This is a genomic window from Bradyrhizobium sp. 147 (assembly GCF_023073935.1).
GTDB lineage: Bacteria > Pseudomonadota > Alphaproteobacteria > Rhizobiales > Xanthobacteraceae > Bradyrhizobium.
The window spans coordinates 57,458-106,434 of the sequence record NZ_JADPKL010000011.1 but is presented as its reverse complement, the minus strand read 5'-3'; the positions used below and the strand labels follow the sequence as shown (position 1 = coordinate 106,434).

Genomic DNA, 48,977 nt, shown 5'->3' with positions numbered 1-48,977 from the left:
CGCGGCTCTCGCCGGTCTTGAATGTGCGATTCGTCATGAACAAAGCGTACACCGACCAACGAAAATGCCCGAGTTCTTGCCCAGCCTCGACGTGTCAAATGGCCTGGCTGGAACGCTTCGGCCTGAAATTCATCAATGATTTGTACTGTGCATGGGGTTGTTTTCGCGTTTTTTGTTTTGCGCCCTCGACCCACGGCATCAGCGGTCAAGTCTCCGCATGGATACGATAACTCCTAAGGGTTTTTACACACAGTTCTGGCACGCTCCGTGCGTCAAGATCCGCAACCTGTATCGTCGCCTCTCGTTGCGGGCACGAAAGACGCGGCCGGTGGAGACCGAGGGGCGTGAGCCATGACTGCACCTGCTTCCGACGCCGGGCGCGCGAACGGAAGGGTCGTGCCGATTCTGCAGTGCGTCGTGCCGTTCAGCCAAATTCCAAGGACGAGCGCAGCCACGGCCTGTTCGGCGGCCTCATCAGCGCGCCCTGCCATTTCGCGGTGAGCGGCGAGGGCCACGCTGCCTGCAATCGCGCTGCCCTCGGCGCGTCACGCCACACAGACTTAGAGGAAGGACCAAATCATGAGCTCCGTCGGTATTCGCGGCACATTCTTCGACTTCGTCGACGACCCCTGGAAGCACATCGGCAACGAGCAGGCCGCCGCGCGCTTTCACCAGGACGGCCTCATGGTCGTCACCGACGGCGTCATCAAGGCGTTCGGCCCGTATGACAAGATTGCCGCCGCGCATCCGAGCGTGCAGATCACCCATATCAAGGACCGCATCATCGTCCCGGGCTTCATCGACGGCCACATTCATCTGCCGCAGACCCGGGTGCTCGGCGCCTATGGCGAGCAGCTGCTGCCGTGGCTGCAGATGTGGATCTATCCGGAAGAGCTCAAATACAAGGACCGCAGCTATGCCCGCGAGGGCGTGAAGCGCTTCCTCGACGCGCTGCTGGCCTCAGGCACCACGACGTGCCAGGCGTTCACGAGCTCGTCGCCAGTGTCGACCGAGGAGCTGTTCGAGGAGGCAGCCCGCCGCAACATGCGTGTGATCGCGGGCCTCACCGGCATCGATCGCAATGCGCCGGCTGACTATGTCGACACGCCCGAGAACTTCTATCACGACAGCAAGCGGCTGATCGCGCAGTACCACAACAAGGGCCGCAACCTCTATGCCATCACCCCGCGCTTCGCCTTCGGTGCCTCGCCGGAGCTGCTGAAAGCGTGTCAGCGCCTCAAGCATGAGCATCCGGACTGCTGGGTCAACACCCACATCTCCGAGAACCCGGCCGAATGCAGCGGCGTGCTCGTCGAGCACCCGGACTGTCAGGATTATCTCGGCGTGTACGAGAAGTTCGACCTCGTCGGTCCGAAATTCTCCGGGGGCCATGGCGTCTATCTCTCGAACAACGAATTCCGTCGCATGTCGAAGAAGGGTGCCGCGGTGGTGTTCTGCCCGTGCTCGAACCTGTTCCTCGGCAGCGGTCTGTTCCGCATTGGCCGCGCCACCGATCCGGAGCATCGCGTGAAGATGTCGTTCGGCACCGATGTCGGCGGCGGCAACCGCTTCTCGATGATCTCCGTGCTCGACGATGCCTACAAGGTCGGCATGTGCAACAACACGCTGCTCGATGGCAGCATTGATCCGGCGCGCAAGGATCTCGCTGAAGCCGAGCGCAACAAGCTCTCGCCGTACCGCGGTTTCTGGTCCATCACGCTTGGCGGTGCCGAAGGCCTCTACATCGACGACAAGCTCGGCAATTTCGAGCCCGGCAAGGAGGCCGATTTCGTCGCGCTCGATCCGAACGGCGGGCAAGCCGCGCAGCCCTGGCACCAGTCGCTGATCGCCGAGGGCGGCGGGCCGCGCACGATGGACGAGGCTGCGAGCATGCTCTTCGCCGTGACGATGGTCGGCGACGATCGCTGCGTCGACCAGACCTGGGTGATGGGCAAGCGTCTCTACAAGAAGAGCTGAGGCGGACGGCTGCTCATGAGCGCATCTCCTGATACGGCGGGCCAGCCGGTCGCCCTCGTCATCCAGCGCCGCATTGCCGACGACGGCTTTGCCGCGTTCGCGCGGTGGAGCGGCGAGGTCGGTGAAGTGCTCAAGGCCTGGCCCGGCTTCCTCAGCCAGGAGGTGGTGCCGCCGCAACCGCCGGCGCATGTCGACTGGGTCACGATCCTGCGCTTCGCGAACCCGGCGGCAGCGCGCGCCTGGCTTCAGAGCGATGTGCGAGCGCGGCTCATCGCAGAGGTGCAGCGCTTCTTCGTCGGGTCGGAGGATGTCCACATCCTGCCCGACACCGGCGTGCAACGCGACAGCGCAGTCTCTGCCGTGATCTCGTTCAAGGTGCCGGACGGGCTCGAGGACGCGTTCCTCAAATGGCAGCAGCGCATTCAGACCGCGGAGGCCGAGTTCAAGGGATTTTTGCGCCACAAGATCGAGCGGCCGATTCCGGGCCTGCACGACGAATGGATCATCATCCTCTCGTTCGACTCGGATGCCAACCTCAATGCATGGCTGGACTCGTCGTTACGGCAGTCGCTGCTGAGGGAAGGCGCGCGCTTCAACGCCGGCATGAGCGTGAAGCGGGCGAGCTACGGCTTCAATTTCTGGTTCCCGGCCGGCAAGGCGCCGGAGCAAGGGCCTGGCCTGATCTGGAAGAGCAATCTCATCGTCCTTCTGGTGCTCTATCCCGTGGTCTACCTCTGGGGCTACTTCATCAGCGCGCCGTTGATCGACAGCCACGGCGTGCCGGTCTGGCTGTCGCTGTTCGTCGGCAATCTCGTCAGTACCCAGCTGCTCGGCTGGTGGCTGGTGCCCGCCGCCTTCAAGGCGCTCGCTTGGTGGATCGCGCCGAAGGCGAGGATCGGACGCCGGATCGCAGGATACGCACTCCTGGCCGCGCTCTATGCCGCGTCGATGGGCTTGTACGCGCTGCTGCTCGCATGGCATTGGGGGCGGTGAGACCGTCCACAACCGGACACGTGAGACCATGTTCGCCATGACATTTCTCGGAACCTCGGCCAGCGTTCCGTCGGCGGAGCGTAACCATCCGGCGCTCCTGGTCGAGGCGGCGGGCAAGCGCATTCTGGTCGATTGCGGCGAGGGCGCGCAGCGCCAGTTGCTGCGCGCTGGCGCTGGCTTTCGGCGGCTCGACCGCATCCTGCTGACGCATGCCCATCTCGATCACGTGCTCGGCATTCCCGGTCTCTTTTCAACCCTGGGCTTGCGGCAGAGCGCCGACCTGATGACCGTTCATGCAGGGCAGCGCACGCTCGACCTCGTCGTCCGCCTGCTCGCAAGTCTGTGGGGCGCGGGCAGGGCGCCGATCGCGGTGGAGTTCGCGCCGCTGAGCGAAGGGCAGGTCATCGACGCGGGCGCCTTCACCATCGACTGCTTTCCGGTTCGCCATCGCGACACCGACAGTTTTGGCTTCGCCTTCCAGAGTCCCGCCCGCCGCCGTCTTCGGCCGGAGCGCCTTGCTGAGCTGGGCGTTCCAGACGGGCCGATGCGGGGAGAATTGGCTGCGGGACGACCAGTCGTGCTCGCTGATCGAATCATCGACCCGGAAGACGTCCTGGGGCCGCCGAGCGGCGGCAGGAAGCTCATCGTGATCGGCGACACCGAAACGACGGAAGACCTCTCCAAATACGTTTCTGGCGCCGATCTGCTGGTGATCGAGGCAACGTTCCTCGATCGCGACGCATCGACCGCGCGGGACTATGGGCACCTCACTGCGCGCGATGCGGCTGCGTTTGCGGCCGAAACCGGCGTCGGCCAGCTCGTGCTCACGCATCAGTCGGGCCGTTATGACGACGATGAGGTCCTTGCGGAGGCAGCCGGGATTTTTCCGAACACCCGGATCGCTGCCGACTTCGACCGCATTGCCATCTAGCACTCGCGTCAGTATGGGTGCCGAGGGCTCCTGCCAGATCGGCGGCAACGTCTTCGTGACCAATGTCGAAGCCCGGATCAAGGCCGCCGTCCCGCATGCGCGCGTCGTGATGCACGGCCATATCGGCGACGGCAACATCCACGTGATCGCCCTGATTGACCGCGCGCGTTGCCAAGATCGCGCTGCCACGGCCGCGCTGGTGGCGGAGATCAACGAGATCGTCGACGACGAGACCGCCGCGCAGGGCGGAGCCATCAGTGCCGAGCACGGCATTGGCATCACCAATTGCGGCCGCCTCGCTCGCGTTACTGATCCCCTCGACATCGAGCTGATACGTGATATCAAGCGCTTGCTCGACCCGAATGGACTGATCAATTCGGGCAAGATCTTTAGTGCCGGAGGCGCGCGACGATGACAAGCGTCCGCCTGCTTGCCGACGATCTCTCCGGTGCACTCGACACCGCGGCGGAGTTCGTCGGTCTGTGCGGGCCGTTCGACGTCACCTGGCCACCTGTGCCTGCAGTGCCGAACAGTCGGAGCCTCGCGATCGATAGCGGTACCCGCGAGCGGTCGAAAGCCGAGAGCGTCGAGATCGTTGGACGACTGGCGCCGCAGCTCCGTGGGCCGACGATCGCCTACAAGAAGCTCGATAGTCTGCTTCGTGGCGCGTGGGCGGCCGAGCTCGGCGCCTGCCTGCACAGCGGCGATTGGGCGTCTTGCGTAGTCGCGCCCGCCTTCGACTATCAGGGGCGCCGCACCGTGGACGGCCAGCAATTCGCGCGCACGCTACAAGGCGAGTGGCATCGCGTCGGCGACAATCTCCTGACCGAGCTGCGGCAGGAAGGCATCGAGGCGCGGCAGGGCGGGACCGATACCCTATCGCAGGGTGGCGTTCAGGTTTTCGATGCCGAAAGTGATATCGACCTCGATCGTATCGTCGAGATGGGACGGCGGATGCCAGGGCCTGTGCTGTGGTGCGGAAGCGGTGGGCTCGCAGGCGCGCTCGCCCGCAGCCATCGCGCCGAGGCGCCGGGCCAATTGAAGTTGCCGGTGCTGGGGCTATTCGGCTCGGATCAGGCCGCGACTGCGTCTCAGCTGGCCGCGTGCGGCGCGGCAACTATCGCACTTGCCGAAGGCGAGAGCGCGGCGCCTGTCCGGCGCAAGCTTGCCGATGACGGCGTGGCCCTGGTCAAATTCGCTCTCGCCGAAGGCCTGGCCCGCCCAGAGGCGGCGCGGCGGATTGCGCGCGAAATGACGGCACTGATCGCGGCGCTCGAACCTCCGGGCACGCTGATCGTTGCCGGCGGCGAGACCCTGAAGGCGGCGTGCGTTGCCCTTGGCGCGCATGCGCTCCAGGTCACGGGACGTATCGTGCCGGGACTGCCGCGCTCGATCTTGCAGGGCGGCCGGTGGGCCGGCGTCGACGTGATCTCGAAATCCGGTGCATTCGGACCAAGCGAGCTCTGGCGCGATCTACTCCGGGACAATCATTTGCTCAATATGGGGAGCCCGACATGACCTCTAGTCATCTTGCCATCACCATGGGTGATCCCGCCGGGATCGGGCCAGAGATCATCGTCAAGGCTTGCGTCGGGCTGAAGGACCGGATCACGAAAGGCGATCTGCGCCTGCTGATCATCGGCAGCGGCGCGGCGCTTGAGGGCGCGAGAGCGGCACTCGGCGCCAATGTCGTCATTCCCGAAGTCAGTGTCGAGAACGCCGACTGGCCCAATCTCTGTTTTCTTCAGGCCGACGTCGAGGGCAACCCGATCAGGCCCGGCGTGCTCAGCGCCGACGGCGGCCGCTTTGCCTACAAGGCGATCGAGCAGGGCGTGCGCCTGACGCAGGCGGGCCGCACCGCGGCCATCGTCACGGCGCCGCTGAACAAGGAAGCGCTCAACAAGGCCGGCTATCATTTTCCTGGACATACCGAGATGCTCGCACATCTCACCGGCGTGCGCGGCTCGGTAATGCTGCTGGCCCATGGCAACATGCGCGTCAGCCATGTCTCGACCCATGTCGCGCTGGAGGACGTGCCGAAGCGCCTGACGCCGGAGCGCCTGCGCATGGTGATCGACCTCACCGACGGCGCGCTGCGCCGGCTCGGCATCGAACGGCCGAAGATCGCGATCGCTGCGCTCAACCCGCATGCCGGCGAGGGCGGTCTGTTCGGCCGGCAGGACATCGACGTCTCGGCGCCGACGATCGCCAAGGCGGTCGCCGACGGTCTCGACGTCGTCGGCCCCGTGCCTGGCGATACCATCTTCGTCAAGCTGCGCGCCGGCCAGTACGATGCTGCGGTGGCGATGTATCACGACCAGGGCCACATCCCGGTCAAGCTGCTCGGCTTCCAGGTCGATCCCGCGACCGGCCGCTGGCAGGAGCTCTCCGGCGTCAACATCACGCTGGGCCTGCCGATCATCCGCACCTCCGTCGATCACGGCACCGCCTTCGACATTGCCGGCAAGGGCATCGCCAACGAGCACAGCCTGATCGAGGCCATCGACTATGCCGAGCGGCTGGCCGCAGGCGCTTCGGCATCCAAGTCATGAGATCGAACACGATGACCAACGCCTTCACGCCCATTGAAATCCTCCGCCCGACGGCGATCGAGTTCGGCTGCGGTACAATCGCCGCCGCCGCACGTTTCGCCGAGCGGATCGGCACCAAACGGCCGCTGGTGATCTCAGACCCGTTCAATGCGCGACGCGTCGATACGCTTGCGCTGCCGGGCTCTGTCTCGCGGTCCGGACTGGACCAGCGACACGGTGTAGTCGGCCGGCACCGCCCTGGTCATGGTCGGCGGCGTTCTGCTAACAACGCCGCGATCACCAACGGCCCGGCGCCGCAGCGCGGAACCTATGTCGGAAATACGCGAGCAATGCGTCGCAGCAACTCGACTGGATGCTCGGCGACTCAGCGTCGGGCGGAAGCGCAGGCTTTCTCGGCGTGTGGAATTCCTATAACCGCGTGTCGGTGTCCGCGGCGTCAATCGACATAGCGGCGCCATTGTTAGGCTTGCACGTGTTCTCTGCCAATGAGCAGGATGACGGGACCAATGCCAACAACTTCAATGTTGCAGCCCAGAACGCCTTCAGTGGTCTGGCGCGGATGTAGCCGGTTTTAGCGAGGTCCGTGTGCGCGGTCGCAGTTGCTGCTTTAGCCAGATCGCCAGTCGGCGATGATGGACCTCGGTCATCATCGCGAACAGGATCGACGCCATGACGGAAAAGGCCACCATCCACGGTAAGGCGTAAAGCGAGCCTGTGACCTCCGATGCGAAGTCGCTCATGATCGAGTGGTGGATCAAATAGAGCGAGTGGGACCAACTCGCGCCCCATGCGATTGCCGCATATCATCGCGAAGGACCAAATCCGGGGACGCGCTCGGATGTCCATATGATCCCCGCGAAGGCGGCCGCCGTCAGAAGGTTGACTTTCCACGTGTACACGGCGCCGCCGGTTGAAAGGTGTATGTGGAGGGCGAAGATGCTGACGGCTGCGACCGCGGCGCTCAAAAGGGCGGGGACTCGGTCCTTGAACCCCGGCTCGCGCGATCGAGGCGCCGAGTAGCCATGGCACCAGGACCATGTTGTTTCCGGTTAGGGACGAGACCGGAATGATGCCGCCACAGCGCGATTGCGCTTATGCGCCACGGGGTGAATCCGTCGCGAAGTGAGAACGCGACAAGCCCGACGAACATGTAGATCCAGAATTCAATGGCCACGGTCCAGAACGGGGCTGCTGATCCAAATGGAAGTGAGGTGTCCGGGGCCTGCAGCATGAACAGATTTGCAGCGAATGTTCTCAGCGTGAACCTCTCGACCGTTTCGCTGTGCGCGCGCCCAAGATCAATGGCGTGCCAGTCGATCATTGCGACGAGCAGCAGTGCTGGCAAAAACGCTGAATAGATGCGCGACCATCTGTCGATCGCGTAGTCTCGAAAGGTAGAGGTCGGATCATCTAAGCGACGATTTAGCGTCTGTGAGATCAGATAGCCCGAAATAAGAAAAAAGACGTTGACGCCGGCTTGCTGCATCCATTGCGGCGGCGGCGATGTTAGCCCGCCCCCGTACATACTCTCGGCATGGCCGAGGCAAACCATCATCGCGGCTGCGAACCGGATCAGGTCGATAACTGGCGACATTTGGATTGGTGCCCCGGCTTTAGACGTAGTAACGCCGTACCACCTCAACCCGTGATGGTGTCGACCTCCGGTAGAACAGCCTGTCATTTCAACCATTTTCAATGGAGAATTTGCCGTGGCAAATTGGCCCAAAGACACGCAGGCTGCGCGAAACGCCTTCTATGGCGATCCCGGGAATAGCGAGATCGCGCCGCAGATGGTTCCGGTCGTGCCGCCGTTTGCGATGTACTACGAGGGCCCGGCGCGTCAAATCGATCATGTTTCATCGCAAGGCGGCGCCGGCGTTGTTCGCGGCGTTGAATGAGATCTGGGACTGTTGCCAGCACGATCAGAAAAAGATCGATGGGGCTGGCATCTCGAAATATGCCGCCGCCTACAACCATCGCATGGTGCGCGGATCATTTGAACGCCGAGGAAAACGGCCTGTATGCCAAGGGCAACATGCCGCAATTCGTCGTCGATGCATTATGTCGCCAGGGCGCGATGTGGGGCGGCTGGTATTCCGGGGCGCAAGGATCCGATGCATTTTGAGTTCTCGACAACGGCCGCTGCAAGCCGAATTCGCCGCCGCCGATGTTCGGGCGTGCGCCGCCGCTGGTGCTGCATCCCGAACCGGCGCGCCGGCTGACGAACTCGAGGAGCATCCGGCGCCGGCGGCCGCGCCGCCGAACGTGCAGCCGCTCGACCCCGACGTGCGGGGCGATCCGATCCTGTATGACGTGCAGCGCCGTCCCAAGGCGCTGCGCTATTCGCCTGGCGTGCTCAATGGCCGCTGGGGCGGGGCTACCGCCGGCGTGCTCGGCGGCTTCATGAACGATCGCGGCGCTGGCGCTGCCGACATCGCTCGAGCAATTCCACGGCATCGCCGACCAGGTGCGCACCGAGCTCGCCAGGTGCGAGACCGAGATCCAGGCGGATGGCGGCGTCGGCTGGTTTCGTCCTGTCAGCGAAGCGTGCGCCAAGGCGGATCCGCACGTCTTGACGCAGCTGGCGCCGGAGATCGCGCCGGCGCGGCGCACTTCCTGGCCGCGCTCTGGATGGCGCTCGGCATGGGGGTGTGAAGAGTTTATGCCGCCTGTCGCGGTGGCGCTCCCTAGCGTCGTCAGATTGCTATGTAACGAATATCAGTTTCGGCGCGTTTCCCACAGCCCTTTGAGGACCGAGCGAAAGTCCGGAGTGAGACCAGGTCCGGTGGTGAGAGAGCTCCGCGGGCTTCACTTCATGAGCGTCCGCCTCCTCGTACAAGGGGCGCCCACCCATTAGAAGACTCACGTCGCCCCACTGCAGACGATGCAAAAGCGTTGCACGCATCCCTATTTCTAGCGCGTTGCAACCATAGCGTTTGGTCGTCCTGGAGGCGTGAACTTCTGCCGGTGGAGATGGGGCTGCAGCCGGTTGTTTTTCACTTTGACAGGGTACGGTTCTGACCACAGAAGGACTGGACCGCGAACGCCGGCCCGGCTATATGACCGGCCTGCGAACTGACGATTTGCGAAACTTTCAGCCCATCTTGCAAAGCTTCCGAAGAAAGCTTAGCTGAAGCAAGCACTTCGTTGGGGAATGGTGTAACGGTAGCACAACAGACTCTGACTCTGTTTGTCTTGGTTCGAATCCAGGTTCCCCAGCCAGTTCCGGGCGCTTTTTCCCAGGCTTAAGCCCCGGCCTCTCCGAGGCAGGGACCAAGATTTGTTGACGGCACCATCGCTCGCGACCGTTTGCCTCATCTGAAAATCGCGTTTCGTGTCGGATCGCAGTGCGCCCCATCGTCCTTGAGTGACACAACCCAAGGAGATCCGTGATGCCCTATGTCGATGGTTTCGTGCTGGCCGTGCCGAAGGACAAGATCGAGGCCTACAAGGCGCTGGCGACGACCGCCTGTGCGGTCTGGCTGGAGCACGGCGCGCTCGACTATGTCGAATGCATCGGTGACGACGTTCCCTATGGCGAGCTCACCTCGTTTCCGCGCGCGGTCATGGCGAAGGAGGACGAGATCGTAGTTTTCTCCTGGATCGTCTACCGCGACCGGGAGACCCGCGATGCCATCAACAAGAAGGTGATGGCGGACCCGCGGCTCAAGAGCACCGACATTCCGTTCGACGGCAAGCGCATGATCTATGGCGGCTTCTCGACGCTGCTTCGGGCCGGCGACATCGCGACCTGACGGTACCAGTTACTTGATCTTGTCGTAGGCCGCGGCGAAGTCGTTGAGCGGCATCGGGATCGCGATCGTTTTCTTGGCCATGTTCTGGAAGGAAACCTTCAACTGTTTGCCTGCCCGCAAGGCGGCGAGCAGATCCGGCGCGACCGGTGTCGAGGCGTAGCAGCCGCGGTTCTCGCAGGTCTGGATCTCGAGATCGAACGTCTTGCCCTCGTCGACCTGAAGCTTGGCGCCGACGGGCAGGTTGAGGCCGAGCGGCAATTGCAGCAGCGCGATCGGCGTGCGGGTGTCGGGCGCGATGCGGATGTTGATCAGGATGACAGTCTGGCCGGTCTTGGTCAGTACAGCGTTCTGCTCCATCGCGCATTCGAGCGGCGCGTCGCGGCTCGCGCTGGTGCAGCGCACGATCCAACCGGGCTGGCCCGGAGCGCCGTCCGCCTGCGCTTGCGTCGGGACAGGCGCGGGATGTGCGGTCGGGGCAGGAGGAGCGGTATTCTTCTTGGCGCCCTGCTGGGCATACGCAGCGCTGGTCGACAACAAGACCGCGGCGAGGGCGACAAGTCTGGATTGCATGGACATGGCGAAACCGCGTTGGCGTGAACCGTGGGTCCCGCTGTAGCGTCGCGAGAGGTGCGGTGCAAGCTTACTCGGCGGCTTGCTTGACGGTGCCGCGCTCGGGCGCCTCGTCGCCTTCGCCGTCACCCGAACGGCCCCAGGTGGAGAACCAGTTGTTGAGCTTGTCGAGATAGAGATAGACCACCGGCGTGGTGAACAGCGTCAGCGCTTGGCTGACGATCAGGCCGCCGACCATGGCGTAGCCGAGCGGCTGGCGGATCTCGGCGCCGGTGCCGTGGCCGAGCATCAGCGGCACGCCGCCTAGCAGCGCGGCCATCGTGGTCATCATGATCGGACGGAAGCGAAGCAGCGCGGCCTGGCGGATCGATTGCTCCGGCGTCTTGTGTTCGTCGCGTTCGGCGGCGATCGCGAAGTCGACCATCATGATGCCGTTCTTCTTCACGATGCCGATCAGCAAGATGATGCCGATCAGCGCGATCAGGCTGAAGTCGAAGCCGGCCGCCATCAAGATCGCGAGCGCGCCGACGCCGGCCGAGGGCAGGGTCGACAGGATGGTGATCGGATGGATATAGCTCTCGTAGAGAATGCCCAGGATCAGGTAGACCACGACGAGCGCGGCGAGGATCAACAGCGGCACGGTGCCGAGCGATTGCTGGAACGCCTGCGCGGTGCCCTGGAAGCTCGAATTCAACGTCGGCGGCGCGCCGAGCTCGGTCATCGCCCGCTGCACGGCTTCCGTGGCCTGGCCGAGCGCGACGCCTTGCGCGAGGTTGAAGCTGATCGTGATCGCCGGGAACTGACCCTGATGGCTGATCGAGAGCGGGCGGACCGGATCGGTGGTCCAGGTCGCGAAGGTCGACAGCGGCACCTGCTCGCCGGTTAGCGGCGACTTCAAATAGAGCTTGTTCAGGCTTTCGAGATCGCCCTGCATCTCGGGCAGGATCTCGAGGATCACCTTGTAGGTGTTGAGCTGGGTGAAATACTGCGTGACCTGCCGCTGGCCGAAGGCGTCATAGAGCGTGTCGTCGATCATCTGCGGCTGGATGCCGTAGCGCGAGGCGGTGTCGCGGTTGATCTTGAGCTGGACCGTGGTGCCCTGCGTCTGCTGGTCCGTCGCGACGTCGCGCAGCTCCGGCAGCGTCTGCATTTTGGCGAGGATCTTCGGTGCCCAGTCGTTGAGCTCGGCGAGATCGGCGTCCTGCAGGGTGAACTCGAACTGCGTGCGGGTCGGCCGGCCGCCGAGCCGGACGTCCTGGGCCGCTTGCATGTAAAGGCGGGCGCCCTCGACCTTGTCGAACTGCGGACGCAGGCGCGCGATGATCTGCTGAGCCGAGGCCTCACGCATATCGCGAGGCTTCAGTGTGATGTACAGGGCGCCATTGTTGCCGGCGCGTCCGCTGCCGCCGATCGCCATGGCGACGCTCGCAACGTCGGGATCGGCCATGATGATCTTGCCGAGCTGCTCCTGGCGTCTGAGCATCTCCTTAAAAGAAATGTCCTGCGAGGCTTCGGACGTGGCCGTGATCAGGCCGACGTCCTGTTGCGGGAAGAAGCCCTTCGGGATCAGAATGAACAGGTAAATCGACAATCCGAGCGTGGCGAAGAAGATCGCGAGCGTGGTGCGGCGCCAGGCCAGAGCGTGGTCGAGCACATATTCGTAGCCGCGCAACATGCCGTCGAAGGCGCGCTCACTCCATTGGTAGAACTTGCCGTGGGTCACCTCCCCATGCGCGCGCAGGAAGCGCGAGGCCATCATCGGCGTCAGCGTCAGCGACACGAACATCGAGACGAAGATCGTCATCGCCAGCACTACGGCGAATTCGCGGAACAGGCGCCCGATGATGCCTCCCATCAGCAGCAGGGGGATCAGCACCGCGACCAGCGAGATGCTGATCGAGACGATGGTGAAACCGATTTCCTTGGAGCCCTTGAAGGCCGCCGCGAGCGGGGAATCGCCTTCCTCGATATAGCGGGTGATGTTCTCGAGCATCACAATGGCGTCGTCGACCACGAATCCGACCGCGATGGTGAGCGCCATCAGCGACAGATTGTCCAGCGAATAGCCGACCACCCACATCAAGGCGCACGCGCCCAATAATGCCAATGGTACCGTCACCGTGGGAATGACGGTGGCCCAGAAGCTGCGCAGGAAGATGAAGATGACCATGACCACGAGCGCAATGGTCAGCAGCAGCGTAAACTGGACGTCCTCGACCGCGGCACGGATCGTCGTGGTGCGGTCACTGATCAGCTCGATCTTGATAGCGGGCGGAATAGCGGCCACCAGCCTGGGTAGGGTGGCCTTGATGCGGTCGACAGTCTCGATGACGTTGGCACCGGGCTGCTTGAAGATCACCAGGAACACGCCGCGTTTGCCGTTGGCCCAGGCCGCCTGCTTGGCGTCTTCGGCGCCGCTGACCGCCTGGCCGATATCGCGGATTCGCAAGGGGCCGCCATTGCGATAGGCGATGATGACGTCGTTCCAGTCCTTGGCGTGGGTGAGCTGGTCGTTGGCGTAGATCGTGTAGGCGCGCTTGGGCCCGTCGATATTGCCCTTCGGGCTGTCGACGGTGGTGATGGCGATCTGGCTGCGGACGTCCTCCATCGACAGGCCCTTGGCGACGAGCTTCGCCGGGTCGATCTGAATGCGGATGGACGGCTTCTGCTGGCCGCCGATGAAGACCTGCGCGACGCCGGAGAGCTGGCTGATTTGCTGGGCGAGCTGGGCGTCGACGGCGTCGCTGACGCTGGTCAGCGGCAGTGTCTCGGAGGTGGCCGACAACAGCAGGATCGGGGCGTCCGCCGGGTTGACCTTACGGTAGGTCGGCGGCGAGGGCAGGTTCTTCGGCAGCTGGCCGCTGGCGGCGTTGATCGCCCCCTGAACGTCATTGGCGGCGCCGTCGATGCTACGATTGAGGTCGAACTGGATGGTGATCGACGCCGTGCCCAGATAGCTCGTCGAGGTCATCTGGGCGATGCCGGGAATTTGGGCGAATTGCCGCTCGAGCGGTTGCGCCACCGACGAGGCCATCGTCTCGGGGCTGCCGCCCGGCAAGTTGGCGGTGACCTGGATGGTCGGGAAGTCCACCTGCGGCAGCGGCGCAACCGGCAGCAGGGGGTAGGCGACGAGGCCGACGAAGAGAATGCCGGCCATCAGCAGCGAGGTGCCGATGGGATAACGGATGAAGAGTGCCGAAATCCCGCCCTCGGTCATTCCTGTCGCACCTTGTTCTGGGCCGGATCCGAGCTCGCCACCGCTGTCGAGACGAGGGTTCCAGGCTGCACCTTGAACTGACCGCCGGTGATGACCTGCTGCCCGGGCGTGAGGCCTTCATCGATGACCGAACGGCCATCGATGCCATAGCTGACCTTGATCTTGTGCACTTCGGCCTTGTCGTCCTGATTGACGGTATAGGCGTACAGGCCGTTGGTCGAATGCTGGACTGCATCATCGGGAACGACGGTCGCATCCCTCAGCGTCCGCACCAAAAGACGCGTCGAAACCGACTGGCCCGGCCACAGCGAGTGGTCCTTATTGTCGAACACCGCCTTGAGCCGAATAGTCCCGCTGCTCGTGTCGACCTGGTTGTTGATGACGGCGAGCTTGCCTTCCGCCAGCGTCTTCTTGCCGTCGGTGGTGAAGGCGATCACCTTGAGCGCGCCGGCCCTCTGGCCTTCGCTGATATAGGGAAGCTGGTCTTCCGGTGCCGTGAAGATCACGGCGATCGGCTCGACCTGCGAGATCGTGACGATGCCGGTCTGCGTCGATGCGTTGACGATGTTGCCAATGTCGACCTGGCGCAGCCCTGCGACGCCTGTGATCGGCGACTTGATCTGCGTGTAGTCGAGCTGGGTCTGGGCGTTGGCGATCGCCGCGTCGTCGGCGGCGATCTGGGCGGTGAGCTGGGCGACGGTGGAGCGCTGGGTATCCACCCGCTGTGCGGTCGCGAATTCACCGAGCCTCATGGCGCGCTGGAGTTCGAGATTGGCGTTGGCGAGGTTCGCCTCGTCCTGCGCCTTCTTGGCCTTGGCCTGATCGAGCGCAGCTTGATAGGGACGGGGATCGATCGAGACCAGAAGCTCGCCCTGCTGGACGATCTGGCCTTCGCGGAAGGCGAGCTTGTCGATCTGACCATCCACCCGGCTGCGGACTTGGACAGTGTTGAAGCCCTGAACCGTGCCGAGACCGGTCAGATAGACCGGAAAGTCGGTCTTCTGGACCGGGGCAACGCTGACCGGGACGGGCTGCGGCCGGGGCGGAGCTTTCTGGGCTGTCTGGGTCTTTCCGGCCCCAGGCGAGCCGAATTTCTGCCAACCATAGTAACTCGCGGAGCCCACGGCCGCGATGATCAGAATCCAGAGGATCGGCCGTGTTTTTTTCATATCGGCTCGGCGGCTCTCGTGCCCCCAAGCTACGAATTATGGGGCAATCATAGGGTTCCAGCGCGCTTGTATAATACACGCCAAGTTTAAGTGTAAACAGCACTATCGGTCGAGAATCCTAAACAATTGGAAAGCTTTGCACCGCATGCAGCAGTCTGGCGCGTTGGGGTGCAATGCTGCATTTTTTCGGCGCGAACGATCCGCGTGCGAACGTTATCCAATGCCCGGACGCCGTGTGTGTGGCGCTGCGGGACACCGCGGAAAGCCTCCAGGTCGCGCGGGTCACGAGAACGGTTCTAAATCGCGCGCAGGCCGTTTCGGTTGTCAGGAAAATCAGCATCGGTCATATCGGCGCCGCCACGAATGGAGCGCAGGGATGGACGAATTGAACGGTAAGCTGATCGCGTGTCAGATTCTGATCACGGGGCTGATCGCGCGCGTCGCCAACGAGCAGCGCGATCCCTTGCGCTTTCTCACCGACTTCCGCGACGAGATCAAAGCCGTCGTCAACGGCGTCAACATCGCGGGGATGGACAACACCGATCGTGTGCGTGCGGTCGCGCAGAAAACTGTCGACGAATTGTTCTCGCTGATGAAGCCGCCGAGCAGCGACTGATGCCACGAGCACGACGCCGATTTCGCGCTCGTTTTAGAACGACTCCAATCTTTGTTTAGAATGATTTCAAACGGCAGTTTAGAATCGTTTTGATCTGGACCTATTCAAGCGTTCTCGCGGCGTGCTCGCATTGACCCGCTATTTTGTGGCCGATACCACAGCCCATCGTTCATCGAAGTGAATGAGCGAACAGGAAGATGGGGCGTTTGGTAATGGGGCAGGTGGTCGCACCGAGGTCGTTGCGTTCGGTCGTAGCGTTCAACTCGATGGATGAGAAGTCCGCTGGCATTTCCGGCAAGAAGGTTTCGGCAGTCGCGAGCTTGATTGCGGTGGCGTCGGTGTCGAGCGGCGCAGAAGCACAGCAGTCGAACCTGCCGCCGGTGACAGTCGATGCTCCGGTCCAACGTCCGCGTCCGGTGGCCTCGAAGCCTTCGCCGGAGCAGGTCCGAGCCCGTAACGCGCTTCGCCGCGCCGCGCAGCGGCAGCAGGCCGAGCAGACGGCTCCCACCACACCGTCCGGCCCAGCCGACGCCAATCCCTATGCCGACCCGGCCGCGCCCTACAAGGTCGACCACGTCCAGGCTGGCGGCAAATTTCCGGAGAAGCTGGTCGATACGCCGAAGTCGATCACCGTTCTCAGCAAGGAAGTCCTCGAGGACAAGAACGCCACGACGCTGAAGCAGGCCATTCTCAGCACGGCTGGCGTGACGCTGGGCTCGGGCGAGGGCGGCAATGCGTTCGGCGACCGCTTCTTCATCCGCGGCTTTGACGCGCGCAACGACATCTTCATCGATGGCGTGCGCGATTCCGGCGTCAGCGTGCGTGAGAACTTCTTCACCGAACAGGTCGAGATCCTGCGTGGTCCGGGCTCGACTTTTTCCGGCCGCGGTGTCGCCGGTGGTGCGATCAACATCGTCACCAAGCAGGCGACGACCGGGGCGAGCTTCTACAACATGGACTCGACGTTCGGGACCGACCAGACCAAGCGTGTCACGCTCGATGTCAACCAGGTGATCGACCCGACGCTCGCCGTACGTGTCGGCGGCTTGTTTCAGGACGCCAATGTCGCAGGCCGCGACTATGTCACCGACAACCGGAACGGCGCCTTCGTCGCCACGACTTGGAAGCCGACCGATACGATCAGGGTCACCGGCAACTACATCCACACTGAACTGACCGGTCTTCCGGACTTCGGCGTGCCCTATTATCGGCCGAGCACCGCGTCCACCGCTGGCGGTCCGTTCCCGGATTTCGGAGCGAGCCGCAAGAACTGGTACGGCTTCGTCAATCGCGACTTCTTCCGGACCGGCCAGGACATCGGCACGATCAATGCCGAGGTGCAGATCACCCCCGATCTGATGATCAGCAACAAGTTTCGCGCGTCGCGTTCGACGCAGAATTACATCGGAACGCTGCCGGAAGCGCCTTCGCTGAAGGACCCGCTCTCGGCGTCGACCTTGACGTCCAATCCCCAGAGCCGTTTTCAGATCACCGACGTGCTCGCCAACCAGACCGAGGCGACTTACAAGTTCCTGGACGGCGCGGGGTTCAAGCATACTGCGCTTGCGGGCGTCGAAGTCGATCGTGAGCGGTCCTCGATCGACAGGTATCTTGGGCTGACCTCGGAGGCCACCGGCATTCCCTCCAGCCCATCCGGCTCGCCGACCAACACCAGCGTCTTCTTTCCTCAGAATACGTATCTTCCGTTTGGAATTCCCTCGCTTTCGGGTCTGCCGACCAAGATCGGCATCGACACGGTCAGCGGCTACGTCATGGATAGTGCGAACTACCATGACCTCCTGATCCTCAATGGCGGTTTTCGCTACGACGATTACAGTATCAAGACCACCGGCTATGCTGCGAACGGCGCGTTCGGTCAGCAGTCGGCGGAATTCCTGATTCCCAACTTCAATCTCGGGCTTACGCTCAAGCCGTTGCCGAACGGCAGCGTCTATGTGGCGTATGCGACTTCTGCGAATCCAGTCGGTGCCGAGTTCGACGGTACCAGCACAGCGTACGGCGGCCTCAATCCGACCCTGCCGGGCGGAAACACGCAGATATTCGGCCCTGAGAAAAACAAGGCCATCGAACTCGGCACCAAATGGGAGCTGTTCGACCGTCATCTGCTGCTGACCGCCGCGCTGTTCCAGACGACGAAAGAGAACGCCCGCGAGTCACAGAATGTTGGCAGCGCGGCCGTTGCTGCCCCCTTGGGATGTGTCTATCCGACCGGAACGACCGGCAACATATCGTGCATCACGGCCGGTGCCGCCTATCGCATCCGCGGCATCGATCTCGGCGTCGGTGGCAAGATCACAGACAAATGGAGTGTGTTCGGCGGTCTCGTGCTGATGCAGTCGGAAGTGACACAGTCGCTGGCGCCGTCGGCCAACAGGACGCTGTATCCGACCAATGTCGGGCGTCCGCTCGCCAATATCGCGCACGAGTCGTTCAGCTTGCTGTCGAAATATCAGCTCAACGACACCTGGGAACTGGGCGGGCAGGCGGTATACCGCTCGAAAATCTATGGCGGCACTTTGCTCGCGGCCAATCAGGGTACGTCGCTGCCGAGCTACTGGCGCTTTGACGCGTTCGCGGAGGCGAAGCTCGATCAGCACTGGAAGCTCAAACTGTTCGTGAACAACATCTTCGACAAGCGCTACTACGACGCGCTGTACCAAAGCGCAGCGCCGTTCGTGCTGGAAGCACCGGGCCGTGCCGCCTATGTGGTGCTCTCCGCGCGTTACTGATGGAGCAACAACGAGTTTCATGCTGACATGCATCGAAAACGCTCTCAGCAAGGATGATGTGGCGGATTTCCGCCGCATCATGGACGCCAGCGACTGGGAGGACGGCCGCTCCACCGCCGGCGCGCAGTCGGCGATGGTCAAGCGCAACGAGCAATTGCCGCCGGATGGCGAAGTCGCGCGCAAGCTCGGCAACCGCATCATCGCGGCGCTGACGTCGAACCCGCGCTTCATCGCGGCGGCAATCCCCCTCCAGATCTTCCCGCCGCTGTTCAACCGCTATGCGGCGAGCGGCGGTCACCATTTCGGCCTGCACGTCGACAATGCGATCCGCGGCGACCGCCTGACCGGCCTTCGCATCCGCACAGACCTGTCGGTCACACTGTTCCTCACCGAGCCGGAAGAGTACGATGGTGGCGAACTTGTGATCGAGGACACCTACGGATCCCACGAAGTCAAGTTGCCAGCCGGCGACTGCGTGCTCTATCCCTCGAGCAGCCTCCATCTGGTCACGCCGGTGACGAGGGGAACGCGGGTTGCGTCTTTCTTCTGGCTTCAGAGCATGGTACGGGACGATCAAGCCCGAAGCATGATCTTTGACCTCGACACCGCGATTCAGGCGCTGGTGGAACGGCTCGGGCGTGACGATCCCGAAACGGTCAAATTGACGGGTATCTATCACAACCTCATTCGCTACTGGGCCGAAGTATGAAGATCATGACCTTCCAAGCAAGCCTTGCCGCCGCCGCGATGCTGGCGGCCGCCTGGCTCGCATCTCCTGCTTCCGCCCAGATACAAACCCCGCCGGCGCCGGCGCAGTCGACGGCCCAGCCGGCCCCGGTCGGTGCGCTGCCAGCGGATACCGCACCTGCGGCCCCGGCACCTTCGGCTTCGACCGCAACCGCGCCCGCTGCTGCGACGGCGCCCCCCGCGACTGCCGCTTCGACGACCGCCAAGCCCGATGCAGCGGCCGCCATCGCGCCGGCCATGAAGGAATTGTCGCCCTGGGTGATGTTCATGTCGGCGGACGTCATCGTGAAGGCGGTGATGATCGGGCTCGCCTTTGCTTCGCTGGTGACTTGGACCGTCTTCATCGCAAAGTCGATCGAGCTGTCGGTTGCTTCCACCAAGCTGCGGTCGGCGCTGAAGAAGACCGCCGAGGCGCGCTCGCTCGCGGAAGCCCAGATGGCGCTCGGCACTAAGGAGGGCATCCTGCCATCCTTCCTGACGGCGGCGCTGCGTGAGGCGCGGATGTCGGCCGGCCTGTCCAGCGATGCCGGCATCAAGGAACGCGCCGCTTCGAGCTTTGCCGAGATCGTGCGCGCGGAACAGCGCCGCATCCGCATCGGCATGGGTGTGCTCGCCACCATCGGCTCGACCTCGCCCTTCGTCGGCCTGTTCGGCACGGTCTGGGGCATCATGAACAGCTTCATCGGCATCTCGAAGTCGCAGACCACGAACCTCGCCGTGGTCGCGCCCGGCATCGCCGAGGCGCTGCTCGCCACCGCAATCGGTCTCGTCGCCGCGATCCCCGCCGTCATCATCTACAACCATTTCGCGCGCGTGACGAAAGGCTATCTCGAGCTCGTCAGCCGCGCCTCGGGCGCTGCGGGGCGGCTGCTCTCGCGCGATCTCGATCGCAGCCACGGCAGCGTGCATTCGCGCGCAGCGGAGTGAACCATGGGCGTTTCGCTCGCAGACAACGACGGCGAAGACGACGATTTCTCGGAAACGCATGACATCAACGTCACGCCGTTCATCGACGTCATTCTGGTGCTGCTGATCATCTTTATGGTCGCAGCGCCGCTCTCGACCGTCGACCTGCCGATCGATCTGCCGACGTCGAGCGCGACGCCGCAGAAGAAGCCGGACAAGCCGACTTATCTCAGCATCAAGCCCGATTTGACGCTTGCGATCGGAGAGAACCCGGTCCACCGCGCCGAGCTGATCGGCACCCTCAACGGTTTGTCCGACATGAGCAAAGACAAATATGTCTTCCTGCGTGCTGATCGCTCGGTGCCCTATGGCGAGTTGATGGGTGTCATGGAGCTCTTGCGCTCAGGCGGCTATACGCGGGTGAAGCTGGTCGCGCTGGAAGGCGCTCCGGGGGCGCCCTCGGCAGGCGCCGCTCAGCCTTAGAGGCGCACTATGTCGAACGAACCCAGACCATCCAGGAAGCTTTGGGTCTTGGCGGCGGTGGCGGCGCTCGCGCTTCATCTGGGTGGTGCGGCGCTCGCGCTCGCACACCTGCAAGCCGATGACGGCGACGATGGTCTGGGTGCGGCCGGCGCCGAGTTCGCCGTCGAGATGGCCTCGCCAAAGGCACCCGATACCGACCTTCCGCCCGGGCCTGACAGCGAAGCGATGCAGGAGCAGCAGGCGCTTCCCGAGCAGAAGGCCGAGACCAAGGAAACCGAGCTGCCAAAGGATCAGTCGCAACAGGTCGACGATCCCGATCGAGTCGTTGCGGAGAACATCTCGAAGAAGCCGCAGGACGAGGATCCGAAAATCGCAGCGGTCGAAACTCCCGCTGCCGAGGCCTCGCCGAAGTCGGTTGCGACCGCGCGGCAGACACTCGATGAAGACGCGCGCGAGGCTGAGAAGGCCCTGGCGCCGGTGCTTGGGCTTGGCAAGGACATCCTGAAGATTACCGCGGACTGGAACCGCAAGATCAGCGCGCATCTGGCGGCCCACAAGGTCAATCCGGAGGGCAAGGAGCCCCATAACCAGAAGGTCAAAGTGAGCTTTGCGATCAACCGCAGAGGAAACGTGCTTTCGGTCGATGTCGTTGAGTCGTCCGGGGACGCGGCTTACGATGCGGCGGCAGTCTCGATTGTCCGTAAATCCGATCCCATTCCGCAGCCGCCCGCCGGGCTGACAGAGGACCGGTTCGAGCGCACCGTGGACATCATTTTCACGCCACCGGACGCCAAGAAAAAGAAGAAGACGGCTCAGCGCCAGTAGAGCCGGATCCCGACATACACCACGACCAGACAGGCAAAGATCAGCGCCACCGGCAGCGGCCGTTTCTGGGTTCCGGCGAATGCCGTCGCCCCGAAGGCGGCGGCCTTCTTCGGCTTGGGTGTCGGGCGGCGGAAGACGGTAACATTGTCCGCCGCCGTTTCAGGCGGACGGGGGCGGACGTCAGGCGGCGTTCCCGCGCCGCCCATCTCGGCATAGTAGGCCTTGTAGATCGCGCCGATGGTGGCCTCGGTCGCTTCGCCCTCGCTCATCTCCGCCAGCAGTTTCTTGTAGCTCGCGAGGAACTCCTGGGCTTCCGCAGGCAGCGCGGACGCCCCGTTGAGCTTGGCCATCATCTTCCATGTGGCAAAATCGGCGCGGGCGCGGGTGTCGGCGCGTCGCGCGATCAGCATATCGGCAGCTTTGACCAAGTCGGCCTCTGGCCTTTCGGCTTGTGTTCGGGTGTCGCTGTTCAACTAAACATTGCCGGTCAGGAACAGAACAGCCTGAATCACATAACCGGTCAACGTTCGCAGTATTGCTGAAATAACATCAAGATTTAGACCGAACTGCGAACCCGCCAGCGGCAGCAGGATGAGGAGGCCGATCAGGATCAGCATCCCGACTGGCTCAAGCCGGGCCAGCGGCAAGGCAAGCCGCTGCGGCAACAGCCCGACCGCGACCCGACCCCCGTCAAGCGGTGGGATCGGCATCATGTTGAACACCGCCAGGATCGCGTTGATCACGAGGGCATTCTTGAGGTTGTCCGCAACCCATTTCGCCGAGCTCGCGGGCACCAGTGGCAGGGCATGAAAGGCGAGGGCGGCGGCGAGCGCCAGCAGGATGTTGGTGACGGGCCCGGCCAGCGCCACCCAGACCATGCCGAGCCGGGGGTTGTTCAGCTTGCGGAAATTGACCGGCACCGGCTTGGCGTAGCCGAACAGGAACGGCGAATGCGCAAACAGCAGCATCGCCGGCAGGATCAGGGTCCCGAACGGGTCGATGTGGCGGAGCGGATTGAAGCTGACGCGACCGAGCTGCGAGGCTGTGTTGTCCCCGAGCTGATGCGCGACGAAGGCGTGCGCAGCCTCATGGAAGGTGATGGCGAGCAGCACCGGCATTACCCAGACGGATGGATCATAAAAAGAAATGTTCACCAGCTCATCCGTTTCGGCTTCTGCCCGCGCGCCTCCCAAAGCACGCCGTATAGGGCCACAACCCTTCACAATCTACCGCTATATGGCGCTCAATTCCGAAATTCCCCGTTGCAAATGGTCCGCGAGAAGGCCGCTTGCGGATGATAGGTGGCGCGCACGGTGAAGGCGAATTTCCGCCGGCGGCAATGGCGGCATGCCGTCACGATCGGACAGCACGCGAAGGCTCGCCGGCAAGGTCCCTGCTTTCACCACCGTCACCGCGAGGCCTTGAGCCGCAATCGTCTCGACTGCTGCGAGCGTCCGGCTAACATAGGCCAGGCGCCAGGGCACGCCAGCGGCGTCGAGCGCCTCCGCAGCCCATTGCCGGAACAGACACCCTGGCGGGTAGAGTGCCACGGACAGGGGATTATGCGCCGCGGCGCGATAGGATGAGGCAGCCGCCCAGACCGCCTGCTCACGCCTCAAGAGCTCGCCGTCGCCACATCCTTGCGGATGCATGGCGATGACGAGATCGTAGGCATCGCCGAGCCGCGCCGGCATCGTCGCGGTCAGTCCCGTCTCGATCTCAATCCGGACCAGTGGGTGATGCTTGGCAAAGCTCGTCAGCAGGGGCGGAATGACGATGGTGCCGTAGTCGTCCATCACGCCGAGGCGGACCACGGCTTCGGCCTTGCGTGCGCGAAGCGCCCCGACCGCCTCCGCGTTGAGCGCGAGAATGCGCTGCGCATAGGCGCGCAACTCTTCGCCTGCCGCGGTCGGCAGGATGCCGGCCCTGGTGCGCTGAAACAATCTTGTGCCGAGCCGCTCCTCTAAGCGCCTGATTTGAACGCTCACCGCCGATTGGGTCCGGTTGAGGACGTGGGCCGCGCGGGTGAACGAACGATGCTCGGTGACCGCGAGAAATGCTTTCAGCAGACTGGGATCGAGATCTGGTGTGGTCATGACGTAACGTTATCCCAGCATGACGGAAAATCCATTCCCCAATTCGGCGCGCCTCTTATGCTGCGTTCGAAGCATTGATGGGAGCAATCGTGACCGAGATCTCCGGCGTTTTGGCTGCCGTGCTGTCGAGCGGCCTCGGCGGCACCTCGATCGGCGCCACGCGCTATCTCGTGAATATGCTCGATCCGCTCGCGATCGGCTCGTTCAGGTTCGGCATCGGCTTTCTCCTGCTGCTGCCGCTGACGTTGCTGCGCGGAGACTGCTGGCCGGGGCGAGGGGACCGGATCGCCGCGATCGGGCTTGGCCTTTTGTTCTTCGCCCTGTTCCCGATCCTGTTCAATGCATCGCTGATATTTACGACCGCCGCGCGCGGCGCGCTCGGTTTGTCGACGCTGCCTCTGCTCTCGCTCGTGATGGGGGCTGCGCTCGGCGCCGAATCGCTCACTTGGCGCAAGTCGATCGGTGTCGTAATTGCGACGTTTGGCGTCGCCCTTGCGCTTCTCTTCGACTTGGCTTCGGCGCCGTCGGGCGCCTGGCGGGGCGATCTGTTGATGATCGCTGCGGCCGTGTGTATGGCACTTTACGGTATCTGGTCAAAGCCGCTGATCCGGCGTTCCAGCCCGATCGCCTTCACGACGATGAGCATGGCGGCAGGCGCGACTTGCCTCATCCTGCTCTCATATGTGCGCAGCAGTTTTGTGCCGGTGACCGGCTTCGGCACACCGCAATGGCTCGCAGCGCTCTATCTCGGGGCCTTCGGAGCCGCGCTGACCTTTTATCTCTGGGCCTTCGCGCTGGAGCGGACCACGCCGACGCGTGTCGCGATCTCGGTGACGGTCAATCCGATAACGGCATCGCTGGTTGGCGCCTATTTGCTGCACGAGCCGCTAAGCTGGAATCTGGCGGCCGGCATCGTCGCGGTGTTTGTCGGGATATGGATTGGGACGACGGACCAGCGTGCTCAGGCGGTGAGCGCATCCGCTTCAAACCAGGCCTGACATCAAGCCGGGATCGTCGTCTGATATTGCGTCAGGCCGTCGTCGAGCTTCAGCCAGGCAAGCTTTTCCGAGACCGAGATGTGCTCGGTGGGCGCGAAGGCGTTGCGATCATCGAACGTGGCCAGCGCGACGCCGGCGAGCGTACCGTTGCGGCGCCACGCGAACAGCCGCGTGCCGCACCGCTTGCAGAACACGCGGTCGATGTTCTCGGAGGAGGCGAAGCGGGCGGTGTCGCCCTCGACGCTGAGCGCGCGCTGGTCGAATTGCGCGCGGGCGAAGTAGGGCGAGCCCATTGCCTTCTGACAGATGCGGCAATGGCAGATGCGGACGTTGAGCGGTTCGCCCTCCGCCTTGAACCGCACCGCGCCGCAGAGGCATCCGCCTTCCCGGATCATGATGTCCTCAATAAGTTGCGCGACCGCCCGAGATATCGAAGACCGCGCCGGTGGAGAACGCGCAGTCCTCGGATGCGAGCCAGGCCACCATCGCGGCCAGCTCTTCCACCAGCACGAAGCGCCCCTTCGGGATCTTCGACAGCATGAAGTCGATATGCTGCTGCGTCATCTGATCGAAGATCGCGGTCTTCGCCGCCGCCGGTGTCACCGCGTTGACGAGGATGTCGTGGGCGGCGAGCTCCTTGCCGAGCGATTTCGTCAGTGCGATCACACCGGCCTTGGACGCCGAATAGTGCGCGGCGTTCGGATTGCCTTCCTTGCCGGCGATGGAGGCGATGTTCACGATGCGCCCGTATGTCTGCTTGAGCATCGTAGGCACGATGGCCTTGCAGCAGATGAAAGGACCGTCGAGGTTGATGCGCAGCACCTTGCGCCATTCCTCGAGGTCGGTCTCCCAGACCGGCTTGTTGACGCCGGCGACGCCGGCATTGTTGACGAGGATGTCGATCTTGCCGAAGGCGGCCAGCGTCGCATCGCGGGCCTGCTCGACGGCTGCGGTGTCGGTGACGTCGACCTTAAAGACGCGGACGCCGTCGCCGATCTCCTTCGCCGTCTTCTCGGCCAGCGCGGCATCGAAATCCCAAATGGCGACCTTGGCGCCGGAGGCGACGAAGCGCTCGGTAATCGCGCGGCCAAAGCCCTGCGCGCCGCCGGTGACGACAGCGGCGCGGCCGTTGAGATCGATCTTGTTCATGAGACTTGACCCCTGAACATCAGAGCATGTAGCCGCCGTCGACGACGAGGTCGACGCCGGTGGTGAACGCGCTTTCGTCACTGCCGAGATAGACCGCCATCGCTGCGATCTCGTCGGCGGTGCCGAGCCGGCCCATCTTCTGGCGGGAGATGAACATCTCCTTGCCTTGCGGCCCCTGCGCGGCGGCGCGGTCGAGCATCGAGGGCGTCTCGACGGTGCCGGGGCAGATGCTGTTGCAGCGGATGCCCTTGGTGATGAAATCGAGCGCGACCGCGCGCGTCAGCAGCGACACCGCCGCCTTCGACGCGCTGTAGACGTAACGGTTGGCCGGCGGCCGCAGCGCCGCGCAGGACGAGATGTTGACGATGCTGCCGCCGCCGCCTGCCAGCATCTCGGGCAGAAACGCCCTGATGGTCCGGTGCATCGACTTGACGTTGAGGTCGAACGAGAAGTCAAAATCCTCTTCCGAGCACTCCAGGATCGTACCATGGTGCACAAAGCCCGCAGCGTTGAGCAGGATGTCGATCTTGCCGACACGCTTGGCAAAGACGTTGACGTCGGCGGTGTTGCGGACGTCGAGTTTTGCGACTTCGGCGACGCCGTCCTTGGCCAGAGTGGCAATCCCGCTCTCGTTGATGTCGGTGGCGATGACGGTCGCGCCCTCACGCGCGAATGCGACGGCGCATGCGCGCCCGATGCCTGCGGCTGCAGCGGTGACGACGGCCCGCTTTCCCTTGAGGCGGTCTGCCATGTTCTTGTTCTCCTTCGTGTAGTTTCAATGCCAACCCACGTCTTTGCGAGGAGCTCTTGCGACGAAGCAAATCCAGGCCATCTCCGTGGAGCTATCTCTGGATTGCTTCGCTTCGCTCGCAATGACGGTGTGGCTGCTAGTGGTTATCTCTTGCCACGCCAAAGGTGCCGGCGACGTTCTGATAGCGCGTGGCGAGCTCCATGCAGGCGCCGGTGGATTGCTGGCCGACCGTATTGCGATAGATCTCCTGCCACGGCGTCTGGTTCGGCGGATGCTTGAAGCCGCCGCTGGCCTTGAGTTCGGCATGGCGCTTCTTCAGCTCCTCCTCCGAGATCACGATGTTGGCGCTGCCCTTGTTGAGGTCGATGCGCACCTTGTCGCCGGTTTTGAGGATGGCGAGCCCGCCATTTGCCGCCGCTTCCGGCGAGGCGTTCAGGATCGAGGGCGAACCCGAGGTGCCGGACTGGCGGCCGTCGCCGATGCAGGGCAGGGACAGGATGCCGCGTTTGATCAATGCTGCCGGCGGCTGCATGTTCACGACCTCGGCGCCACCGGGGTAGCCGATCGGCCCGGTGCCGCGGATGAACAGCACGCAGCGCTCGTCGATGTCGAGCGAGGGATCGTCGATCCGCTCGTGATAATCCTCGGGCCCCTCGAACACGATGGCGCGGCCTTCGAAGGCGTTGAGGTCCTTGGGGTTGCTGAGATAGCGGTCGCGAAACTCCTTGGAGATCACGCTGGTCTTCATGATCGCGGAATCGAACAGATTGCCCTTTAGCACCAGGAAGCCGGCGTCCTTCACCAGCGGCTTGTCGTAAGTCCAGATCACGTCGTTGTCGGGCGCCGGTGCGTTCCTGCAGTTCTCGCCGATGCCGCGGCCATTGACTGTCACTGCGTCCTCATGGATGCGCTTGTGCTTCATCAGCTCGCGCACCACAGCCGGAACGCCGCCGGCGCGGTGGAACTCCTCGCCGAGATAGAAGCCGGCCGGCTGCATGTTGACCAGCAGCGGCACGTCGTGGCCGAATTTCTGCCAGTCGTCGATCGAGAGCTCGACGCCGATGTGGCGGGCCAGCGCGTTGATGTGGATCGGCGCGTTGGTCGACCCACCGATCGCCGAATTGATGACGATGCAGTTCTCGAACGCCTTGCGGGTCAGGATGTCCGAGGGTTTCAGATCCTCCCAGACCATCTCGACGATGCGCTTGCCCGTCTCATAGGCGATCTGGCCGCGCTCGCGGTAGGGGGCGGGGATCGCCGCGCAGCCCGGCAGCGAGAAGCCGAGCGCTTCGGCGAGCCCGTTCATGGTCGAGGCGGTGCCCATGGTGTTGCAATGGCCGACCGAGGGCGCCGAGGAGGCCACGATCTCCATGAACTCTTCATAGTCGATCTCGCCGGCGGCGAGCCGCTCGCGCGACTTCCAGACGATGGTGCCGGAGCCCGTGCGCTCGCCGGCATGCCAGCCGTTCAGCATTGGGCCGCCCGACAGCACGATCGCGGGCAGGTTGACGGTCGCTGCGGCCATCATGCAGGCGGGCGTCGTCTTGTCGCAGCCGGTGGTCAGCACCACGCCGTCGAGGGGATAGCCGTAGAGGATCTCGACCAGGCCGAGATAAGCGAGATTGCGGTCGAGCGCCGCGGTCGGACGTTTGCCGGTCTCCTGGATCGGATGGGTCGGGAATTCCATCGCAATGCCACCGGCCTCGCGGATGCCCTCGCGGACGCGATGGGCCAGCTCGATATGATGGCGGTTGCAGGGTGAGAGATCATTGCCGGTTTGCGCGATGCCGATGATCGGCTTACCGGATTGAAGCTCGGCGCGGGTGAGGCCGTAGTTTAAATAGCGCTCCATATAGAGCGCGGTCATGCCCGGATTGTGCGGGTTGTTGAACCATTCCTGCGAGCGAAGGTGGCGGCGAGCGCCGTTGCCGGCAGCGTGCCCATTGGTTGGCTTTTTTGTCATTGGTCTCTCCTGCAATGCAAACGCACTGGCGTCCGTCTCAATCTGTCGGCTGGTGCGATGCCCAGCGGCGCGAGCGATGGTCTGCCGGCCCGCTGGCGGGTCATTTCCTCACAAGTACGATACTAATCTTGGCTGCTTGGTAACGCTACCATTTTGTTGGCGGCGCCGGCTCCGGAAGCGGCTGGTCGATTGTCCGAACGCCGCGACAACGAGCTTTGCCGCTCGACCACTTTGAAGCCGAGGTCGAGCACCGGCTGCTCGGGCCGCCGTCCATCGATCGCGTCGATCAGCATGGTCGCGGCCGTTTTCCCCATCTCATAGCGATTGGTGCGCACGCTGCTGAGGGTGGGGACGGCTGAGGCCATGAATTCGAGGTCGTTGAATCCGACGATCGCGATCTGCTCCGGGACGGCGATCTCCCGGCGCCGGCATTCAAACAGGACGCCGAGCGCGAGGTCGTCATTGGCACAGAACACCGCATCGATGCCGGGGTCCCGCGCAAGCAGGTCGGTGAACAGGGCGCCGCCGAGCGTCACCGATGTCGGCGTCGCCGTCGTCACGACGAGCCGCTGCTCGAACAGGGCGGCATCCTTCATGGCCGAGACATATCCATCGAGCCGCCGCTGCACCCGCGGATCCATCCGCGCGCCGATGAAGCCGACCTTGCGGTGACCCTGCGCGAACAGGTGGGCAACTGCCGCGCGCGCAGCATCATAGTGCGAAAAGCCGATCATCATGTCGACTGGATTGGGGCCAATCTCCATGATCTGCACGATCGGGCAGTCGGCAGCCTCCAGCATCGCGCGCGATTCTGCGGTCTGGTCGATGCCGGTGACGATCAGCCCGGCCGGCTTCTGCGCCAGAAACAGGCGCAGCAGCTTCTCCTCCTGGAGGATGCTGTAGCGGGTGTTGGACAGCTGGATCGAGTAACGGCTGCCTTCGGAGGCGTCATAGATGCCCCGCAGCACGTCGGAGAACACGTTATTGGTGAGGGATGGGATCAATACACCGATCACCTCGGTACGCTGCGAGGCCAGCGCGCGTGCAGCAAGGTTCGGAACATAGCCGAGCTCCTTGGCGGCGCTCTCGACCCGCGTCCGCTTGGCAACCGACAGTGCTTCCGGATTGCGGAAGAAGCGGGACGCGGTGATCGGGCTGACGCCGGCAAGCTCGGCGACTTCCGCCAGCCGGATCTTGCCTGACTTGGTGCGTTTTCGACCCATTGCTGCTCTTAACACAGTCACGGTCGCAAACAAAGGAACGTTGACAGCGCTACCAGCAACGACTAACCAAAGACAAATTGCCAAAACCGCACAAACTGCCGACAATGTTGCTCGCTATGATCGGGCCGGGTTCGGTAAAGTCTGAAAAAGCAAGACGGTCGCGGCGCGAAGGGCGTCGTCGACTTTCAAGGAGGGAGCTAGATGTCGTCTGTGCAAATCCGCGACGTGCGGAAATCGTTCGGCAATTTTGAAGTCCTGCACGGCGTGACCATTCCGATCGAGGACGGCCAGTTCGTCGTTCTGGTCGGCCCCTCCGGCTGCGGCAAGTCGACGCTTCTGCGCATGCTCGCCGGTCTCGAGAACATCACCTCCGGCACGATCTCGATCGGCGACCGCGTCGTCAACAATGTCCAGCCCAAGGAGCGGGACATTGCGATGGTGTTCCAGAACTACGCGCTCTATCCGCACATGACGGTGGCCGAGAACATGGGCTTCTCATTGAAGCTGCGGAATGCCAGCTCGGACGAGATCAACAAGCGCGTCAAGCGCGCCGCCGAGATCTTGGCGCTGTCGCCGCTGCTCGATCGCTATCCGCGCCAGCTCTCGGGCGGCCAGCGTCAGCGCGTCGCCATGGGCCGCGCCATCGTGCGCGATCCGCAGGTGTTCCTGTTTGACGAGCCCTTGTCGAACCTGGACGCCAAGCTGCGCGTCGCCATGCGCACCGAGATCAAGGAGCTGCACCAGCGGCTGAAGACGACGACCGTCTACGTCACCCACGACCAGATCGAGGCCATGACCATGGCCGACAAGATCGTCGTCATGCATGACGGCATCGTCGAGCAGATGGGCACGCCGCTCGAGCTCTACGACAAGCCCGACAACCAGTTCGTCGCCGGCTTCATCGGCTCGCCCGCCATGAACTTCCTCAAAGGTCATGTGCGCGTCAACGGCGTTGCCACCTTCGAGGGGCCGAACGGTGTCAAGCTGCCGCTCAAGACGGCGCCGACGGCGTCGGACGGCCGTCCTGCCGTCTATGGCGTGCGGCCTGAGCATTTCACCATCGCCGATGACGGCGCCGAGGCGGAGATCATCGTGGTCGAGCCGACCGGCTCGGAGACGCAGGTGTTCGCCAAGGTCGGCGGCGAGCAGGTCGTCGCGGTCTTCCGCGAGCGCCACCAGTTCAACCCGGGCGACAAGGTGCGGCTGAAGCCCGACCCGTCGCTGGTGCATTTGTTCGACGAGGCCACAGGCAAGCGCCTGAACGCCTAGCGCAAGACGTAAGACAAGAAAAAGCATCACAGGGAGGACGATATGCAAGACTTTACCCGCCGGACTCTGCTTCAGGGCGGAACGGCTCTGGCTGCGACCGGCATGCTGACTGGGCCGGCACTGTTCGATTTCGCCAAGGCCTGGGCGCAGAGCGCGCCGTGGAAGGCGGAGCCCGGTGCCAAGCTGACCGTGATGCGGTGGAAGCGCTTCGTGCCGCAGGAGGACGATGCGTTCAACGCGATGGTTGCGGCGTTCAAGGCTGCGACCGGCACCGAGATGAACGTATTCAGCGAATCCTTCGAGGACGTGCAGCCGAAGGCATCGGTTGCGGCCAATACCGGCTCAGGGCTCGATCTCGCCTGGGGCTTGCACACGCTGCCGCAGCTGTTTCCCACCAAAGTGCTGAAGATGAACGACGTCGCCGATTACCTCGGCAAGAAGTATGGCGGCTGGACCGATGCGGCGGCCAAGACCTGCAAGTTCGGCAACGACTGGCTCGGCATTCCCGTGGCCACCAACGGCGGCTACATGACCTACCGCAAGTCGGCGACCGACAAGGCCGGCTTCAAGGAATTCCCGAAGGACTTCCCCGGCTTCCTCGAGATGTGCAAGGCGCTGAAGGCGAACAACACGCCTGCCGGCTTTGCGCTCGGGCACGCCTCGGGCGACGGCAACTCATGGCTGCACTGGGTTCTGTGGGGGCACGGCGCCTACACGGTCGACCAAAACGACAAGATCATCATCAACTCGCCGGAGACGGCGAAGGCGCTGGAATATTGCAAGGCGCTGTACGACACCTTCATCCCCGGCACCGCGTCCTGGAATGATTCATCCAACAACAAGGCCTTCCTCGCGGGCGAGCTCTATTGCACGGCGAACGGCATCTCGATCTACGTCGCTGCCAAGACTGATCCGAGCAAGAAAGAACTCGCTGAGGACACCTATCACGCGCTCTGGCCGGTCGGACCGGTCGGCAAGCCGACCGAGCTGCAGCTGGCGCTGCCGATCCTCGCCTTCAACTTCACCAAATATCCGAATGCGGCGAAGGCGTTCGTCGCCTTCATGCTGGAGAAGGAGAACTACGAGAAGTGGCTGGAGGGGGCGCAGGGCTATCTGACGCAGACGTTGAACGCCTATGAATCGGCGCCGGTCTGGACGGCGGATCCCAAGAACGCCGTGTTCTCGCAGGCGTCCAAGCGCACGCTGCCGGCATCCGGCATCGGCACCGTCGGCGAGAAGGCGGCAACTGCGATCGCCGACTTCATCGTGGTCGACATGTTCGCCAATTACTGCACCGGCGCCAAGGATGCGAAGGGCGCGATGGCGGAAGCCGAGCGCCAGCTGAAGCGCATCTATCGCTGAGGGGTCACGGAGCGGGCGGCCGTCCGGCCGCCCGCTCGTCAACATTTCGATCAGGGATATCGGGCATGGCTGATGTCGCAATTCCCCGGGCCAAGCCTCAGATGAGCGAGGCTAGCGCCTGGACCCAGCTCAGACACAATCGCAATTGGCTCGGCTTCTGGTTCATGGTGCCGGCCATGGCGTTCCTGATCTTCTTCCTGGCCTATCCGCTGGGACTCGGCATCTGGCTGTCCTTCACGGACACGCGCATCGGCAGGGTCGGGCACTTCATCGGCACCGAGAACTACGAGTGGCTCTGGGACGATTCGATCTTCTGGCTCTCGGTGTTCAATACGCTGCTCTACACCTTTGTCGCCAGCGCTCTCAAATTCGCGGTCGGGCTCTATCTCGCGCTGCTGCTCAACGAGCACATGCCCTTCAAGGCGATGCTGCGCGCGATGGTGCTCATCCCCTTCATCGTTCCGACCGTGCTCTCGGCACTCGCCTTTTGGTGGATCTTCGACTCGCAATTCTCGATCATCTCCTGGTCGCTGAAGCAGCTCGGCCTGATCAGCCAGAACATCAATTTCCTGGGCGACACGACCTGGGCGCGTATTTGCGTGATCTTCGCCAATATCTGGCGCGGCGTGCCGTTCGTGGCGATTACGCTGCTCGCTGGCCTGCAGACCGTCTCGCCGTCGCTGTATGAAGCAGCAACGCTCGACGGTGCCACGCGTTGGCAGAATTTCCGGTACATCACCTATCCGCTGCTGACGCCGATCATCGCTGTCGTGATGACCTTCTCCGTGCTCTTCACTTTCACTGACTTCCAGCTGATCTGGGCGATGACTCGCGGCGGCCCGGTCAACGCCACCCACCTGATGGCAACCTTGTCCTATCAGCGCGCGATCATCGCGGGGCAACTGGGCGAGGGGGCCGCGATCTCAAGCGCCATGATTCCATTCCTGCTGGCTGCGATCATGGTATCCTGGTTCGGCTTGCAGCGTCGCAAGTGGCAGCAAGGGGAAAGCAATGACTGATCTCCCCACCTCGCGGATCGATCTCAAGGCCGTGCTGCATGGCTCGGCGCCGACAGTCGCGAAGGATGATCACAGCGAAGGCATGAGCTATCTGCAGTCGGTGCCGCGCCGACTGGTGACGCTCTATCTGCCGCTGGCGATCATCGTCGTCGTCCTGCTGTTCCCGTTCTACTGGATGGCGCTGACGTCGGTGAAGCCCGACGAGCAGCTGCTTGACCTCGACAGGTACAATCCGTTTTGGACCTGGAACCCGACGTTCAAGCACTTCCACAAGCTGCTGTTCGAGAGCTACTATCCGTACTGGCTCTGGAACACGATGTACGTGGCGATCTGCGCCACGGTGCTCTCGATCATCGCATCGGTGTTCGCGGCCTACGCGATCGTGCGGTTGCGCTACAAGGGCGCCAATCTCGTCGGGGGGCTGATCTTCCTCGCCTATCTCGTGCCGCCGTCGATCCTGTTCATTCCGCTCGCCACCGTCGTGTATCAGTACGGCCTTTTCGACTCGCCGCTGGCGCTCATCCTGACCTATCCGACGATACTGATCCCGTTCTCGACCTGGCTGTTGATGGGCTATTTCAAGACCATCCCCTTCGAGCTCGAGGAATGCGCGCTGATCGACGGAGCGAGCCGCTGGCAGATCCTGATCAAGATCGTCGTGCCGCTCGCAATCCCCGGCCTGATCTCGGCCTTTATCTTCTGTTTCACGCTGTGCTGGAATGAGTTCATTTACGCCCTGACGTTCCTGCAGTCGACCAGCAACAAGACGGTGCCGGTCGCGATCGTTAATGAGTTCGTCGACGGTGACATCTACCGCTGGGGTTCGCTGATGGCGGGAGCATTGGCCGGCTCGCTGCCGCTCGTCATCCTTTACGCCTTCTTCGTGGAGCATTATGTGTCGGCGATGACCGGCGCCGTGAAGGAATGATCGCGGGGCTTGCCGAGGGCGCGTTGGGAGCGGCGCGCTCCGGCCAATAAGAAGGAGTAGGCTCTTGCACATTCTGGTTCTGGGCGCCGCCGGCATGGTCGGCCGCAAACTCTGTGAACGGCTGCTGCGCGACGGCCGGCTCGGCAAGAGCGACATCACGAAATTGACCATGCACGACGTGGTCGAGCCGAAGAAGCCAGAGCAGGCCGGCTTCCCCGTCGAGACCGTGTCCGGCGATTTCGCCGTGCCGGGCGCAGCCGAAAAGCTGATCGCCGGCCGTCCCGATGTGATCTTCCATCTTGCCGCGATCGTCTCCGGCGAAGCCGAGCTCGACTTCGAGAAGGGCTACCGCATCAATCTCGACGGCACGCGGATGCTGCTCGATGCCATCCGCCTCGTCGGCGGTGGCTACAGGCCGCGCGTAGTGTTCACGTCCTCGATCGCGGTGTTCGGCGCGCCGTTTCCGGACGCGATCGGCGACGAATTCTTCCACACACCGCTGCTCAGCTACGGCACGCAAAAGGCGATCGGCGAACTCCTGCTCGCTGATTATTCTCGCCGCGGTTTCCTCGACGGCATCGGCATCCGCCTGCCGACCATCTGCATCCGCCCGGGCCTGCCGAACAAGGCGGCATCGGGCTTCTTCTCCAACATCCTGCGCGAGCCGCTCGCCGGCAAGGAAGCGATCCTCCCGGTGTCCGAGGACGTCCGTCACTGGCACGCCACGCCACGCTCCGCGGTCGGCTTCCTGCTCCACGCCGGCACCATGGATCTCGCCACCGTCGGCCCACGCCGCAATCTGACCATGCCGGGCCTGTCGGCGACAGTCGGCGAGCAGATCGCGGCCTTGAAGCGCGTTGCGGGCGAGAAGGTCGCCGCGCGCATCAAGCACGAGCCCGATCCCTTCATCGTCGGCATCGTCGGCGGCTGGCCGCGCAATTTCGATGCGAAGCGCGCGCGCGAGCTCGGCTTCACCACCGCCGAGAAGAATTTCGACGACATCATCCGCATTCACATCGAAGACGAGCTCGGCGGCAATTTCGTCGCCTGATCGCGCACTGAGCGGGTCATATGATGGCGAGCGTTGCTTGCATCGGCGAATGCATGGTCGAGCTCCGGCAGGCCCAGGGCGGACATTCGACCGGATCGTCCGCGACGCAAGGGCAGGGCGGCGGGCTGTACTCGCGCGGCTTCGGCGGCGACACCCTGAACACGGCGGTGTACCTGGCGCGGCTCGAGGTGAAAGTCGACTATCTCACCGCGCTCGGCGATGATGCCCTAAGCGATGAGATGATCGCAGCCTGGACTACCGAGGGCGTCGGCACGCGGCGCGTCGTGCGGTTGCCGGGCAAGCTGCCCGGTCTCTACATGATCCAGCTGGATGCAAAGGGCGAGCGCCAGTTCTTCCACTGGCGCGACAGCGCGGCGGCGCGGCAGCTGATGAATTTGCCGGAGACCGACGAGCTGCTCAACTCGCTGATGAGCTACGACATCGTCTATCTCTCCGCGATCACGCTCTCGATCTACGACGCGCCCGGACGCGAGCGCCTGTTCGCGGCGATCAAGCGCGCGCGCCTGCTCGGCACCCGCTTCGTGTTCGACACCAATTTTCGCGCGCGCGGCTGGCCGGACCGCGATGTCGCGCGCGATGTGTTTGCCACGGCCTTCGCGGCCGCCGACATCGTGCTGACCTCGATCGAGGACCTGCTCGCGCTCTATCCTGGCGAAAGCCACGAGCAGCTGATCGCCCGCATCCCTTCTCCGGAACTCGTATTCCGCCTCGCCGAGCCGGTGAGCCTCCTGCGCTTTCCCGGCGGCACTGACGAGGTCCGCGCCGAGCCTATGACCAAGCCGGTGGTGGACACCACGGCAGCCGGCGACAGCTTTGCCGCGGCCTATATCGCCGCCCGGCTCGCCGGATCGGAGCCGGTCGAAGCCGCCCAGGCCGGGCATCGCCTCGCCAGCCTCGTGATTTGCTATCCTGGCGCCATCATTCCGGGCTATGCCATGCCGCCGAAGAAGCGGCACCGGCCGGCGGCCTCTCGCCAGGCGACCAAGTGAAGAAGCGACCACAACGATGACCACGAGTGCCCAACAAAATCACCTTGTCGCGCTGTTCAAGGCGGCGACCGTCATTCCCGTCCTCACCATCGATCGTATCCAGGATGCGGTGCCGCTGGCGCGTGCGCTGGTTGCCGGCGGCGTCCGCACGCTGGAGGTGACCCTGCGCACTCCTGTTGCGATCGAGGCAGCGAGGGCGATGATGTCTGAGGTCCCCGAGGCGCTCGTCGGCATCGGTACAATTCTCAATGCGGCCGACTTCACCCGCGTCGAAAAGCTCGGCGTCAAGTTCGGCATCAGCCCGGGCTTGACCCCCGACCTCCTGAAGGCCGCTGCCGACAGCGCCCTGCCGTTCGCGCCGGGCATCGCGACCGCCTCCGAGCTGATGATGGCGCTGGCCCATGGCTTCGACGTCGCCAAATTCTTCCCGGCCGAGCAGGCCGGCGGCATCAAGGGCCTTCGCGCCCTCGGCGGGCCCTTCCCGAGCGTGCGGTTCTGCCCTACCGGCGGCATCAGTGAGGCCAATGCGGCGACCTGGCTTGCCGAGCCCAATGTGGTCGCGGTTGGCGGTTCCTGGCTGTGCCCGACGGCCGAAATCAGGGCCGGGAACTGGGCCGGCATAACGGCCATCTGCCAGCGTACCCTCAAGGCCCTGAAAGCCGCGTGAAGTCTTGCCATCCCTGGGCTAAGACTTAACTCAGGAAGAGACCCCAGGGAGAAATGACCATGACCGCCAGCATCGTCGGATGGGCGCATACGCCGTTCGGCAAGTTCGATACCGAAACCGTTGAAAGCCTCGTCACGCGCGTCGCCAACGAGGCGCTGGCGGATGCCGGCATTTCGGCTGGCGATGTCGACGAGATCGTGCTCGGCCATTTCAACGCCGGCTTCTCGCCGCAGGATTTCACCGCGTCGCTGGTGCTTCAGGCCGACCCGAAGCTGCGCTTCAAGCCGGCGACCCGGGTCGAGAACGCCTGCGCAACCGGCTCAGCCGCCGTGCACCAGGGCCTGCGCGCGATTGCCGCAGGCGCCGCCAAGATCGTGCTGGTCGTCGGCGTCGAGCAGATGACGCGCACGCCGGGGCCCGAGATCGGCAAGAACCTGCTCAAGGCGTCTTACCTGCCCGAGGACGGCGACACGGTCGGCGGCTTCGCCGGCGTATTCGGCAAGATTGCCAGCTCCTATTTCCAGAAATACGGCGACCAGTCGGATGCGCTGGCGCTGATCGCGGCCAAGAACCATAAGAACGGCGTCGCCAATCCCTTCGCCCAGATGCGCAAGGATTTTGGCTTCGACTTTTGCCGCGCCGAGAGCGAGAAGAACCCCTATGTCGCCGGTCCCCTGAAGCGCACCGACTGCTCCCTGGTCTCCGACGGCGCCGCGGCGCTGGTGCTGGCCGATGCCGAGACCGCCAAGAGCATGAGCAAGTCGATCGGCTTCCGCGCCACCGCACACGCCCAGGACTTCCTGCCGATGAGCAAGCGCGACATCCTCCAGTTCGAGGGCTGCACCGTGGCGTGGCAGCGCGCGTTGGAAAAGGCGGGCGTGACGCTCTCCGATCTCTCCTTCGTCGAGACCCATGACTGTTTCACGGTCGCCGAGCTGATCGAGTACGAAGCGATGGGCCTGACGCCGAAGGGGCAGGGTGCTCGCGCGATCAAGGAGGGCTGGACGCTGAAGGACGGCAAGCTGCCGGTCAATCCGTCCGGCGGCCTGAAGGCCAAAGGCCATCCGATTGGCGCCACCGGCGTCTCCATGCATGTGATGACCGCGATGCAGCTCGCGGGACAGGCGCCCGAGGGCATGCAGCTCAAGAACGCAAAACTCGGCGGGATCTTCAACATGGGCGGTGCGGCGGTCGCCAATTACGTTTCCGTGCTGGAGCCGTTGAAGTAAGCTCAGTCCTGAAGGTGGGCAAAGGCGCCATGCGTCCACCTGTTTTCTTGCGCTAGATGACGGTGGGCATGCTACGCTTTGCCCACCCTACGGCTCCTGATTGACTTTGCGGGAAATGCATCATGAGCAATGACTACGAAGACTCGCTGTCGATGGACGCACTGAACCATCGCATCGCGATCCTCGAGGACAATATCCGCCAGCTCATCGAGCAGGCCGCTGCCGCCTCGGGTGAGCAGAACGAGTCGCGGATCGCCGACCGCATCAATCAGCAGAACGACGAACTCGACCGTCTCATCAAGATCCGCGAATCCCGCCAGAAGAAATAGCGGTCGATATCGCCGCGCGATGCATGCCGCCATACGCCGGTTGCCCTTGCGCGAGCGACGGCGCTGCCGTTAGCTGAACCGACATCGCAGGGCGTTTGAGCCCTGGGCAATCGGGAGCAAGCGATGGGGCCGCTGAAGGGCATCAAGGTCATCGACATGACCACCGTGCTGATGGGGCCTTATGCAACCCAGATGCTCGGCGACTACGGCGCCGACGTCGTCAAGGTGGAATCGCTCGACGGGGACGTCACCCGGCTGATCGGCCCGATGCGGCACGCCGGCATGGGCCCGGTGTTCCTCAACACCAACCGCAGCAAGCGCTCGATCTGCCTCGATCTGAAGAAGCCTGCGGGGCGCGATGCCGTGCTGCGGTTGCTTCGGGGCGCCGACGTTCTCGTCTACAATGTCCGGCCGCAGGCGATGGCGCGGCTTCAACTCGGCTACGATGTCGTTTCCGAGATCAATCCACGTCTCGTCTATGCCGGCGTTTTCGGCTTCGGCCAGGACGGGCCCTATGCCGCAAAACCCGCCTATGACGATCTGATTCAAGGAGCGACCGGGCTGCCGGCGCTGATGGTGCAGACCGGCGACGGCGTCCCGCGCTACGTGCCCAACGCGCTGGTCGATCGCATCGTCGGCCTCACCGCGGTGGGCGCGATCTGCGCCAGCCTCGTGCATCGCGACCGCACCGGCCGCGGCCAGCGCGTCGACATCCCGATGTTCGAAACCATGGCCGGGTTCGTGATGGGCGATCACATGGGCGGGCTCACCTATGAGCCGCCGCTCGACAAGGGCGGCTACGCCCGCCACCTCTCGCGCGACCGTAGGCCTTACAAGACTTCCGACGGCTATCTCAGCGTCATCGTCTACAACGACAAGCAGTGGGAGAACTTCTTTGAGGCGACGGGGCGCGACGATCTGCGCGCCGATCCCAAATTCGCAACCTTCGCCGGCCGCGCTGCCAATATCGACGTCGTCTATGCCGAGCTCGCGCGCATTTTTGAGACGCGCACCACGGCCGAATGGATCGACCTGCTGACCAAGGCCGACGTGCCGGTGATGCCGATGCACGACCTCGCATCGATCCTGCACGATCCACACCTGGAAGCGACGAATTTCTTCCCGGTCGTGAACCATCCGACCGAGGGGCCGATCCGCAGCATGAAGGTGACGGCCACCTGGTCGGACACGGAGGCGGTGCCGGTTCGGCTCGCGCCGCGGCTCAACGAGCATGGCGCGGAGATTTTGCGCGAGATCGGCTATTCTGCCGACGAGATCGCAGCCATGATCCGCGACGGCGTCACGCGATCGGCGCCGGAGTAGGGAAACGACGATGACGACGGCTCTCTCATCCATCATTCCGGGGCTCGCGAAGCGAGATCCCGGGATCCTCGAGCTTCCGGGTTCGGCCCTTCGGACGCCCGGAAATAACGAAGAGGACCCATGAGCTTCATCACCGGCGTCGGCCTCACACCTTACGGCAAGCACGAAGGTTCATCCTCGCTCGACCTGATGAGCAAGGCTGCGCAAGCTGCGCTCGACGATGCCGGGCTGAAGCGCGCCGAGATCGATGGCATCCTCTGCGGTTACTCCACCGTTTCGCCGCACATTATGCTGGCGACCGTCTTCGCCGAGCATTTTGGCATCCGCCCCGCTTACGCCCACGCCGTCCAGGTTGGCGGCGCCACGGGTCTCGCGATGACGATGCTCGCACATCACCTCGTCGAAGCAGGCCTCGCGCGCCACGTGCTCGTGGTCGCTGGCGAGAACCGCCTTACGGGCCAGAGCCGCGACGCCGCGATCCAGGCGCTGGCGCAGGTCGGCCATCCCGATTACGAGGTGCCGCTTGGCCCGACAATTCCCGCCTATTATGGGCTGGTCGCCACCCGCTACATGCACGAATACAGCGTGACCGAAGAGGATCTCGCCGAGTTCGCGGTGCTGATGCGTAAGCATGCGTGCACCCATCCGGGCGCGCAATTCCATGATCCCATCACGGTCGCCGACGTCATGGCCTCGAAACCGGTGGCGATGCCGCTGAAGCTGCTCGACTGCTGTCCGGTGTCCGACGGCGGCGCTGCATTCATCGTCAGCGGCGAGCGGACCGGGGAGGCGGGCGTGCGCATCCGTGGCTGCGCGCAGGCCCACACCCATCAGCATGTCACGGCCGCACCCGGCCTCAGCGAACTCGGCGCAGAAATATCGATCGCGCGCGCCAAGGAGGCGACGGGCCTTGCGATCTCGGACGTGCGCTACGCCGCCATCTACGACAGCTTTACGATCACGCTCGCGATGCTGCTGGAGGACCTCGGCCTCGCCGGCCGCGGCGAGGCTGCAGCCCGTGTACGATCGGGCCATTTCAACCGCGACGGCGCGATGCCGCTGAACACCCATGGTGGCCTGCTCAGCTACGGCCATTGCGGCGTCGGGGGCGCCATGGCGCATCTGGTCGAGACGCATCTGCAGATGACGGGACGGGCGGCGAATCGGCAGGTGCGCGATGCCTCAATCGCGCTCTTGCACGGCGACGGCGGCGTGCTGTCGTCCCATGTGAGCATGTTCCTGGAGCGGGTGCGATGAGCGAGCGTCTGGGCGACTGGACCAAGGGCGAACAGGCTATCACCTATCAAACCTGCGCCGCCTGCGGCCATGTGCAGTATTTCCACCGCGCCTTCTGCGCCGCCTGCGGCGTGTCCGATCCGCACGAAGAGCGCGCCAGCGGCAAGGGCAGGGTCTACGCGACCTCGCTGGTCTGCCGCGCCGCAACGCCCGAGACGCGCGCGCAGGTGCCCTACAACATCCTGCTGGTCGATTGCGATGAGGGTTTTCGCCTGATGGCGCACGGCGAGGCCGGGCTGGCCATCGGCGATTCCGTCACCGCGAGCTTCAGGCTCTTTGCCGGAAAGCTCGTGCCGTTCTTCACCAAAGAGGCATGAGAGAGTAGCGGGATTCGTCATTCGGGGGCGGTCCAAAGGACCGGGCCTGGAACGGGATTCTGGGCCTGGCGCTGTGCGAGGCGCCACCCCGGAATGACGAAAACTCTAAACCTCCGACTAAAGCGCGATGAGATTAGGATAAATCGTCATCGCGCTTTAGGTTATTGTTTGAGCATGATCTCCGCGCGAACGCCTTCCGCGTTTGTCGCGAGGGAAAACCGCTACACACTTTTCCGGATCATGCTCTAACGCCCGTAGAACAAGATGCTGGCGATGACGAGCATGGCCGTCACCGCCAGCATATGCGCGAGCGCTCCCGAGGCCGCCCCCTTGATGGCTTCCTTCATGCCTTTTTCTCCCTAGACTTGGGCGTGACTCATCGATGTGCGGCTAGCGCACCCGACGGCCAATTGTTTTACTCGGAACACCCCACTTACGAGTATCCGCCGCGATCTGTCCCCACGCGGCGAATATCGACTGTGTCAAGGTCGATCAGCAATGCGGCGGCAATTTGACTCGATGATGTTGCTCCTGCGTCAGCGCAAGAATAGAGTTTCGGGGAGCTCTCGCCGGCAACGACAAAAAGCATCAAAATCTCCGAGAAGACTTCAGGAAAATCATGGCCCGCATCAATTACAGCGACCCGTCGAAGGCCTCCGACCGCACCCGCGAAATCCTCGACAAGAACCGCAACGCCAACATTTTCCTCATGATGGCGCACTCGCCGAGCTATTTCGAGCAGTATTGCCGCTTGGGAGGCGCCATCCGCCACAAGGGTGAGCTCGATCCGGTGGTGCGCGAGCTTGCAATCACACGCACCGGTATTCTGTGCGAGGCGCCGTACGAGATCGTCGCGCACAAGCGCATCGGCAAGAATGTCGGGGTCACCGACGAGCAGAACGAGGCGCTTGAGAATTGGCAAGCCGCGAGTTGCTTCAACGAGGTGCAGCGCGCCGCGCTCGCGTTCACGGACGAGATCGTGAAGTTGAACAAACCCGCGGACGCGACCTTCAAGGCGATCGCGTCGAAGCTGACGCCGGCCGCGCTGATCGAGCTCCAGCTCTCGGTCGGCTTCTACATCATGACGTCAAAGTTTTTGGAGACCTTCGAGATCGATCTTCAGCCGGTCACGGAAGTGGTGGGCTGATTCTTAGGAGCGGCGAGGGATGCCGATGACGATCGATGAATATGCGGCCTGGGCCGCGCGCATTGGGAAAGTCGAAGAGCATCCGTCCAACGAGCGGCTGTCCTATCTCGGCCTTGGCCTTGCCGGCGAAGCCGGCGAGGTCGCCGATCACATCAAGAAGCTGCTCCGCGACGGCTGGCTGGATCAGGCGGGTCTCGTCGATGAACTCGGCGATGTCGTCTACTACTGGGCGTGCCTGTGTGCGGCCACTGGCCAGCAGCCATCCGACGTGCTCAAGGCGAGCGCAGCCAGGATCAACCGGCGCCTAAGCGAGGCCGCGAGCCGCTGAGCCGGTTCGGATCACCTCTCCCGGTCGCGGAGAGGCGAAGAACCTCGCCCAGCGCTACGTCGATGTCAAAATATCCACCTTCGCGTTCGCCACGATCAGACGGTCGGCCAATAGCTGCGCCAGATTGCGCATGATGCGCTCGCTGGCGCGCGGGTGCTGCTCGCGGAAGCGCTCGAAATCCTTCAAGGCCACTTCGAACGCGGTCGCCGCCATGTCGGCGAATACGTCGGCGGACCGCGTTGGTTCCAGCAGCGCCATCTCGCCAAAGGCCATGCCTGCCGTGAGCGTTGCCAGCCTGACACCATCGGGCAGCGTGACGTGCACCGCGCCGCTGCGCAGGAAGAACACGGCATCGGCGGGATCGCCGGTTTTGACGATTTTGGCGCCGGACGGATAACTCCTGACGGTGCAGATTGCGGCGAGATCGCTCAGCTCGTCCTCGCTCAGCCCCGCGAGCAGCGGTTGCTCGGTAAGCTCGGTGGTCTCGTGGAAGTCGATCGAGCCGCCATAGCGGTAGACGATCTGGTCTTCGGCCCATTCGATCGCGGTGTCGAGCAGGTAGAAGTCGCGGACGTTCTTCAGCTCCGCCGTCCATTCCCGCAAGCTGTCCCATTCCTTGGAGGCGCGCCTGACGCCCGACAGCACCACCGTGACGTTGAGTGCGGCGAGCTCTTCGAACGCTTCGGCGATTAGCCGCGCTCCGGCGCGCGTGGTGGAGGTGACGCGGTGCAGATCGAAGATCACGAATTGCGGCCGCGGACGGCCTGCAAGCCGGCGCGAGACGTAGTCGACGGCCGACAGCGACAGCGTTCCGACCAGCTCGATGACCCGCACCTCCTGCTCATGCGCGGAAAGAATCTCGCGCTCCTGGGGCCGGCGCACGCGTCGCGACGGGCTCCTGCCGATATCGTAATCGGCGATGACGGCGTTGCGCGCGTCGTCGCTGCGGTTGAGCATGTGCAGATCGTAATGCGAGGACAGCGCCTCGCAAACCTTGATGCCGCGCACGCTGTTGCCGTGGTTGTCGAGCTTGGGCGAATAGCTGCCGAGGCCGAGCCGGGCAGGGAGTGCGGCGAGGATGCCGCCGCCGACACCGCTTTTGGCGGGAATGCCGATCCGGTAGATCCATTCGCCGGCATAATCGTACATGCCCGAGGAGGTCATCACGGAGAGCGTGCGCGAGATCGCGTAGGACGTCAGCACCTGCTCGCCGGTGACCGGATTGATGCCGCGATTGGCGAGCGTGGCCGCCATCACCGCGATGTCGCGCGCCGTGACCAGCACGGCGCATTGCCGGAAATAGACGTCGAGCACGGCCGCGACGTCGTCGGAGATCACGGCGTTGGTCTTGAGGAGATAGCCGATGGCCCGGTTGCGGTCGCCGGTCTGGCTTTCCGAAGCATAGACGGCCTCATCGACGGCGAGATCGCGTCCGGCGAAACGGCTGAGCGCAAGGCGGATCTGCTCGAAAGCGGCCGCGCCCCTGCTGTCGTGGATAAGCCCCGTGCAGGCGATTGCGCCGGCATTGACCATCGGGTTGAAGGGATGGTTCTCCGAATTGAGTCGGATCGAGTTGAAGGGATCGCCGGAAGGTTCGACACCGATCGCGCTTTCGACCTTGCCTGCTCCCAAAAGGTCCAGCGCCAGCGCGAACACGAACGGTTTTGACATCGACTGGATGGTGAAGGGCATTCGGCTGTCGCCGACTTCGTAGACATGCCCGTCCAGGGTCGCAAGGCTGATGCCGAAATGGGCAGGGTCGGCCTTGCTCAGCTCGGGGATGTAGTCGGCAACGCTGCCCGAGGTCTCGGCAGAGAATTCGTTGAGGCAATTGTCCAGAAACCGCAGCAAGGGCGGTTTCGAGCGGGTCCAGGCGGAGGCGGCGGACGAGTGCGGCTTCATCGCCTCACTTGTGCAACGCAATCAGGGCGCGCGCAACCCGTCCGGCACGATGGTGTGCCGGCGAACCAGGAGAAGCGCGAGCAAAGTCGTGGGCACGAGGATCGCAAGACCAAGCAGCGTCACCTGCATCTGCGACAGCGGCATGATCCCGCCGCCGGGAGTCGCGACCACGAACCCGCCGATCACGAGCAGCATGCGAATCGGCCATTCCAGCGCGCCGGCACCGCGGAGGTCGCCGACGAAAGGCTGGTAGCCCTGGATGCCGCCGCAGATGAACAGCGTGCCGAACGCGGCAAGCCCCATCAGGCCGAGGCCGGCGAGGTACGGGCTCGGCCCTTGCAGCACCAGCACCGGATTGAGCACGAAGAAGAACGGCAGAAAATAGATGATGCTGCCGACCCACATGGATTCCCACCCGGTCTTCATCGCCGGCGAGCCGGCAATGCCGGCGGCCGCGAACGAGGCGATGGCGACCGGCGGCGTGATCGACGACAGCATGCCCCAATAGAAGATGAACATGTGTACGGCCATGCGATTGAGCCCGAGCTTCTCCAGCGCGGGCGCGACCAGGATGGCGAGGAAGATGTAGCAGGCCGTCGTCGTCAGGCCGAGGCCGAGGATCAGGCTGGTCAGCGCGCACATGCCGAGCAGCAGGAAGGCATTGTCGCCGGCAATGTGCAGGAGGTCGTTGGCAAGGCTCGACACCACGCCGGTCATCGAGAACGCGCCGATCAGCAGGCCGCAGCCGGCGAGAATGCCGACCAGCTCGACGAAGGTGCGGCCGTTGATCTCGAGGAACTTGCTGATGGTCGCAAACGTCCAGCGCGTGTCCTTGGAGAAGAACTGGTTGAGCACCAGCAGTAGCGGGGTAGCGTAAAACGGCGCGTGGCTCTCGCGCTTGAAGTAGAGCAGCATCACGACCAAAAGTGCGATGACGAAGACGTAGTACCAGCCGTCCTTGATCGTATCCATAATGCGGGGCAGCTCGGCGCGCGGAATCCCCTTCAGGCCGTGGCGCGCCGCGTAGGCGTCGACCTGCATGAACAGGCCGATGTAGTAGAGCGTCGCCGGAATGATCGCGGCGACCGCGACATCGGCGTAGCTGACATTGAGGAACTGCGCGATCACGAAAGCGGTCGCGCCCATTACCGGCGGCGCCAGCACCGCGCCGGTCGAGGCGCAGGCCTCGATCGCACCGGCATAGGACGCGCGAAAACCGCTCTTCTTCATGACAGGAATGGTCATGGTGCCGGCGGTGAGCACGTTGGAGATGATCGAGCCCGACATCATGCCGAGCAGGCCGCTGGCAAAGATGCAGACTTTCGCCGCGCCGCCGCGGAAGGTGCCGCACAGTGCGAAGGCGAGGTTGATGAAGAATTTTCCTGCTCCCGTCATCATCAGCGCGGTGCCGAACACGAGGAAGCCGATCACGGTGTCGGCGAAAGCCTGAATGGGAATGCCGAGCAGGCTCTCGCCGGAGAGCACGTGGTAGGCGGTTGCTTGCTCGAGCGTCGATTGGGTGCCGCGGAACGGGCCGAGCCAGGCGGCCTCGGCGAACAGCGGATAGACGGTGAAGGGCAGGACGCTCAGCAGCAGGCTCCAGCCGCCGGTGCGGCGCAGCGCCTCCATCAGCATCACCCACATCACGAGGCCCGCCGCGATCACGCCGTTGGGCGCCCCACCGAACTCCCAGCCGGCCTCCGCCGCCTTGCGCACATTCGACATTAGCATCAGCGCCGCCGCGAAGGTCGCGACGAACAGGACGAGGTCGTACCAGGGAATCCGGTCGAGCGGCGCGCGTTCAGTCCCAGGGAAGATCAGGAAGGTGAACGGCAGCATCAACCCTATCAGAAGATAAAAGTATTCGGTGTTGAGCTGGGTATAGCCGACGAAGAAGCGCAGCGAGAATTGCTGGTTGATGCAGAGCAGGATGGTTGCCGCCGTCGCGACTACTAACGTCCAGCGCCAGGCGCCGCGCAACGTGCGCACGCGCGTGACCTCCGCCTCCTGCATGTTGCCGGCAGCGCCGTGCGGATCGTCGAACACGATCCGCTTGGCCTCGTCCTGCGGGCCGGTGGAGACTGAAGTAGAAGACATGATCCTGTTCTAATCCTCGAACCCGTTCGGCATGTCGGCCTTGGCGAGCGCAGCGGCGCGGGCCTTCATCCAGCCGTCGAGGAACGCCTTGTCATCCGATGGCGGATTGGATTTGCCGTACTCCGCCCACGCTGCGCCAAGCACCTCTTGCCGCTTGATCAGCTTGTTGTTGTGCGTTTCCTGCGCGTCGGTCCACTGTCCGGCTTCCTTCAGCGCCTTCACCGCGCCGGGATGCACCGGCACCACCCAGTTCTTGGTTTGCCGGTCGGCGGCAAGCCCGCCGGCGCCGGGCGCGGAATCCTTGTAGACGTCGTAGTTCACGATCATCGCCTTCGTGATCGCATAGACCTGATCGGCCGGTTGCGAGGCATAGGCGACGAAGATCGGGTAGGGATAGTTGCCGAGCTCGACCGGCTTGTCCGGCGAGATGCCGGCGCCGCAGGTCGCAAGCTGCGGGAAGAAGAACGAGCCGACCTTCTGCATCCGCGCCCAGCCCTCCTTGTCCTTGGCGGGGAGCGGCGGCCAGATCAGCCCGCGCGGTGAAGTCTCGGCTTCCTTGGCAGGACCGGTGATGGTGGTGCCGAAAGCAGCATCGACGTCGTTGTTGATCAGGCCTTTCCACATCGCGCCGTAGCTGGCGAACTCGACCACCTTGACATCCTTCTGCGTCAGCCCTGCGAAGGCGAGCACTGCGAGCGAGTTCTGATTCAGCGCCGGCGAGCCGACGACGAAGCCGACACGCTTGCCCCTGAGATCTTTCAGCTCCTTCACGCCGGTGTCGGCGGCGACGCCGAGCGAGCCGCAATTGCAGTCGACGGTTGAGAGCAGGATCTGGAGCGGCTGCGGTCCCCATTCCTTCGATCCGAACTCGAATACGCCTTCCTGCGCGAAATAGGTGCCAGATCCCATCGCCGCGGAGGCCGCACGCTTGGCGCGGAGCGGCGCGAGGCGGGCGACGTCGTTGCCGGCGGGGAGCACGCGCACGTCGGTGCCGTATTTGTCCTTCATCATCTTGCCGACGCCGACTGCGATGTTGAAGCCGGCGGTGCCGGTGTCATAGGCGGTGAACGTCAATGTCGCCGGCAGCTTGATGTCCTCGGCGAACGCGTAGCGTGTAGACGCAAAAGAAATGCCCGCCACCAAGGCAGGCGCGAGCACGAGCAGCCCACGATGCATGTTTCCCTCCATCATCCTCGCGTTTGCCGCGAAGAACTTTTTGCTTGAATCGGATCATGTCACCGGGATCGGGCGATGGCAACGCCGTCTCGCGAATGCCGCAATGCGACTGACAGATTGTCGCGGAAATGACGGCCCCATGCACTCAGCTTGCGACGATCGCGATCGCTTGTCCCTCGGCAACGACGTCGTCGAGCTTCACCAACAGTGATGTGATCGTGCCGCTCGCGGGCGATGGCACCGGTATTTCCATTTTCATGGCTTCGACGACCACAACGTCATCGCCATCCGCGACGGTTCCTCCAACTTGCACGGGAGTCGCGCAGATACGGCCCGCGACTTCGGTAACGATTTTAATTTCTGGCATGCCATCGCCTTTTTGTTGTCGTCGCAAAATGCCTGAGGTAGCGTCGTCTGCAAGTGGAATTTAATTCCGCAGAGCGGAACAAACGGTAGGGATCATGGGACGACGTTCGGAGCGGTTGAGTAGGCAAGGTGCGCTCGCCGGCGATGCCGGTGAGGGTGATGTCATCCAGGTGGTATCGCGCGCGTTCGACGTGCTGCGATGCTTCGAGGGCCACGATAGCAGGCTCGGCAATCTCGAGATTTCAAATCGCTGCGGTCTGCCGCGCTCGACGGTGTCGCGGCTCACGCACACGCTGACCCGCATGGGCCAGCTTGTGTATCTGCCGCGCGACCAGAAATATCGCATCGGCCCGAGCGCGGTGGCGATGAGCGCTTCGATGATGAAGGGCGCGCAGCTGCGCAGCATGATCCGCCAGCGGCTTCAGGAAGTCGCCGAGCAGGTTCCGGGCACGGTCGGCTTCGTCGTTCCCGATCGTTTCCATCTTGTTTA

Annotated in this window: 49 protein-coding genes and 1 tRNA gene (1 of these 50 cut by a window edge); 34 read left to right on the top strand and 16 right to left on the bottom strand. The window is 63.6% G+C overall.

What is annotated here, in order from left to right:
* Window positions 1-579: 579 nt before the first annotated feature.
* From guaD to IVA87_RS03065, 7 genes are all read left to right on the top strand, one after another.
* A complete protein-coding gene (guaD, locus tag IVA87_RS03095; protein WP_247304518.1) occupies window positions 580-1,977 on the top strand; it encodes a guanine deaminase in 1,398 nt (465 codons plus the stop codon).
* Between the two features lie 15 nt (window positions 1,978-1,992).
* The gene (locus tag IVA87_RS03090; protein ID WP_247304515.1) at window positions 1,993-2,970 is read left to right on the top strand and encodes an antibiotic biosynthesis monooxygenase; all 978 of its coding nucleotides are present in this window, start codon (window positions 1,993-1,995) and stop codon (window positions 2,968-2,970) included.
* A gap of 28 nt (window positions 2,971-2,998) precedes the next feature.
* Entirely contained in the window at window positions 2,999-3,901 is a 903-nt protein-coding gene (locus IVA87_RS03085) for a ribonuclease Z (protein ID WP_247332697.1), read from the top strand.
* A gap of 13 nt (window positions 3,902-3,914) precedes the next feature.
* Entirely contained in the window at window positions 3,915-4,316 is a 402-nt protein-coding gene (locus tag IVA87_RS03080; RefSeq protein ID WP_247332696.1) for an FAD-linked oxidase C-terminal domain-containing protein, read from the top strand.
* On the top strand, window positions 4,313-5,419 hold the full coding sequence (locus IVA87_RS03075) for a four-carbon acid sugar kinase family protein (RefSeq protein WP_247304511.1): 1,107 nt from the start codon (window positions 4,313-4,315) through the stop codon (window positions 5,417-5,419). The genes IVA87_RS03080 and IVA87_RS03075 overlap by 4 nt, the downstream gene beginning before the upstream one ends.
* A complete protein-coding gene (pdxA, locus tag IVA87_RS03070; protein WP_247304509.1) occupies window positions 5,416-6,453 on the top strand; it encodes a 4-hydroxythreonine-4-phosphate dehydrogenase PdxA in 1,038 nt (345 codons plus the stop codon). The genes IVA87_RS03075 and pdxA overlap by 4 nt, the downstream gene beginning before the upstream one ends.
* Before the next feature lie 352 nt (window positions 6,454-6,805).
* Window positions 6,806-7,018 (top strand): hypothetical protein, encoded by a 213-nt coding sequence (locus IVA87_RS03065; RefSeq protein WP_247304507.1) that lies wholly within the window; start codon window positions 6,806-6,808, stop codon window positions 7,016-7,018.
* Window positions 7,019-7,414: 396 nt separating this feature from the next.
* Here the strand turns inward: IVA87_RS03065 and IVA87_RS03060 are convergent, their stop codons facing one another.
* Window positions 7,415-8,047 carry an acyltransferase gene (locus IVA87_RS03060; RefSeq protein ID WP_247332695.1) on the bottom strand — a complete coding sequence of 211 codons (633 nt, stop codon included), beginning with the start codon at window positions 8,045-8,047 and terminating at the stop codon, window positions 7,415-7,417.
* 115 nt (window positions 8,048-8,162) lie between these two features.
* On the opposite strand from IVA87_RS03060, the gene IVA87_RS03055 reads away from it, so the two are divergent.
* From IVA87_RS03055 to IVA87_RS03040, 4 genes are all read left to right on the top strand, one after another.
* The gene (locus tag IVA87_RS03055; protein WP_247304504.1) at window positions 8,163-8,351 is read left to right on the top strand and encodes a hypothetical protein; all 189 of its coding nucleotides are present in this window, start codon (window positions 8,163-8,165) and stop codon (window positions 8,349-8,351) included.
* Window positions 8,305-9,108: a hypothetical protein gene (locus IVA87_RS03050; protein ID WP_247304503.1), complete on the top strand. Its 804-nt coding sequence runs from the start codon at window positions 8,305-8,307 to the stop codon at window positions 9,106-9,108. The genes IVA87_RS03055 and IVA87_RS03050 overlap by 47 nt, the downstream gene beginning before the upstream one ends.
* Before the next feature lie 493 nt (window positions 9,109-9,601).
* A tRNA-Gln gene (locus IVA87_RS03045) sits at window positions 9,602-9,675 on the top strand.
* A gap of 170 nt (window positions 9,676-9,845) precedes the next feature.
* Window positions 9,846-10,208: a DUF1428 family protein gene (locus tag IVA87_RS03040; RefSeq protein ID WP_247304502.1), complete on the top strand. Its 363-nt coding sequence runs from the start codon at window positions 9,846-9,848 to the stop codon at window positions 10,206-10,208.
* A 9-nt stretch (window positions 10,209-10,217) separates the two neighbouring features.
* Here IVA87_RS03040 and IVA87_RS03035 read toward each other — a convergent pair whose 3' ends face one another.
* From IVA87_RS03035 to IVA87_RS03025, 3 genes are all read right to left on the bottom strand, one after another.
* Entirely contained in the window at window positions 10,218-10,784 is a 567-nt protein-coding gene (locus IVA87_RS03035; RefSeq protein WP_247332694.1) for an invasion associated locus B family protein, read from the bottom strand.
* Between the two features lie 64 nt (window positions 10,785-10,848).
* Entirely contained in the window at window positions 10,849-13,995 is a 3,147-nt protein-coding gene (locus tag IVA87_RS03030) for a multidrug efflux RND transporter permease subunit (protein WP_247332693.1), read from the bottom strand.
* Entirely contained in the window at window positions 13,992-15,164 is a 1,173-nt protein-coding gene (locus tag IVA87_RS03025; RefSeq protein ID WP_247332691.1) for an efflux RND transporter periplasmic adaptor subunit, read from the bottom strand. Before IVA87_RS03025 ends, IVA87_RS03030 begins: the two co-directional genes overlap by 4 nt.
* Window positions 15,165-15,337: 173 nt before the next feature.
* Here IVA87_RS03025 and IVA87_RS03020 point away from each other — a divergent pair, with 173 nt between their 5' ends.
* The 7 genes from IVA87_RS03020 to IVA87_RS02990 all read left to right on the top strand — a co-directional run bounded on the left by IVA87_RS03020 (window position 15,338) and on the right by IVA87_RS02990 (window position 21,491).
* Complete coding sequence (locus tag IVA87_RS03020) at window positions 15,338-15,553, top strand: hypothetical protein (RefSeq protein ID WP_247304499.1); 216 nt, start codon at window positions 15,338-15,340, stop codon at window positions 15,551-15,553.
* Complete coding sequence (locus IVA87_RS03015; RefSeq protein WP_025035676.1) at window positions 15,541-15,780, top strand: hypothetical protein; 240 nt, start codon at window positions 15,541-15,543, stop codon at window positions 15,778-15,780. Before IVA87_RS03020 ends, IVA87_RS03015 begins: the two co-directional genes overlap by 13 nt.
* A gap of 212 nt (window positions 15,781-15,992) precedes the next feature.
* Window positions 15,993-18,530, top strand: a complete 2,538-nt coding sequence (locus IVA87_RS03010) for a TonB-dependent receptor (RefSeq protein ID WP_247304624.1) — start codon at window positions 15,993-15,995, stop codon at window positions 18,528-18,530.
* 19 nt (window positions 18,531-18,549) lie between these two features.
* A complete protein-coding gene (locus IVA87_RS03005) occupies window positions 18,550-19,239 on the top strand; it encodes a Fe2+-dependent dioxygenase (protein WP_247304498.1) in 690 nt (229 codons plus the stop codon).
* Window positions 19,236-20,204: a tonB-system energizer ExbB gene (gene exbB, locus IVA87_RS03000; RefSeq protein WP_247304497.1), complete on the top strand. Its 969-nt coding sequence runs from the start codon at window positions 19,236-19,238 to the stop codon at window positions 20,202-20,204. Before IVA87_RS03005 ends, exbB begins: the two co-directional genes overlap by 4 nt.
* Before the next feature lie 3 nt (window positions 20,205-20,207).
* A complete protein-coding gene (gene exbD, locus IVA87_RS02995; protein ID WP_247332689.1) occupies window positions 20,208-20,666 on the top strand; it encodes a TonB system transport protein ExbD in 459 nt (152 codons plus the stop codon).
* Window positions 20,667-20,675: 9 nt separating this feature from the next.
* Entirely contained in the window at window positions 20,676-21,491 is an 816-nt protein-coding gene (locus tag IVA87_RS02990; protein WP_247304495.1) for an energy transducer TonB, read from the top strand.
* Here the strand turns inward: IVA87_RS02990 and IVA87_RS02985 are convergent.
* From IVA87_RS02985 to IVA87_RS02975, 3 genes are all read right to left on the bottom strand, one after another.
* Window positions 21,479-21,901, bottom strand: a complete 423-nt coding sequence (locus IVA87_RS02985; protein ID WP_247304621.1) for a hypothetical protein — start codon at window positions 21,899-21,901, stop codon at window positions 21,479-21,481. The genes IVA87_RS02990 and IVA87_RS02985 overlap by 13 nt on opposite strands.
* A gap of 63 nt (window positions 21,902-21,964) precedes the next feature.
* Window positions 21,965-22,645 (bottom strand): site-2 protease family protein, encoded by a 681-nt coding sequence (locus IVA87_RS02980; protein ID WP_247304618.1) that lies wholly within the window; start codon window positions 22,643-22,645, stop codon window positions 21,965-21,967.
* A gap of 78 nt (window positions 22,646-22,723) precedes the next feature.
* Complete coding sequence (locus IVA87_RS02975) at window positions 22,724-23,587, bottom strand: LysR family transcriptional regulator (protein ID WP_247304493.1); 864 nt, start codon at window positions 23,585-23,587, stop codon at window positions 22,724-22,726.
* 89 nt (window positions 23,588-23,676) lie between these two features.
* Between IVA87_RS02975 and IVA87_RS02970 the strand changes: the two genes are divergently transcribed.
* A complete protein-coding gene (locus IVA87_RS02970) occupies window positions 23,677-24,585 on the top strand; it encodes a DMT family transporter (protein ID WP_247304490.1) in 909 nt (302 codons plus the stop codon).
* Window positions 24,586-24,587: 2 nt separating this feature from the next.
* On the opposite strand, the gene IVA87_RS02965 is transcribed toward IVA87_RS02970, so the two are convergent.
* From IVA87_RS02965 to IVA87_RS02945, 5 genes are all read right to left on the bottom strand, one after another.
* Window positions 24,588-24,980, bottom strand: coding sequence for a GFA family protein (locus IVA87_RS02965; protein WP_247332686.1), 393 nt, complete (start codon window positions 24,978-24,980; stop codon window positions 24,588-24,590).
* Window positions 24,981-24,987: 7 nt separating this feature from the next.
* Window positions 24,988-25,734: an SDR family NAD(P)-dependent oxidoreductase gene (locus IVA87_RS02960; protein ID WP_247304488.1), complete on the bottom strand. Its 747-nt coding sequence runs from the start codon at window positions 25,732-25,734 to the stop codon at window positions 24,988-24,990.
* Window positions 25,735-25,753: 19 nt separating this feature from the next.
* Complete coding sequence (locus IVA87_RS02955) at window positions 25,754-26,485, bottom strand: SDR family oxidoreductase (protein WP_247304486.1); 732 nt, start codon at window positions 26,483-26,485, stop codon at window positions 25,754-25,756.
* Window positions 26,486-26,621: 136 nt separating this feature from the next.
* Window positions 26,622-28,448: an IlvD/Edd family dehydratase gene (locus tag IVA87_RS02950; protein ID WP_247304484.1), complete on the bottom strand. Its 1,827-nt coding sequence runs from the start codon at window positions 28,446-28,448 to the stop codon at window positions 26,622-26,624.
* 122 nt (window positions 28,449-28,570) lie between these two features.
* A complete protein-coding gene (locus tag IVA87_RS02945; RefSeq protein ID WP_247304482.1) occupies window positions 28,571-29,671 on the bottom strand; it encodes a LacI family DNA-binding transcriptional regulator in 1,101 nt (366 codons plus the stop codon).
* Between the two features lie 201 nt (window positions 29,672-29,872).
* On the opposite strand from IVA87_RS02945, the gene ugpC reads away from it, so the two are divergent.
* The 14 genes from ugpC (at window position 29,873) to IVA87_RS02875 (ending at window position 42,946) form a co-directional block, all read left to right on the top strand.
* The gene (gene ugpC / locus IVA87_RS02940; RefSeq protein WP_247276915.1) at window positions 29,873-30,940 is read left to right on the top strand and encodes a sn-glycerol-3-phosphate ABC transporter ATP-binding protein UgpC; all 1,068 of its coding nucleotides are present in this window, start codon (window positions 29,873-29,875) and stop codon (window positions 30,938-30,940) included.
* A 42-nt stretch (window positions 30,941-30,982) separates the two neighbouring features.
* Complete coding sequence (locus IVA87_RS02935) at window positions 30,983-32,302, top strand: ABC transporter substrate-binding protein (protein ID WP_247304480.1); 1,320 nt, start codon at window positions 30,983-30,985, stop codon at window positions 32,300-32,302.
* Between the two features lie 65 nt (window positions 32,303-32,367).
* Window positions 32,368-33,321, top strand: a complete 954-nt coding sequence (locus tag IVA87_RS02930; protein WP_247332683.1) for a sugar ABC transporter permease — start codon at window positions 32,368-32,370, stop codon at window positions 33,319-33,321.
* The gene (locus IVA87_RS02925; RefSeq protein WP_247304476.1) at window positions 33,314-34,249 is read left to right on the top strand and encodes a carbohydrate ABC transporter permease; all 936 of its coding nucleotides are present in this window, start codon (window positions 33,314-33,316) and stop codon (window positions 34,247-34,249) included. The genes IVA87_RS02930 and IVA87_RS02925 overlap by 8 nt, the downstream gene beginning before the upstream one ends.
* Window positions 34,250-34,313: 64 nt before the next feature.
* Window positions 34,314-35,300, top strand: coding sequence for a D-erythronate dehydrogenase (gene denD, locus IVA87_RS02920; protein WP_247304474.1), 987 nt, complete (start codon window positions 34,314-34,316; stop codon window positions 35,298-35,300).
* A 23-nt stretch (window positions 35,301-35,323) separates the two neighbouring features.
* Window positions 35,324-36,310, top strand: coding sequence for a sugar kinase (locus tag IVA87_RS02915; protein WP_247304616.1), 987 nt, complete (start codon window positions 35,324-35,326; stop codon window positions 36,308-36,310).
* Window positions 36,311-36,326: 16 nt separating this feature from the next.
* The gene (gene eda, locus IVA87_RS02910) at window positions 36,327-36,977 is read left to right on the top strand and encodes a bifunctional 4-hydroxy-2-oxoglutarate aldolase/2-dehydro-3-deoxy-phosphogluconate aldolase (protein WP_247304472.1); all 651 of its coding nucleotides are present in this window, start codon (window positions 36,327-36,329) and stop codon (window positions 36,975-36,977) included.
* A gap of 59 nt (window positions 36,978-37,036) precedes the next feature.
* A complete protein-coding gene (locus IVA87_RS02905; RefSeq protein ID WP_247304470.1) occupies window positions 37,037-38,206 on the top strand; it encodes an acetyl-CoA acetyltransferase in 1,170 nt (389 codons plus the stop codon).
* A 122-nt stretch (window positions 38,207-38,328) separates the two neighbouring features.
* Window positions 38,329-38,535, top strand: a complete 207-nt coding sequence (locus IVA87_RS02900) for a hypothetical protein (RefSeq protein WP_247276922.1) — start codon at window positions 38,329-38,331, stop codon at window positions 38,533-38,535.
* Between the two features lie 123 nt (window positions 38,536-38,658).
* On the top strand, window positions 38,659-39,858 hold the full coding sequence (locus IVA87_RS02895; protein ID WP_247332681.1) for a CoA transferase: 1,200 nt from the start codon (window positions 38,659-38,661) through the stop codon (window positions 39,856-39,858).
* Between the two features lie 120 nt (window positions 39,859-39,978).
* Window positions 39,979-41,115 (top strand): thiolase family protein, encoded by a 1,137-nt coding sequence (locus tag IVA87_RS02890; RefSeq protein WP_247332679.1) that lies wholly within the window; start codon window positions 39,979-39,981, stop codon window positions 41,113-41,115.
* Window positions 41,112-41,471 (top strand): OB-fold domain-containing protein, encoded by a 360-nt coding sequence (locus IVA87_RS02885; RefSeq protein WP_247304466.1) that lies wholly within the window; start codon window positions 41,112-41,114, stop codon window positions 41,469-41,471. The genes IVA87_RS02890 and IVA87_RS02885 overlap by 4 nt, the downstream gene beginning before the upstream one ends.
* A gap of 619 nt (window positions 41,472-42,090) precedes the next feature.
* Window positions 42,091-42,618, top strand: coding sequence for a carboxymuconolactone decarboxylase family protein (locus IVA87_RS02880; protein ID WP_247304464.1), 528 nt, complete (start codon window positions 42,091-42,093; stop codon window positions 42,616-42,618).
* A gap of 25 nt (window positions 42,619-42,643) precedes the next feature.
* Complete coding sequence (locus IVA87_RS02875) at window positions 42,644-42,946, top strand: nucleoside triphosphate pyrophosphohydrolase family protein (RefSeq protein ID WP_247276979.1); 303 nt, start codon at window positions 42,644-42,646, stop codon at window positions 42,944-42,946.
* A 54-nt stretch (window positions 42,947-43,000) separates the two neighbouring features.
* On the opposite strand, the gene glsA is transcribed toward IVA87_RS02875, so the two are convergent.
* From glsA to IVA87_RS02855, 4 genes are all read right to left on the bottom strand, one after another.
* A complete protein-coding gene (gene glsA, locus IVA87_RS02870) occupies window positions 43,001-44,848 on the bottom strand; it encodes a glutaminase A (RefSeq protein WP_247332677.1) in 1,848 nt (615 codons plus the stop codon).
* A 21-nt stretch (window positions 44,849-44,869) separates the two neighbouring features.
* Complete coding sequence (locus IVA87_RS02865) at window positions 44,870-46,945, bottom strand: TRAP transporter permease (protein WP_247332674.1); 2,076 nt, start codon at window positions 46,943-46,945, stop codon at window positions 44,870-44,872.
* Between the two features lie 9 nt (window positions 46,946-46,954).
* Complete coding sequence (locus tag IVA87_RS02860) at window positions 46,955-48,121, bottom strand: TAXI family TRAP transporter solute-binding subunit (RefSeq protein ID WP_247332672.1); 1,167 nt, start codon at window positions 48,119-48,121, stop codon at window positions 46,955-46,957.
* Between the two features lie 145 nt (window positions 48,122-48,266).
* Window positions 48,267-48,488 (bottom strand): biotin/lipoyl-containing protein, encoded by a 222-nt coding sequence (locus tag IVA87_RS02855; RefSeq protein ID WP_011086715.1) that lies wholly within the window; start codon window positions 48,486-48,488, stop codon window positions 48,267-48,269.
* Between the two features lie 94 nt (window positions 48,489-48,582).
* Here IVA87_RS02855 and IVA87_RS02850 point away from each other — a divergent pair, with 94 nt between their 5' ends.
* Window positions 48,583-48,977: the beginning of a helix-turn-helix domain-containing protein gene (locus IVA87_RS02850; RefSeq protein ID WP_247304456.1), read on the top strand. 580 nt of this gene lie beyond the right edge of the window; only the first 395 of its 975 coding nucleotides appear in the window; it begins with the start codon at window positions 48,583-48,585; its stop codon lies off the right edge, out of view.

Coding starts and splice junctions, on each gene's coding strand:
- guaD (WP_247304518.1), top strand. CDS start 580: ATGAGCTCCGTCGGTATTCGCGGCACATTCTTCGACTTCGTCGACGAC.
- IVA87_RS03090 (WP_247304515.1), top strand. CDS start 1,993: ATGAGCGCATCTCCTGATACGGCGGGCCAGCCGGTCGCCCTCGTCATC.
- IVA87_RS03085 (WP_247332697.1), top strand. CDS start 2,999: ATGTTCGCCATGACATTTCTCGGAACCTCGGCCAGCGTTCCGTCGGCG.
- IVA87_RS03080 (WP_247332696.1), top strand. CDS start 3,915: ATGGGTGCCGAGGGCTCCTGCCAGATCGGCGGCAACGTCTTCGTGACC.
- IVA87_RS03075 (WP_247304511.1), top strand. CDS start 4,313: ATGACAAGCGTCCGCCTGCTTGCCGACGATCTCTCCGGTGCACTCGAC.
- pdxA (WP_247304509.1), top strand. CDS start 5,416: ATGACCTCTAGTCATCTTGCCATCACCATGGGTGATCCCGCCGGGATC.
- IVA87_RS03065 (WP_247304507.1), top strand. CDS start 6,806: ATGCTCGGCGACTCAGCGTCGGGCGGAAGCGCAGGCTTTCTCGGCGTG.
- IVA87_RS03060 (WP_247332695.1), bottom strand. CDS start 8,047: ATGTCGCCAGTTATCGACCTGATCCGGTTCGCAGCCGCGATGATGGTT.
- IVA87_RS03050 (WP_247304503.1), top strand. CDS start 8,305: ATGTTTCATCGCAAGGCGGCGCCGGCGTTGTTCGCGGCGTTGAATGAG.
- IVA87_RS03040 (WP_247304502.1), top strand. CDS start 9,846: ATGCCCTATGTCGATGGTTTCGTGCTGGCCGTGCCGAAGGACAAGATC.
- IVA87_RS03035 (WP_247332694.1), bottom strand. CDS start 10,784: ATGTCCATGCAATCCAGACTTGTCGCCCTCGCCGCGGTCTTGTTGTCG.
- IVA87_RS03030 (WP_247332693.1), bottom strand. CDS start 13,995: ATGACCGAGGGCGGGATTTCGGCACTCTTCATCCGTTATCCCATCGGC.
- IVA87_RS03025 (WP_247332691.1), bottom strand. CDS start 15,164: ATGAAAAAAACACGGCCGATCCTCTGGATTCTGATCATCGCGGCCGTG.
- IVA87_RS03020 (WP_247304499.1), top strand. CDS start 15,338: ATGCTGCATTTTTTCGGCGCGAACGATCCGCGTGCGAACGTTATCCAA.
- IVA87_RS03015 (WP_025035676.1), top strand. CDS start 15,541: ATGGACGAATTGAACGGTAAGCTGATCGCGTGTCAGATTCTGATCACG.
- IVA87_RS03010 (WP_247304624.1), top strand. CDS start 15,993: ATGGGGCAGGTGGTCGCACCGAGGTCGTTGCGTTCGGTCGTAGCGTTC.
- IVA87_RS03005 (WP_247304498.1), top strand. CDS start 18,550: ATGCTGACATGCATCGAAAACGCTCTCAGCAAGGATGATGTGGCGGAT.
- exbB (WP_247304497.1), top strand. CDS start 19,236: ATGAAGATCATGACCTTCCAAGCAAGCCTTGCCGCCGCCGCGATGCTG.
- exbD (WP_247332689.1), top strand. CDS start 20,208: ATGGGCGTTTCGCTCGCAGACAACGACGGCGAAGACGACGATTTCTCG.
- IVA87_RS02990 (WP_247304495.1), top strand. CDS start 20,676: ATGTCGAACGAACCCAGACCATCCAGGAAGCTTTGGGTCTTGGCGGCG.
- IVA87_RS02985 (WP_247304621.1), bottom strand. CDS start 21,901: ATGCTGATCGCGCGACGCGCCGACACCCGCGCCCGCGCCGATTTTGCC.
- IVA87_RS02975 (WP_247304493.1), bottom strand. CDS start 23,587: ATGACCACACCAGATCTCGATCCCAGTCTGCTGAAAGCATTTCTCGCG.
- IVA87_RS02965 (WP_247332686.1), bottom strand. CDS start 24,980: ATGATCCGGGAAGGCGGATGCCTCTGCGGCGCGGTGCGGTTCAAGGCG.
- IVA87_RS02960 (WP_247304488.1), bottom strand. CDS start 25,734: ATGAACAAGATCGATCTCAACGGCCGCGCCGCTGTCGTCACCGGCGGC.
- IVA87_RS02955 (WP_247304486.1), bottom strand. CDS start 26,485: ATGGCAGACCGCCTCAAGGGAAAGCGGGCCGTCGTCACCGCTGCAGCC.
- IVA87_RS02950 (WP_247304484.1), bottom strand. CDS start 28,448: ATGACAAAAAAGCCAACCAATGGGCACGCTGCCGGCAACGGCGCTCGC.
- IVA87_RS02945 (WP_247304482.1), bottom strand. CDS start 29,671: ATGGGTCGAAAACGCACCAAGTCAGGCAAGATCCGGCTGGCGGAAGTC.
- ugpC (WP_247276915.1), top strand. CDS start 29,873: ATGTCGTCTGTGCAAATCCGCGACGTGCGGAAATCGTTCGGCAATTTT.
- IVA87_RS02935 (WP_247304480.1), top strand. CDS start 30,983: ATGCAAGACTTTACCCGCCGGACTCTGCTTCAGGGCGGAACGGCTCTG.
- IVA87_RS02930 (WP_247332683.1), top strand. CDS start 32,368: ATGGCTGATGTCGCAATTCCCCGGGCCAAGCCTCAGATGAGCGAGGCT.
- IVA87_RS02925 (WP_247304476.1), top strand. CDS start 33,314: ATGACTGATCTCCCCACCTCGCGGATCGATCTCAAGGCCGTGCTGCAT.
- IVA87_RS02915 (WP_247304616.1), top strand. CDS start 35,324: ATGGCGAGCGTTGCTTGCATCGGCGAATGCATGGTCGAGCTCCGGCAG.
- eda (WP_247304472.1), top strand. CDS start 36,327: ATGACCACGAGTGCCCAACAAAATCACCTTGTCGCGCTGTTCAAGGCG.
- IVA87_RS02905 (WP_247304470.1), top strand. CDS start 37,037: ATGACCGCCAGCATCGTCGGATGGGCGCATACGCCGTTCGGCAAGTTC.
- IVA87_RS02900 (WP_247276922.1), top strand. CDS start 38,329: ATGAGCAATGACTACGAAGACTCGCTGTCGATGGACGCACTGAACCAT.
- IVA87_RS02895 (WP_247332681.1), top strand. CDS start 38,659: ATGGGGCCGCTGAAGGGCATCAAGGTCATCGACATGACCACCGTGCTG.
- IVA87_RS02890 (WP_247332679.1), top strand. CDS start 39,979: ATGAGCTTCATCACCGGCGTCGGCCTCACACCTTACGGCAAGCACGAA.
- IVA87_RS02885 (WP_247304466.1), top strand. CDS start 41,112: ATGAGCGAGCGTCTGGGCGACTGGACCAAGGGCGAACAGGCTATCACC.
- IVA87_RS02880 (WP_247304464.1), top strand. CDS start 42,091: ATGGCCCGCATCAATTACAGCGACCCGTCGAAGGCCTCCGACCGCACC.
- IVA87_RS02875 (WP_247276979.1), top strand. CDS start 42,644: ATGACGATCGATGAATATGCGGCCTGGGCCGCGCGCATTGGGAAAGTC.
- glsA (WP_247332677.1), bottom strand. CDS start 44,848: ATGAAGCCGCACTCGTCCGCCGCCTCCGCCTGGACCCGCTCGAAACCG.
- IVA87_RS02865 (WP_247332674.1), bottom strand. CDS start 46,945: ATGTCTTCTACTTCAGTCTCCACCGGCCCGCAGGACGAGGCCAAGCGG.
- IVA87_RS02860 (WP_247332672.1), bottom strand. CDS start 48,121: ATGCATCGTGGGCTGCTCGTGCTCGCGCCTGCCTTGGTGGCGGGCATT.
- IVA87_RS02855 (WP_011086715.1), bottom strand. CDS start 48,488: ATGCCAGAAATTAAAATCGTTACCGAAGTCGCGGGCCGTATCTGCGCG.